Annotated in this window: 46 protein-coding genes and 2 pseudogenes; 19 read left to right on the top strand and 29 right to left on the bottom strand. The window is 64.2% G+C overall.

Going from position 1 to position 56430, the window contains the following annotated elements; translation table 11 throughout:
* The first annotated feature begins 175 nt into the window (after positions 1-175).
* The 11 genes from WD006_RS27540 (at position 176) to WD006_RS27490 (ending at position 13997) form a co-directional block, all read left to right on the top strand.
* Positions 176-1519, top strand: a complete 1344-nt coding sequence (locus WD006_RS27540; RefSeq protein WP_029307967.1) for an ArgE/DapE family deacylase — start codon at positions 176-178, stop codon at positions 1517-1519.
* A 102-nt stretch (positions 1520-1621) separates the two neighbouring features.
* Positions 1622-3220 carry an ABC transporter substrate-binding protein gene (locus WD006_RS27535; protein ID WP_029307966.1) on the top strand — a complete coding sequence of 533 codons (1599 nt, stop codon included), beginning with the start codon at positions 1622-1624 and terminating at the stop codon, positions 3218-3220.
* 67 nt (positions 3221-3287) lie between these two features.
* Positions 3288-4292: an ABC transporter permease gene (locus WD006_RS27530; RefSeq protein ID WP_024569757.1), complete on the top strand. Its 1005-nt coding sequence runs from the start codon at positions 3288-3290 to the stop codon at positions 4290-4292.
* A complete protein-coding gene (locus WD006_RS27525; RefSeq protein ID WP_011516345.1) occupies positions 4289-5128 on the top strand; it encodes an ABC transporter permease in 840 nt (279 codons plus the stop codon). The genes WD006_RS27530 and WD006_RS27525 overlap by 4 nt, the downstream gene beginning before the upstream one ends.
* A gap of 11 nt (positions 5129-5139) precedes the next feature.
* Positions 5140-6783: an ABC transporter ATP-binding protein gene (locus tag WD006_RS27520; protein WP_011516346.1), complete on the top strand. Its 1644-nt coding sequence runs from the start codon at positions 5140-5142 to the stop codon at positions 6781-6783.
* Positions 6784-6825: 42 nt separating this feature from the next.
* Positions 6826-8088, top strand: coding sequence for a 4-aminobutyrate--2-oxoglutarate transaminase (gene gabT, locus WD006_RS27515; RefSeq protein WP_029307965.1), 1263 nt, complete (start codon positions 6826-6828; stop codon positions 8086-8088).
* 22 nt (positions 8089-8110) lie between these two features.
* The gene (locus WD006_RS27510; RefSeq protein WP_008649608.1) at positions 8111-8410 is read left to right on the top strand and encodes a cupin domain-containing protein; all 300 of its coding nucleotides are present in this window, start codon (positions 8111-8113) and stop codon (positions 8408-8410) included.
* Entirely contained in the window at positions 8407-10110 is a 1704-nt protein-coding gene (locus tag WD006_RS27505; protein WP_029307964.1) for a thiamine pyrophosphate-binding protein, read from the top strand. Before WD006_RS27510 ends, WD006_RS27505 begins: the two co-directional genes overlap by 4 nt.
* A 47-nt stretch (positions 10111-10157) precedes the next feature.
* Positions 10158-11231, top strand: a complete 1074-nt coding sequence (locus WD006_RS27500) for a histone deacetylase family protein (protein WP_011516350.1) — start codon at positions 10158-10160, stop codon at positions 11229-11231.
* A 13-nt stretch (positions 11232-11244) separates the two neighbouring features.
* Complete coding sequence (locus tag WD006_RS27495) at positions 11245-12501, top strand: Zn-dependent hydrolase (RefSeq protein ID WP_029307963.1); 1257 nt, start codon at positions 11245-11247, stop codon at positions 12499-12501.
* Entirely contained in the window at positions 12498-13997 is a 1500-nt protein-coding gene (locus WD006_RS27490) for an aldehyde dehydrogenase (protein WP_011516352.1), read from the top strand. The genes WD006_RS27495 and WD006_RS27490 overlap by 4 nt, the downstream gene beginning before the upstream one ends.
* 33 nt (positions 13998-14030) lie before the next feature.
* On the opposite strand, the gene WD006_RS27485 is transcribed toward WD006_RS27490, so the two are convergent.
* Positions 14031-15575: a DHA2 family efflux MFS transporter permease subunit gene (locus WD006_RS27485; RefSeq protein WP_029307962.1), complete on the bottom strand. Its 1545-nt coding sequence runs from the start codon at positions 15573-15575 to the stop codon at positions 14031-14033.
* A gap of 139 nt (positions 15576-15714) precedes the next feature.
* Between WD006_RS27485 and WD006_RS27480 the strand changes: the two genes are divergently transcribed.
* Positions 15715-16185 (top strand): MarR family winged helix-turn-helix transcriptional regulator, encoded by a 471-nt coding sequence (locus WD006_RS27480; protein ID WP_011516354.1) that lies wholly within the window; start codon positions 15715-15717, stop codon positions 16183-16185.
* Here WD006_RS27480 and WD006_RS27475 read toward each other — a convergent pair.
* Both WD006_RS27475 and WD006_RS27470 read right to left on the bottom strand, forming a co-directional pair.
* Positions 16103-17539, bottom strand: coding sequence for a sensor histidine kinase (locus WD006_RS27475; RefSeq protein WP_011516355.1), 1437 nt, complete (start codon positions 17537-17539; stop codon positions 16103-16105). The genes WD006_RS27480 and WD006_RS27475 overlap by 83 nt on opposite strands.
* Positions 17536-18228, bottom strand: a complete 693-nt coding sequence (locus WD006_RS27470) for a response regulator (protein ID WP_011516356.1) — start codon at positions 18226-18228, stop codon at positions 17536-17538. Before WD006_RS27470 ends, WD006_RS27475 begins: the two co-directional genes overlap by 4 nt.
* A gap of 218 nt (positions 18229-18446) precedes the next feature.
* On the opposite strand from WD006_RS27470, the gene WD006_RS27465 reads away from it, so the two are divergent.
* Positions 18447-19511: a porin gene (locus WD006_RS27465; protein ID WP_008649596.1), complete on the top strand. Its 1065-nt coding sequence runs from the start codon at positions 18447-18449 to the stop codon at positions 19509-19511.
* Between the two features lie 119 nt (positions 19512-19630).
* On the opposite strand, the gene WD006_RS27460 is transcribed toward WD006_RS27465, so the two are convergent.
* A complete protein-coding gene (locus WD006_RS27460; RefSeq protein WP_011516357.1) occupies positions 19631-20116 on the bottom strand; it encodes a GFA family protein in 486 nt (161 codons plus the stop codon).
* Between the two features lie 272 nt (positions 20117-20388).
* Here WD006_RS27460 and WD006_RS27455 point away from each other — a divergent pair, with 272 nt between their 5' ends.
* A complete protein-coding gene (locus WD006_RS27455; RefSeq protein ID WP_029307961.1) occupies positions 20389-21603 on the top strand; it encodes a monovalent cation:proton antiporter-2 (CPA2) family protein in 1215 nt (404 codons plus the stop codon).
* 57 nt (positions 21604-21660) lie between these two features.
* On the opposite strand, the gene WD006_RS27450 is transcribed toward WD006_RS27455, so the two are convergent.
* The 5 genes from WD006_RS27450 to WD006_RS27430 are packed head-to-tail and all read right to left on the bottom strand — an operon-like array spanning position 21661 to position 26430.
* Positions 21661-22596: a LysR family transcriptional regulator gene (locus WD006_RS27450; protein ID WP_011516359.1), complete on the bottom strand. Its 936-nt coding sequence runs from the start codon at positions 22594-22596 to the stop codon at positions 21661-21663.
* Positions 22596-23507, bottom strand: a complete 912-nt coding sequence (locus WD006_RS27445) for a 2-hydroxy-3-oxopropionate reductase (RefSeq protein ID WP_008650737.1) — start codon at positions 23505-23507, stop codon at positions 22596-22598. Before WD006_RS27445 ends, WD006_RS27450 begins: the two co-directional genes overlap by 1 nt.
* A gap of 23 nt (positions 23508-23530) precedes the next feature.
* Entirely contained in the window at positions 23531-24316 is a 786-nt protein-coding gene (gene garL / locus WD006_RS27440) for a 2-dehydro-3-deoxyglucarate aldolase (RefSeq protein ID WP_011516361.1), read from the bottom strand.
* Between the two features lie 15 nt (positions 24317-24331).
* Positions 24332-25426: a malate/lactate/ureidoglycolate dehydrogenase gene (locus WD006_RS27435; protein WP_029307960.1), complete on the bottom strand. Its 1095-nt coding sequence runs from the start codon at positions 25424-25426 to the stop codon at positions 24332-24334.
* A gap of 2 nt (positions 25427-25428) precedes the next feature.
* The gene (locus tag WD006_RS27430) at positions 25429-26430 is read right to left on the bottom strand and encodes a Bug family tripartite tricarboxylate transporter substrate binding protein (protein WP_011516363.1); all 1002 of its coding nucleotides are present in this window, start codon (positions 26428-26430) and stop codon (positions 25429-25431) included.
* A 249-nt stretch (positions 26431-26679) separates the two neighbouring features.
* On the opposite strand from WD006_RS27430, the gene WD006_RS27425 reads away from it, so the two are divergent.
* Complete coding sequence (locus WD006_RS27425; RefSeq protein ID WP_029307959.1) at positions 26680-28359, top strand: thiamine pyrophosphate-binding protein; 1680 nt, start codon at positions 26680-26682, stop codon at positions 28357-28359.
* A 58-nt stretch (positions 28360-28417) separates the two neighbouring features.
* On the opposite strand, the gene WD006_RS27420 is transcribed toward WD006_RS27425, so the two are convergent.
* Complete coding sequence (locus tag WD006_RS27420) at positions 28418-28735, bottom strand: hypothetical protein (protein ID WP_008650745.1); 318 nt, start codon at positions 28733-28735, stop codon at positions 28418-28420.
* A gap of 543 nt (positions 28736-29278) precedes the next feature.
* On the opposite strand from WD006_RS27420, the gene WD006_RS27415 reads away from it, so the two are divergent.
* Positions 29279-32782 carry a pyruvate carboxylase gene (locus tag WD006_RS27415; protein ID WP_029307958.1) on the top strand — a complete coding sequence of 1168 codons (3504 nt, stop codon included), beginning with the start codon at positions 29279-29281 and terminating at the stop codon, positions 32780-32782.
* 150 nt (positions 32783-32932) lie between these two features.
* Here WD006_RS27415 and WD006_RS27410 read toward each other — a convergent pair whose 3' ends face one another.
* The 7 genes from WD006_RS27410 to WD006_RS27380 form a co-directional block, all read right to left on the bottom strand.
* A complete protein-coding gene (locus WD006_RS27410; RefSeq protein WP_011516367.1) occupies positions 32933-34036 on the bottom strand; it encodes a porin in 1104 nt (367 codons plus the stop codon).
* A gap of 376 nt (positions 34037-34412) precedes the next feature.
* A complete protein-coding gene (locus tag WD006_RS27405; RefSeq protein WP_011516368.1) occupies positions 34413-35651 on the bottom strand; it encodes an ABC transporter substrate-binding protein in 1239 nt (412 codons plus the stop codon).
* A gap of 81 nt (positions 35652-35732) precedes the next feature.
* Positions 35733-36791 (bottom strand): cyclase family protein, encoded by a 1059-nt coding sequence (locus WD006_RS27400; RefSeq protein WP_029307957.1) that lies wholly within the window; start codon positions 36789-36791, stop codon positions 35733-35735.
* Between the two features lie 230 nt (positions 36792-37021).
* A complete protein-coding gene (locus WD006_RS27395; protein WP_223277318.1) occupies positions 37022-37177 on the bottom strand; it encodes a hypothetical protein in 156 nt (51 codons plus the stop codon).
* A gap of 245 nt (positions 37178-37422) precedes the next feature.
* Complete coding sequence (locus WD006_RS27390) at positions 37423-37872, bottom strand: hypothetical protein (RefSeq protein WP_029307956.1); 450 nt, start codon at positions 37870-37872, stop codon at positions 37423-37425.
* Positions 37873-38008: 136 nt separating this feature from the next.
* On the bottom strand, positions 38009-39709 hold the full coding sequence (locus WD006_RS27385; RefSeq protein ID WP_029307955.1) for an MBL fold metallo-hydrolase: 1701 nt from the start codon (positions 39707-39709) through the stop codon (positions 38009-38011).
* Between the two features lie 91 nt (positions 39710-39800).
* Positions 39801-42170, bottom strand: a complete 2370-nt coding sequence (locus WD006_RS27380) for a DNA polymerase II (RefSeq protein WP_104669811.1) — start codon at positions 42168-42170, stop codon at positions 39801-39803.
* A gap of 171 nt (positions 42171-42341) precedes the next feature.
* Between WD006_RS27380 and WD006_RS27375 the strand changes: the two genes are divergently transcribed.
* Positions 42342-43982 carry a mechanosensitive ion channel family protein gene (locus WD006_RS27375; protein ID WP_224446052.1) on the top strand — a complete coding sequence of 547 codons (1641 nt, stop codon included), beginning with the start codon at positions 42342-42344 and terminating at the stop codon, positions 43980-43982.
* Between the two features lie 18 nt (positions 43983-44000).
* Here the strand turns inward: WD006_RS27375 and WD006_RS27370 are convergent, their stop codons facing one another.
* Both WD006_RS27370 and WD006_RS27365 read right to left on the bottom strand, forming a co-directional pair.
* Positions 44001-44729, bottom strand: a complete 729-nt coding sequence (locus tag WD006_RS27370) for an anti-sigma factor (RefSeq protein ID WP_011516375.1) — start codon at positions 44727-44729, stop codon at positions 44001-44003.
* Positions 44726-45325 carry an RNA polymerase sigma factor gene (locus tag WD006_RS27365; RefSeq protein ID WP_080711414.1) on the bottom strand — a complete coding sequence of 200 codons (600 nt, stop codon included), beginning with the start codon at positions 45323-45325 and terminating at the stop codon, positions 44726-44728. Before WD006_RS27365 ends, WD006_RS27370 begins: the two co-directional genes overlap by 4 nt.
* 151 nt (positions 45326-45476) lie before the next feature.
* Between WD006_RS27365 and WD006_RS27360 the strand changes: the two genes are divergently transcribed.
* Positions 45477-46097 (top strand): ferritin-like domain-containing protein, encoded by a 621-nt coding sequence (locus WD006_RS27360; protein ID WP_011516377.1) that lies wholly within the window; start codon positions 45477-45479, stop codon positions 46095-46097.
* A gap of 128 nt (positions 46098-46225) precedes the next feature.
* Here the strand turns inward: WD006_RS27360 and creD are convergent, their stop codons facing one another.
* The 7 genes and pseudogenes from creD to WD006_RS27325 form a co-directional block, all read right to left on the bottom strand.
* Positions 46226-47668, bottom strand: a complete 1443-nt coding sequence (gene creD, locus WD006_RS27355; protein WP_029307951.1) for a cell envelope integrity protein CreD — start codon at positions 47666-47668, stop codon at positions 46226-46228.
* A 121-nt stretch (positions 47669-47789) separates the two neighbouring features.
* A complete protein-coding gene (gene creC / locus WD006_RS27350) occupies positions 47790-49235 on the bottom strand; it encodes a two-component system sensor histidine kinase CreC (RefSeq protein WP_029307950.1) in 1446 nt (481 codons plus the stop codon).
* 18 nt (positions 49236-49253) lie between these two features.
* Positions 49254-49952, bottom strand: a complete 699-nt coding sequence (gene creB, locus WD006_RS27345; protein WP_029307949.1) for a two-component system response regulator CreB — start codon at positions 49950-49952, stop codon at positions 49254-49256.
* Between the two features lie 22 nt (positions 49953-49974).
* Positions 49975-51087 carry an NAD(P)/FAD-dependent oxidoreductase gene (locus tag WD006_RS27340; RefSeq protein WP_029307948.1) on the bottom strand — a complete coding sequence of 371 codons (1113 nt, stop codon included), beginning with the start codon at positions 51085-51087 and terminating at the stop codon, positions 49975-49977.
* Positions 51088-51276: 189 nt separating this feature from the next.
* On the bottom strand, positions 51277-51756 hold the full coding sequence (locus tag WD006_RS27335) for an outer membrane protein assembly factor BamE (protein ID WP_080710348.1): 480 nt from the start codon (positions 51754-51756) through the stop codon (positions 51277-51279).
* A 35-nt stretch (positions 51757-51791) separates the two neighbouring features.
* Positions 51792-51977: a hypothetical protein gene (locus WD006_RS27330; protein ID WP_029307946.1), complete on the bottom strand. Its 186-nt coding sequence runs from the start codon at positions 51975-51977 to the stop codon at positions 51792-51794.
* A gap of 100 nt (positions 51978-52077) precedes the next feature.
* Positions 52078-52353: pseudogene (locus WD006_RS27325) on the bottom strand (transposase); the annotation flags it as partial.
* Between the two features lie 246 nt (positions 52354-52599).
* On the opposite strand from WD006_RS27325, the gene WD006_RS27320 reads away from it, so the two are divergent.
* Positions 52600-53586, top strand: a complete 987-nt coding sequence (locus tag WD006_RS27320; RefSeq protein ID WP_029307945.1) for a glutathione S-transferase family protein — start codon at positions 52600-52602, stop codon at positions 53584-53586.
* Between the two features lie 383 nt (positions 53587-53969).
* Here the strand turns inward: WD006_RS27320 and WD006_RS27315 are convergent, their stop codons facing one another.
* From WD006_RS27315 to WD006_RS27305, 3 genes and pseudogenes are all read right to left on the bottom strand, one after another.
* Positions 53970-55157 carry a glycoside hydrolase family 71/99-like protein gene (locus WD006_RS27315; protein ID WP_152567226.1) on the bottom strand — a complete coding sequence of 396 codons (1188 nt, stop codon included), beginning with the start codon at positions 55155-55157 and terminating at the stop codon, positions 53970-53972.
* 246 nt (positions 55158-55403) lie between these two features.
* Positions 55404-55817: a hypothetical protein gene (locus tag WD006_RS27310; protein WP_152567225.1), complete on the bottom strand. Its 414-nt coding sequence runs from the start codon at positions 55815-55817 to the stop codon at positions 55404-55406.
* Between the two features lie 344 nt (positions 55818-56161).
* Positions 56162-56430 (bottom strand): annotated as a pseudogene (locus WD006_RS27305) (hypothetical protein); the annotation flags it as partial.

Below are 56430 nucleotides of genomic sequence, written 5' to 3'. Positions count from 1 at the left end.
GACTGCACCAGCGGGGCGCTCAAGTCGCTGAAGCAGCAGGTCGGAAAGAATCGTCTCTTTCAAAGTGGCTCCGGGCAAAAAACAGGATATGGACCTACCGATGGTACCAACCATCGGATAATTTTCCATCCGTGCTGATGCTGTTTTTTTTCGATGTCCCCATCGCGGAGCCCCCATGCCGAATGCAGCCACCGTTGCGTCTCCTGAATCGACAACGCTCACCACGCAGGCGATTGCCGATGCCGTGCGCGCACTCACGCCGTACATGGTGAAAACCCTGAGTGACTTCGTGGCGGCTGAGAGCCCGTCGGGTGCGGAGCAGCCCGCAGTGGACTTCATGGACGGCGCGCTGCGCGAGCTTGGGCTGGAGTCGGAACGCATCGTCCTGAACACGGCGCAGCTGAAAGACATGCCGCTGTTCTCCACGCCGTGCTGTCCCGATGGTGGACGCTACAACCTGCTGGCCACCCATCGTCCGCGCGAACGCGATGGCCGCTCGGTACTGTTCAATGGTCACCTCGACGTGGTGCCAACCGGCCCCGATTCGATGTGGCGCGAGTCACCGTTCAAGTCGTATGTCGAGGATGGTTGGCTCTATGGTCGCGGCGCAGGTGACATGAAGGCGGGCATCGTCTGCGCGCTGGCCGCGTTCAAGGCACTGAAGGAACTGGGTGTACAGCCTGCCGGCAACGTCGGATTCAACGGCGTGCTGGAAGAAGAGAGCACCGGCAACGGCGCGCTGGCGACGGTGGCTTCGCTGCGTAGCGCCGTGGGCGCTGGCAAGCTCGCTTCGTTCGATACAGTGCTGATCCCCGAGCCGCTGGGTGAAGCCCTGATGAGCGCGCAGATGGGTGTGTTCTGGATGTATGTGGAACTGACGGGCCGCCCCGCCCACGCCGCGTATATGACTACTGGCGTCAATCCCGTGGAGGCCGGCATCGCGGTGATGGATGACCTGCGCCGTCTCGAAGCCGAATGGAACCTGCCGGAGAACCGGCCCGCCGCCTATCGCGACCACGCACATCCGATCAACTTCAACCTGGGCCAGATCCACGGTGGCGAATGGAACTCATCCGTGCCGTGTACCTGCACGCTTGGTATCCGCATCGGCTTCTATCCGCAGATGGATGTCAACGATGCCAAGGCCATCGTTGCCCAGCGCGTTCGTGATGCGCTGGCGCGTCTGGGTAGCACGCTTGACCTGAACATCCGCTACGAAGGCTTTCACGCGCCGGGTTGCGAGTTCGATCTCGATAATGCGCCGATGCTGGCGCTGGCCGAGGCGCACCGCAAGGCCCACGGCAATGCGCTGAAGCGTCAGGCCACCACGGCTACCACCGACGCCCGTCACTTCCGCATCACGCTCGATACACCCGTCACCTGCTACGGCCCCGAAGCTCGCAACATCCACGGCATCGACGAATCGGTGTCGATCGAAAGCATGGTGCGCGTGGCGACCACGTTCGCACAGTTCATGCACGACTGGTGCGGTGTAGAGCCAGCCGCCGACCAGACCTAGAAACCGGTTTTCCCTCGTTGCTGTACCGCCTGGGCAAATGCGCCACCACGTGGTGGGGCGTTGCCCGTTGCCCTCGCTTGTCCCAAAAAAAGGAAACGACCGATGAAACGCATCACTGCCAGCGTCCAGTCGCGCATCAGGGGGAGCCTGATGTCGATGGCCTTTGTTGCCGCCGCCAGCCTCATGGCTGGCACCGCGCTTGCCCAGACCACGGGCGGCACGCTGTCCGGCATCGTGCAACCCGAGCCGCCGATCCTGGTCAGCGCGCTGAACTCGCAGGCACCCACGCAGTACATCGCCGGCAAGATCTATCAAGGTCTGCTGACCTATGGTCCCGACCTGAAGCCGCGCCCAGAACTGGCGAAGTCGTGGCAGATCTCGCCTGATGGCCTGACCTACACGTTCGAACTCCAGCAGGGCGTGAAATGGCACGACGGCAAACCATTCACCTCTGCCGACGTGGTGTTCTCGATCGACAAGATGTTGCGCGAGGTACATGTGCGCACGCGCGCCGTGATCAACAAGTACATGGCGTCGATCCGCGCGGTCAACGACAGTACCGTCGAGATCAAGCTCAAGGAGCCGTTCCCGCCGTTTATCTCGATGTTCGAAACCGGCACCATGCCGATGATGCCGAAGCACATCTACGACGGCACCGACTACCGCAACAACCCGGCCAACCAGAAGCCGGTGGGCACTGGCCCGTTCATGCTCAAGGAGTGGAAGAAGGGCGCCTATATCAAGCTGGCCAAGAACCCGAACTACTGGAAGAAGGGCAAGCCGTACCTGGACGAACTGGTGTTCTACGTAATCCCGGACTCGGCATCGCGGGCGGTGGCGTTCGAGAAGGGTGACGTGCAGGTGCTGCGCGGTGGCGACGTTGACAACGTCGACGTCAAGCGCCTGCGCGCGCTGCCCAACGTCGAGTACACGACCAAGGGCTGGGAAATGTTCGCGCCGATGACGAGCCTGCTGCTCAACGAGCGCAAGCCGCCGTTCAATAACGTGAACGTGCGCCGCGCCGTGATGCACGCGCTGAACCGCAAGCTGATCGTCGACAACATCTTCTTCGGCATGGGCAAGCCGGCTGTGAGCCCGTTCTCGTCGAGCACGCTGTTCTTCGACAAGAACATGCCCAACTTCGACTTCAGCATCAAGAAGGCGCGCGAGGAGCTCAAGGCATCTGGCGTGGACGTCAGCAAGTATCCGGTGAAGATCCTCTCCACGTCGTATGGCGCCAACTGGGACCGCCTGGACGAGTACATCAAGCAAATGCTGGAGCAGATCGGGTTCAAGGTCAGCATCGAGTCGGCCGACGCCGGTACGTGGTCATCGCGGGTCAGCAACTGGGACTACGACATGACGGTGACCTACACGTACCAGTACGGGGATCCGGCACTCGGCGTGGAACGTCTGTACGTGACGCGCAACATGGTCAAGGGCACGCCGTTCGCGAACGTTCAGGGCTACAGCAACCCGAAGGCTGACGATCTGTGGGCCAAGGGCGGCAACACCATGGACCCGGTGGAACGCCAGAAGCTCTACAGCGAACTGCAGCAGATCCTTGTGAGCGAGGTGGCCAATGCCAACCTGTTCGAGATCGAGTTCCCGACGCTGTATCGCAAGAACATCAAGAACCTTGTGACCACGGCCATTGGCCTGAACGAGTCGTTCGACAACGTCTCGATCGAGAAGAACTGATCGCGCCGCCAGGCTCCCCGGTGACAGGTTGCCGGGGAGCGACGGGGATGTGCACGCGGAGGTTATCGTGAATTTTCTGTCTTTCTTTCTATCCCGGCTGGTCAAGGCACTGGTGGTGGTGATCGGCGTGGTCGTCATCAACTTCTTCCTGATCCGCATGGCGCCCGGCGATCCGGCCACGGTGATGGCTGGCGAAGCTGGCGCTGGCGATGCCACCTATGTGACGCAGTTGCGTGAGCAGTTCGGGCTGGACCAGCCTGTGCTGACGCAACTGGGCATCTATCTCAAGGGGGTGGCGAAGCTCGACCTCGGCTACTCGTATCGCAACCACCTGCCGGTGCTGGACCTGATCCTCGATCGCCTGCCGGCCACCTTCTTGCTGATGAGCGGGGCATTCCTGTTCTCGATCGTGATGGGGGTGCTGTTGGGCGTGATTGCGGCGCGAACGCGCTACGAAAACCGCCGGCGCTGGATTGACAGCGCGGTGATGTCCGGCGCGTTGCTGCTGTACGCCACGCCGTTGTTCTGGCTCTCGCTGATGGCCATCATCCTGTTCTCCGTGGTGCTCGGCTGGTTGCCTGCTTTCGGCATGGAGAGCGTCGGGGCCGGATACACGGGACTGGCCCGCGTGCAGGATATCGCGCTCCATCTGGTGCTGCCGACGATTTCGTTGGGCTGCTTCTTCATGGCTGTCTACGTGCGACTGACGCGGGCTTCGATGCTCGAGGTCATGGGCATGGACTTCGTCAAGACCGCGCGCGCCAAGGGTGTGCCGGCCCGCCGCGTGATTCGTGTGCATGTGCTGCGTAACGCGCTGCTGCCCGTCATCACGTTTGCTGGCATCCAGCTTGGCCAGATGGCCGGTGGCGCGGTGCTGACCGAAACCGTGTTCTCGTGGCCTGGTATTGGCCGGCTGATGTTCGATGCGCTGCTGCAACGCGACTACCAGTTGCTGCTCGGCATCTTCTTCGTGACATCGGCGCTGGTGGTGTTCTTCAACCTGGTGACCGACGTGGTCTACCGCTTCATCGACCCCCGTATCGCCATCGGCGGCAAGGAGGCCACGGCATGAAATCGTTCCTCAAGCGCTATTGCCGCAACTACGGCGCCATGATCGGCCTGATCGTGCTGCTGGCGGTGGTTGTGGTGTCCTTCGTCGCGCCGATGCTCTACGAAGAGTCGCCCTGGATGATGGTGGCGGAACCGCTGATGAAGCCGTTCGCGGACATGGCCTATCCGTTCGGCACGGACATGCTGGGCCGCGACATCACCGCCGGGCTGCTGTATGGCGCGCGTGTTTCGCTGCTGGTCGGGGTGATCTCCACGGCGGTGGCGCTGGTCGTCGGCGTGCTCGTGGGGTCCGTGGCGGGGTACTGCGGTGGCCGGATCGACGACGCGCTGATGCGGGTGACCGAGTTCTTCCAGACCATTCCTCAGTTGGCCATGGCAGTGGTGATCGTGGCCATCTTCAATCCGTCGATCTACTCGATCGTTGGCGCGATCTCGGTCGTGTCGTGGCCGCCAGTAGCGCGCCTGGTGCGCGGAGAATTCCTGTCGCTGAAGCAGCGTGAGTTCGTGCAGGCCGCGATTGTGATCGGCCAGCGTCCACTGCGCATCATCCTGACGCAAATCCTGCCCAATGCGATGTCGCCGATCATCGTTTCGGCGTCGTTCATGGTGGCCACCGCCATCCTGACCGAGTCGGCGCTGTCGTTCCTGGGGCTTGGCGACCGCAACATGATGAGCTGGGGCTTCATGATCGGCGCCGCGCGCACCATGATCCGTGAAGCCTGGTGGATGAGCGTCTGGCCCGGCGTGGCAATCCTGCTGACGGTGCTGGCGATCAACCTGATCGGGGAGGGGCTCAACGATGCCCTGAACCCGCAACTGCGCCGCCGCGGCGAGTAAGGAGCGCTACGATGACGCAGACCAATTCCTCCCGACAACCGCTGTTGTCGATCCGCGATCTTTCCATCGCGCTACCGGCAGGCGGCGACCGCGCGCACGCGGTCAAGGACATCTCGTATGACCTGCACGCTGGGGAAATCCTTTGCATCGTCGGGGAATCCGGCTCGGGAAAATCGATGAGCGCCAACGCGATCATGGGCCTGCTGCCGAGCTACCTGAAGCCTGAGCGCGGCGAGATTCTGTTCCAGGGGCGCGACCTGCTGAAGCTGGACGAAACCACGTTGCTCGGCATGCGTGGCAAGGACATGGCAATGGTGTTCCAGGAGCCGTTGTCCGCGCTGAATCCCGTGATGACCGTTGGTGACCAGATCGCCGAAGTCATGCGTGTGCACCGCGCCTATCCGGGCGAAGCCTGCCAGCGGCGCGTGCTGGAACTGCTCGAGTTCGTCGGGTTGCCCGATCCAGCCACGCTGGTGCACAGCTATCCGTTCCGGCTGTCCGGCGGGCAGCGTCAGCGGGTGGTGATCGCGATGGCGCTGGCACTGGAGCCGACGCTGTTGATCGCGGACGAGCCCACCACGGCGCTGGACGTGACCACCCAGGCGCAGATTCTGGCCCTGATCCGGCGCATCCAGGCCGAGAAGGGCATGGGCGTGATGTTCGTTACCCACGACTTCGGCGTCGTGGCCGAGATCGCCGACCGCGTGGCCGTAATGGAAAAGGGCGTGCTGGTCGAGATCGGCACGGCGCAGCAGGTGCTCAATCACCCGCAGCATCCCTATACCCGGCGGCTGATCAGCGCCGTGCCACATGGCCGCGCGCGCGACGGCGGCCATGCGGACGACCGCACCGTGCTCGACGTGCGAAACCTGCGCAAGACCTACGTTTCCGGTGGCGGGCTGTTCTCGAAGAAGCGCGTGACTCACGCCGTGGATGACGTGTCGTTCAGCGTCAAGCGCGGCGAGACGCTCGGTATCGTGGGCGAATCGGGCTCGGGCAAGTCGACCATCGGCAAATGCCTGCTGCGCCTGACCGGCGTCGACGGTGGCCAGATGCTGTTCGACGGCCAGGACATTGCGCGCCTCTCCGAGCGCCAGTTCCGCCCGATGCGGCGCGACGTGCAGATGATCTTTCAGGACCCGTTTGCGTCGCTCAATCCGCGCCATACGGTTGGCCGCATCATCACCGATGGCCCCGTCGCCACAGGCGTGCCACTGGGCGATGCCCAGGCGCGGGCGCGCGAACTGCTGCAACTGGTTGGACTGGAAGCCTCCGCGTTCGACCGCTATCCAAACCAGTTCTCGGGCGGCCAGCGTCAGCGCATCGGTATCGCCCGGGCCCTGGCGCTGGAGCCGAAGCTGCTGGTGGCCGACGAATCGGTATCGGCGCTCGATGTCTCCGTACAGGCGCAGGTGCTGCAACTGCTGGCAGACCTGCAGAAGCGGCTCGATATCGCGCTGATCTTCATCACGCACGACCTGCGCGTGGCCGCGCAGATCTGCCATCAGGTCATCGTCATGCACCGGGGCCGGGTCGTCGAAGCTGGCCCGCCTTCGCAGATTTTTGATGATCCACAGCACGACTACACCCGTCGCCTGATCGACGCCATTCCCGGCAAGACCTGGGACCCGACGCTGATTCGCGTCGCGGCCTGAGGTCTGCCGCACACAGAACCACGAATTCACTGGAGCCAATCAATGAAGAACGCCGAACTGGTCCGTCGCAAGGATGCCGCTACCCCGCGTGGGGTAGGTGTGATGTGCAATTTCTACGCCGACCGCGCCGAGAACAGCGAAATCTGGGATGTCGAGGGCAAGCGGTATATCGACTTCGCTGCCGGCATCGCCGTGCTCAACACGGGCCATCGCCACCCGCGCCTGGTGGCCGCGCTGCAGGCGCAACTGAATCGCTTCACCCATACGGCGTACCAGATCGTGCCGTACGCCAGCTATGTGGAGCTGGCCGAGAAGATCAACCAGCGCGCGCCGGGCCGCTCGGCTCGCAAGACCGCCTTCTTCACGACCGGCGCGGAAGCGGTGGAGAACGCCGTCAAGATCGCGCGCGCCGCCACCGGCCGGCCCGGCGTGATCGCGTTCTCCGGCGGGTTCCACGGCCGCACGATGATGGGCATGGCGCTGACTGGCAAGGTGGCCCCTTACAAGACCGGCTTCGGGCCGTTCCCCGGCGAGGTCTTCCACGCGCCTTACCCGTCTGCGTTGCATGGCGTGACGGTGGAGGATTCGCGCCGCGCGCTCGAACACCTGTTCAAGGCCGATATCGACCCGCGCCGCGTGGCAGCCATCATCTTCGAACCGGTGCAGGGCGAAGGCGGCTTCAACGTGGCGCCGCCGGAGTTCGTGCGGATGCTGCGCGCCGTGTGCGACGAGCACGGCATCCTGCTGGTGGCCGATGAGGTCCAGACCGGTTTCGGCCGCACCGGCAAGCTGTTCGCGATGGAGCACTACGACGTCGCGCCGGACCTGACGACGATGGCCAAGAGCCTGGCCGGCGGGATGCCGCTTTCCGCCGTGTGTGGCCGTGCCGAAATCATGGATGCGCCCGCACCGGGCGGCCTCGGCGGGACCTACGCCGGCAATCCGCTGGCGGTGGCGTCCGCGCTGGCCGTGCTCGACGTGCTCGAGTCCGAGAACCTGATCGCGCGAGGCGCGGAGCTTGGCGAACGACTGACGGCCCGCCTGAACAGCCTCAAGCCGCGCGTGCCGCAAATCGCCGAAGTCCGTGGCATCGGCGCAATGGTGGCCGTGGAGTTCCGTCGCGCCGATGGCAGCCCGGATGCGGAGTTCACCCGCGAAGTGCAGAACCGCGCGCTGGAGAAGGGCCTGTTGCTGCTGTCGTGCGGCGTGTACGGCAACGTGATTCGCTTCCTGTTCCCGCTGACCATCCAGGACGCCGTGATGAACGAGGGCCTCGACATCCTGGCAGACGTGCTGACTCGCTGACCCGCCGAACGGAGCCACTGACATGACCCGACCCCAGGCAGTACCGACCGTCCAGGTCGACAACGAACGTGTGGCCGTGACCGAATGGCGCTTCGCCAAGGGCGCCGAAACCGGGCATCACCGGCATGGCTATGACTATGTGGTGGTGCCGATGACCACCGGGCCGCTGCTGCTGCAGACGCCGGAGGGCGAGGTCACGAGCCAGCTCGTGGCCGGGCGCGCCTATTACCGGGCAGCCGGCGTCGAGCACAACGTGATCAACGCCCATGACGGTGAATGCGTGTTCGTCGAAATCGAAATCAAGCGTGGAGACCAGGCATGAGCGCGCCACGCGAACGGAATGGCGGCCAGATTCTGGTCGAACAACTGCGCATCCAGGGTACGAAGCGCGTGTTCCTGGTGCCGGGCGAGAGCTATCTGCCGTGCATCGACGCGCTCTACGACCATCAGGATGCGATCACGCCGATCGTCTGCCGGCAGGAGAGCGGCGCGGGATACATGGCGGAGGCCTACGGCAAGCTGACCGGCGAGCCCGGCGTCTGCTTTGTCACGCGCGGCCCGGGGGCGACCAATGCGAGCATCGCGGTGCATACGGCGTTTCAGGACTCCACACCGATGATCCTGTTCGTCGGTCAGGTTGGAAACGACTTCTACGAGCGCGAGGCATTCCAGGAGATCGACTACCGTCGCATGTTCGGCCAGATGGCCAAGTGGGTGGCCCAGATCGATCGCACGGACCGGATCCCCGAGTTCGTGGCGCGAGCCTACGCGGTGGCAACCAGCGGGCGTCCCGGTCCGGTGGTGCTGGCGTTGCCCGAGGACACGCTCTGGGGCCGCGCCACGGTCGCCGACATGCCGCGTTATGAGCGCGTCCACGGCGCCCCGACGCCGGCGGCGCTCGACAAGCTCTCCACCTTGCTGGCGGGCGCGAAGCGGCCGTTCCTGCTGGTCGGGGGCTCGGGCTGGACGCCCACGGCCATGCGGCAGATCGAAGGCTTCGCCGAACGCTTCGGCCTGCCCGTGGGTGTGGCATGGCGGCGTCTGGAATGCTTCGACAACGGACATCCGAACTTCGCCGGCCACGTCGGCTGGGGGATGGGCGATGCGCTGCGCCAGCGGATTCACGAAGCGGATCTGGTGATCGCCGTGGGCACGCGCATGGGCGAGGCCACCACGGAAGGCTACACGCTGGTGGAAAGCCCGCAGCCACGGCAGAAGCTGGTGCACGTGTATCCCGATCCGGACGAACTCGGCCGGGTATTCCGTCCGACGTTGCCGATTGCCGCCGATGTGGTGTCGTTCGCGGCGGCCGTGGCTCAGCTATCTCCGGCGCAGACGGTGTCCCGAGAGGCGATGACGGCGGTGACGGCGGCCAATGCCAACTTCCTTGCGGAGCAGGAGCCCAAGGACGCGCCCGGCACGTTGAACCTGAACCGGGTGGCCTGCCACGTGCGCGACCACGTGCCGGACGATGCCTGCATCACTGTCGGCGCGGGCAACTATGCGCTGTTCGCGCACGCCTATCACCGCTTCCATGGCGTGGGCACGAGCCTGGCGCCGACGGTAGGGTCGATGGGTTACGGCTTGCCGGCCGCAATCTCGGCCAAGCTCGAGAATCCGTCGCGTACCGTGGTCTGCTACGCGGGCGATGGCTGCTTCCAGATGAACCTGCAGGAACTCGGCGTCGCGATGCAGTATCGGCTGGGCATCGTGATCCTTGTTTTCAACAACGGCATGTGGGGCACGATCCGCGCGCATCAGGAACGCGAGTTCCCGGGCCGTACGATTGCGCTCGGCTTCGACAATCCCGAGTTCAGCCAGCTGGTCAAGGCTTATCACGGCCACGGCGAAGTGGTGGATCGCGATGAGGATTTCGCCCCCGCCTTTGCCCGGGCGCTGGAATTCGCCAATCGCGAGCAACTCCCCGCGCTGATCGAGCTGCGCTACGAACCCGATGGCATCGCGCCCGGCGTCACGCTCTCCGGCATTCGTGCCGCAGCGCTGGCGCGGCAATCCGCCTGAGCGACGCGACACCACGATAACCGACGGAACCACCCGTAATTCCCACCATGCGCGCCTTTTTCTCGGATGACCAGTTGCTGCACCAGCCTCGGCAGTTCATGCGCGCAGGCCGGCTGTGCGAGCCGACCGACGTACCGGCTCGCGCCGCCGTGCTCCAGCGGGCGCTCGACGCCCGTGGTATCGAACTCGTCGCGCCGCCCGACTACGGCCGCGCGCCGCTGGAAACAGTGCATAGCCCGGCGTACCTCGATTTCCTGACCAGCGCGTTCGAGCGCTGGATGGCGCAGGCAACGCCTACGCTCGAACCGGGCATCGAGGTGCTGCCGAACCTTTCGCCGTATCACAGCGGCAAGATCGACAAGACGCGGCGTGGCCCGTGTCCATCGGGCAGCGTGATTGCCGAAGCGGGTTACTACCTCGGCGACCTGAGCTGTCCGCTCGGGCCCCATAGCTGGCAGTCGATCCTGCGCTCGGCGCATAGCGCGGTGGCGGCGGCGCGGCATGTGTGCGCGCCGCACGACGGCAACGGCATGGCCTATGCGCTGTGCCGGCCGTCCGGCCACCACGCCCACGCTGACCGCGCAGGCGGGTTCTGCTACGTCAACAACTCGGCGATCGCCGCGCAGACACTGCTGGAGCGCTTCGACAAGGTCGCCGTGCTCGACGTGGACGCCCATCATGGCGATGGCACGCAGCAGATCTTCTACCAGCGTTCCGACGTGATGACGATTTCGCTGCACGCGGACCCCAGCAGCTACTACCCGTTTTACACGGGCTACGCCACCGAGCGCGGTCATGGCGCGGGCTATGGCTACAACCTCAATTTCCCGCTGCCGCACGGCACAGGCGATGCTGGATTCCTGTCGGCGCTGGACAGCGCGCTCGATGCGCTGCGCGACTACCGTCCGCAGGCGCTGGTGCTGGCGCTTGGCTTCGACACGTACAAGCACGACCCGATCAGCGTGCTGCAGGTGGGGCTGGAAGCCTATCGAGGCGTGGGCGAGCGTATCCACGCGCTGGGCGTGCCGACGGTGGTGGTGCAGGAGGGCGGTTACGAAGTGGATGCGATCGGTATCGCGCTGGAAGCATTTCTCGCGGGCTTTGTGCCTGCGATGGCATGAATCAGGAGTACACATGACGACTTTGAACATCGACGGCCAGCGGCTCTGGCAGTCCCTGATGGATCTGGCTGCCATCGGCGCGACGCCAAAGGGCGGCAACGCGCGGCTGGCACTGACCGCGCTGGACGGACAGGGGCGCGATCTCGTGACTGGCTGGATGCGCGATGCCGGCCTGACGGTGACCGTGGACCAGGTGGGCAACATCTTTGGCCGTCGCGCGGGCCGCAACAATGACCTGCCGCCTGTCATGACCGGCAGCCACATCGACACGCAGCCCACCGGCGGCAAGTTCGACGGGTGCTTTGGCGTGCTGGCGGGTCTGGAGGTGATGCGCACGCTCAACGACCACGGCGTGCAGACGGAGGCGCCGCTGGAACTTGCCATCTGGACCAACGAGGAAGGCACGCGTTTCGTGCCCGTGATGATGGGCTCGGGCGTGTTCGCTGGCGTGTTCCCGCTGGAAGTGGCCCTGAACGCCACGGATACGGCGGGCAAGCGCGTGGCGGACGAACTGGAGGCGATCGGCTATGCCGGCAAGCTGCCGGTTGGCGGGCGACCCGTGGGCGCGTACTTCGAGGCCCACATCGAGCAGGGTCCGATCCTGGAGGCTGCCGACAACGTGATCGGCGTGGTCACAGGCTCGCTGGGGCTGCGCTGGTATGACGTGACCGTGACCGGCATGGAGGCTCATGCAGGCCCCACGCCGATGCCGCTGCGGCGCGATGCGCTCTACGGCGCCACGCACGTGATGCAGGAGGTGATCCGCATCGCCAACGATTTCGCGCCGCATGGGCGCGGTACGGTGGGCGTGGTCAACGTTCACCCCGCCTCGCGCAATGTGATTCCCGGTGCGGTGACGTTCACGGTGGACCTGCGTCACCAGGACGCGGAGCAACTCAAGGTGATGGATGGGCGTTTCCGCGCGGCCTGCGCGGCGCTGGCCGAAGGCAAGACCACGGGAACGGCGCTCGACGTGAAGATCGAGGACGTGCAGTACTTCGCGCCCACGCCGTTCGCGCCGGAGCTGGTTGACCACGTCCGGGCAGAGGCGCAGGCACGCGGTTTCAGCCATCAGGACATCGTGACGGGCGCGGGTCACGACGCGGTGTATATCGCCGGCGTGGCGCCGACCGCGATGATCTTCGTGCCGTGCAAGGACGGCATCAGCCACAACGAGGTGGAAGACGCCCGGCCCGAGCATCTGGAGGCTGGCGCAAACGTACTGCTTGGCGCCATGGTGGCGCAGGCGGGCAAGGGGCGTGACCAATGAGCGAACTCAAGGATCTCGAATACTGGCGGGGCCGGGCGCGGGCGCTGCCGATTCCGGCACACGCTTATATCGACGGCCAGTGGACCAGCGCGGCCGATGGCGCGACGTTCGACTGCATCAATCCGGCCACGGGCGAACAACTGGCGCGTGTGGCGGCCTGCGGCGCAGCGGACGTCGACCGTGCCGTGGCTGCGGCCCGGCGCGCGTTCGAGGCCGGGGTCTGGTCGGCGATGCCCCGGCGCGAGCGCAAGGCCGTGCTATTGCGTCTGGCGGCCCTGATCGAGACGCACCGGGAAGAACTGGCGCTGCTGGAGACGCTGGACATGGGCAAGCCGATCGGCGACACCATGCTTTATGACATCCCCGAAGCGGCTCGCACCTATGCGTGGTATGCCGAGGCGATCGACAAGGTCTATGACGAGATCGCGCCGACCGATGCGGGGGTGCTGGCCACGATCACGCGCGAGCCGCTTGGCGTCGTGGCGGCCGTGGTGCCGTGGAACTATCCGCTGCTGATGGCGAGCTGGAAGGTGGCGCCGGCGCTGGCCGCGGGCAACAGCGTGGTGCTGAAGCCGGCCGAGCAATCGCCGCTGACCGCGATTCGCCTGGCCGCGCTGGCGGAAGAGGCTGGCGTGCCGCCCGGCGTCTTCAACGTGGTGCCCGGGTTAGGCGCAGAGGCAGGGCAGGCGTTGGGCCGCCATCCCGATGTCGACTGCCTGGCGTTCACGGGTTCCACGGCTACCGGCAAGCGGTTTATGGAATATAGCGGCCAGTCGAATCTCAAGCGCGTCTGGCTCGAATGCGGTGGCAAGTCACCGCATATCGTGTTCGACGACTGCCCGGACCTCGACCGCGCCGCGCTGGCCGCCGCCATCGGCATCTTCAACAACCAGGGGGAGATTTGCATCGCGGGCTCGCGGCTCTACGTGCAGCGCGGCATCTACGACACGTTCATGGCGAAGCTGGAGGCGCATGCGGCGGCCATGCAGCCGGGGGATCCGCTCGACCCGCGCTCCGCGATGGGCGCGATCGTCGACGGGCGGCAGTTCGACCGTGTGATGTCGTATGTGGAAGCCGGCCAGAGGGAGGGGGCAAGGCTGCGTGCGGGCGGTCAGGCCGCGCGCGCCGATTCCGGGGGCTGGTTTGTGCAGCCGACGATCTTCGAGTGCCCGACGCAGTCGCTGTCGATCGTCAAGGAGGAGATTTTCGGCCCGGTGCTGGCCGTGACCGTGTTCGACACCGAGGCCGAAGCCGTGGCGATGGCCAACGACTCGGCGTACGGGCTAGGCGCGGGGCTGTGGACGTCGGACCTGTCGCGCGCGCATCGTGTCTCGCGCCGGCTGCGTAGCGGGCTGGTCTGGGTCAACTGCTACATGGACGGCGACATCACCGTGCCGTTCGGCGGCGTCAAGCAGTCGGGGTTCGGGCGCGACAAGTCGTTGCACGCGCTGGAGAAGTACCAGGACCTGAAGACGACCTGGATCCGGCTCGAGTAGTTGCTGCGGCCTGTCGGCGCACCGGTGACCTCATCAATCCATCGCCGCGTGCGCCAGGCTGTCGTCGGCGTGCTTCGCGCCGGGGCGGATCAACAGGATCAGCGGCACCACCACCAGCGTGGCGATGAACATCGCCTTGAAGTCGTTCAGATAGGCGATCATCGCTGCCTGCTGGTTGATGGTCTGGTTCAGCACCGCGATGTCGATCCGCGAGCCATGCGTGAGCATCGACTGCAGCGCCGGGTTGTACGGGTTGATATGCGTGACCAGGTCGCTGTGCGCCACCTGCGCGTTGCGGGTCATCATGGTCTGGATCAGCGAGATGCCGATGCTGCTGCCGATATTGCGCATCAGGCTGTATGTGGCCGTGCCATCGGCGCGCAGGGACGGCTCCAGTGTGGAGAACGTCAGCGCCGACAGCGGTACGAACACGAGCCCCAGGCCGAAGCCCTGGATGATGCCCGGTACGACGATATCCGACATCGAAAGCACCACGGTGTAGCCCATCATCTGCCACAGTGCGAAGGCGGAGATCAGGAAGCCGGCCAACAGGAGCAGCCGCGCATCCACGCGCCGCAGCAGCCGGCCCGCCAGCATCATCGCGATCATCGTGCCCAGCCCGCTTGGCGCGGTAACCAGCCCCGTGGTGGCCACCGGATAGCCCATCAGGTTCTGCAGCATCGGCGGCAGCAGCGCGCGGGTGGCATACATGACCGCGCCGATCACGAAGATGAAACAGGCCCCGGTGACGAAATTACGGTCCTTGAGCAGCGCGGAACGGAAGAACGACTTTTCGCCGGCTGTGGCCGTATGGATCAGGAAGTAGGCGAAGGCGATCACGCAGATCAGCGCCTCGACGCGGATTTCGAGCGAGCCGAACCAGTCAAGTTGTTCGCCGCGGTCCAGCATGGCCTGCAACGCCCCGATAGCGAGACTCAGCGTGGCGAAGCCGAACGCGTCGAATCTCATGCTGCGCGCCGGGGTGCGGTTCGGTAGCGAGGCCAGCACGCCGAACAACGCGAACAGGCCGATCGGCACGTTGATGAAGAACACCCAGCGCCAGTTGTAGCTGTCGGTCAGCCAGCCGCCCAGTGTGGGCCCGAGAATTGGCCCGACCATCACGCCCATGCCCCACACGGCCATGGCCTGCCCCTGGCGCGACGGTGGATTGATATCGAGCAGGATCGACTGGGACAGCGGCACCAGCGCCGCCCCAAAAACCCCTTGCAGCAGCCGCGCGGCCACGATCTGGGTGAGGGAGTCCGCCATCCCGCACAGCGCCGAAGCCACGGTAAATCCGCCGATCGAGATAGCCAGCAGCCGCTTGACGCCGAGCTGGTCGGACAGCCAGCCGGTCAGCGGCGTGGCGATGGCTGCGGCGACGATGTAGGAAGTCAGCACCCATGTGATTTCGTCCTGCGAGGCCGAAAGCGTACCCTGCATGTGCGGCAGGGCCACGTTGGCGATGGTGCTGTCGAGCGTCTGGATCAGCGTGGCCAGCATGATCGAAAGGGTGATCATCGGCCGGTTGAGCGGGGTGGCGGCTGGCTGTGCCGCGCCGGAAACCACGGAGGACATTGGGGGGGGGGGCTGGAAGGGCTGGCGCAGATTAATAAGCGTGCTTATTATAATCATGGACTGGCGTTTTTGGGCGATCACGCGAGTTACGGACGGCCAGAAAAGCGGATCGAGCGCCCCGACTCCCTATAATCGCGCGATGGAAACAAATCTTGAAAGGCGCTTCGGCTTTCTCGTGGCGGACGTTGGCCGGCTGACCGGCAGGCGATTTGACGAGTTGTCCCGCGCGACGCTAGACCTGACGCGTGCGCAGTACCGTGCGCTTGCGTGTCTGACGCACTATGGGGAAATCAATCAGGCCTGCCTGGCGGACCTGATGGAAGTGGCGCCGATTTCAGCCGGGCGGCTGCTGGACCGGATGGAGGAGGGTGGCTGGATCGTGCGTCGGCCCAATCCGGCGGATCGCCGCGAGCGCATGGTCAGCGTGACGGAAAAAGCGGAGCAGGCACTGCATGCCGCGCGCGAGGTGGGGGATGTGGTGACATCGGAGGCGCTCAACGGCTTCAACGCCGAAGAAGCGGAGCAATTCATCGGCTTTCTGCAGCGCGCCCGGGGGAATCTGTCGAAGCCGGCCCTGGCCCAGACGCAAGCGCAGGCGCAGGGAAAGTAACCACCACGGTCAGGCCGCCGCCCGGCGTGCTTTCCAGCGCGACGGCGGCGCCATGAATGCGGGCGATCTCCCGCACGATCGACAGCCCCAGGCCGCTGCCATCGCGGCTAGCGCTCGACTCTCCACGATAGAAGCGCTTGAAGATCGACTCGCGCTCGAACGCGGGCACGCCGGGACCGTTGTCCTCTACGGCCAGCCGTTGCCCGTCGACGCGCACCGTGACCATCGCGCCGGCGCCCGCATAGCGGATAGCGTTGTCGATCAGATTCCCGAGCAGTTCCTGCAGCAGTTCGGTCTGGCCGTCGATGTCGGCCGGGCCGCGACCCTCGAAACCCAGATCCACCCCCGCGCGCCGGGCCAGCGGCGCCCATTCAAGCGCCACGTTCTGCGCCAGCGTATCCAATCGCAGGTGCCGCAGCGTGGGCGCGTAGCCGCTGTCTGGCTCGAGCCGCGACAGCGACAGCAGCTGGGCGACTTCCTTGGCGGCCTGCTGCACGGATCCATGCAGCCGCTCGACGTGCGCGCGCACGCTCGGCAGGTCCTTCTCGCGCAGTGCGAGTTCCGATTCGGCCTGGATGATGGCCAACGGCGTCTTGAGTTGGTGCGCGGCATCGGCAAAGAAACGCTTGCGGCCTTCTATCATGCGGTGCAGCCGGGCCACGTACTGGTTCACTGCGGCCACCAGTGGCTTCATTTCGACCGGCAGCGCGGTGTCTTCCAATGGCTCCAGATCGTCGGGGCCGCGTGCGGACATGGCGTCGGACAGCCGTTGCAGCGGCAGCAGGCCCCGCCGCACGCCAAGCCAGACGATGCCCAGCGCCAGGCTGATCAGCATCAGTTCCTGCAGCAGCGAGCCGACCAGGATGTCGCTGGCAAGCTGCTCGCGCGGCTCGGTCGATTCGGCCAGCAGCACCCAGACCATTTGCGTGCGGGCCGAGCGGACGTCGTGCAGCGGCAGTGGCATGGCTGCCATGCGGACGGGCACGCCAAGGTACTCGGCGTCGTAGAACTGGGTGCGATAGAGCGAATTCACCGGTCCTTCCGGCATCGGCAGCCCTTCATAGCCGGTGATCGTGGTGCCACGCTCGTCGCGGATCTGGTAGTAGACGCGCGAGCCATCCTCGGCATCGAAGACTTCCAGGGCCAGATTGGGGATTTCCACTTCGACGCGCCCGTCGCGCAGCGAAATCCCTTCGCGCATGGACTTGAGCGATGCGGCCAGCGTGCGGTCAAATGCCTGGTGGGCCGCGGACATCGCGCGCCGATCGGTCAGCCACGCGTCGAATGCCAGCAGCCCCAGCAGCGGTATCAGCAGCCAGAGTGTGATCTGCAGCCTCAGGCTGCCTGTTTTCATTGGCGCGCGTCCGACGTGGCGGTGTCGCGTGATTCCAGCAGATAGCCGAGCCCGCGCAGCGTGACGATGCTCACGCCGCTGCCTTCCAGCTTCTTGCGCAGGCGGTAGACGTAGATTTCGATGGCGTCGGCATTGACCGACTCATCGATGCCGAAAATCTTCTCCGACAGCGCGGCCTTGTTGACGGCACGGCCATCGCGCATCAGCAGCACTTCCAGCACGGCGCGTTCGCGCCCCGTGAGTTGCAGCAGTTCACCGTGCAGCGTGAAGGCACGGCTCACGCTGTCATAGCGCAGCGGGCCGCATTCGAGCGCGGTGCGGTCATGGCCGTGGCTGCGGCGGATCAGCGCGCGCGCCCGGGCCTCCAGTTCGTTCAGCGCGAATGGTTTGGCCAGGTAGTCGTCGGCACCCAGGTCCAGCCCGCGCACGCGGTCTTCCACCGAGCCATGCGCGGTCAGGATCAGCACTGGTACCGGATTGCGCCGCTGACGCAGCCGACGCAGCACTTCCAGACCGTCCAGGCGGGGCATGCCGATGTCGAGGATGGCCAGGGCGTAGTCCTGCGTGGTCAGCAGATGATCGGCGCTGGCGCCGTCATGCATGCAGTCGACGGCAAAGCCACTCTGGCTCAGGGAATCCACCAGCGATTCGGCCAGTTTGAGATTGTCTTCGGCAAGCAGGATACGCATGGGAGGGATACAGCGGGCAGGTCTAAGTCTTGTCTCGGGCGAACCAGTGTCGCGCGACGAGTGATACCTGCATTGGGTCAGGTATGCCTAGTTAGGGAAATCCCGATCGTGGTGCATAACCCACGCCGCAGATACCCACGAATCGAAAGCGAACTGAAAGTGAGGCCCAAATACCATCCGTGCCGTTCCACAACTACAAGCAGACAAAGGAGACTTGTATGAAACGGAAGGCATTGGCCCTGGCTACGTTGGGTTGCGTGGCATCGGGTGGCGCAGCAGCTCAGTCGAGCGTGACCCTGTACGGTCTGGTCGATTCGGGTATCGAGTACGTGAGCCACGCAGGGCCAACCGGCAGCTCGGTGGTCAAGATGACGTCGGGCGGCAAGAACACGTCGCGTTGGGGTCTGCGCGGCACTGAAGACCTTGGCGGCGGGCTGAAGGCAATCTTCACGCTGGAATCCGGCATTGCCCTCGACACCGGCAAGCTCGACACGGACAACACGCTGTTCGATCGTCGCGCCTGGGTGGGCCTGCAGGACAAGACGCTGGGCAGCATCCGCATGGGCCGTGACTTCACCACGACCTATGACTTCATGCTCCCGTTCGACCCGATGGGTTACGCGCCGAACTATTCGTGGGCCACGTCGGCCACCGCCACGGGCGGCCGCAAGGACGGCATGTTCTCCCGCTCCACCAACGTGCTGCGTTACGACGGCAAGTTCGGTCCGGTCAAGGTGGGCGGCACGATGGCGATGGGCGAAGTGCCTGGCAGCTTCAAGAGCTCGTCCAAGTACGACCTGGGCGTGGGCTATGAAGCCGGCAAGTTTGCCGCGGCCCTGACCTGGGATCGCCAGAACGGCGCGGGCACCAGCACCACGCCGGCTGACAGCGTCGACTACATCCAGGGCATCCACGCTGGCGCCAGCTACGACTTCGGTTCGCTGTCCGTCTACGCGGGCTACCGGAACTACCGCAAGACGTTCACGACGTCGGCCGCCAAGCAACTCAGCGACATGTACTGGCTGGGCGCCGCGTACGACTTCACGCCGGCCTTCACGCTGTACGGCGCGATCTACAAGCAGAACATCAAGGGCGACACCGACGCAGATCCGATCCTGTTCTCGCTGCGTGCCCAGTACAATCTTTCCAAACGCACCATGGCCTATCTGTCCGCCGGCTATGCCAAGGCGCGCAATGGTCAGAACGTGAGTGTCTCGCGTGACAATATTGGCTATGCCAATAACCAGGTCGGCGTGACGGCGGGTCTGCAGCACCGCTTCTGATCTCGCTTTCTGATCGTTGTTTTCGACCGTCGTGGTGGACGGTCGCCCGGCGGTGCGAGGGGCTCGCGCCGCCGGTTTTTGCGTTTTTTTTTGCGTTTACGGCCCAACCGAATTTCGTTTCAGCCCAGCAGGCCATGCCGTTCGTGCCATTCCCGCAGAGACTCGGCCGGCCATGTGCGGGCGTGCCGGTGTCCCTTGCCGCGTGGCACGTCGACCCAGGGGGCTGCGTAATCGAGCGCTGCCTCGATGACTTCGGGGGGCTTAGGCAGCGGTGTGTCGATGGCGCTCGCGTTCGGGTGCACCAGTTCCGGCCAGCGCGGATCCCACAGCCATAGCGGGCTGCCGCATTTCACGCAGAAATGCCGGAACGCCTTCGATCGCACCGGTCGCTTGCCTGGCTCGCGTATTACCGCGTGAAACCGTCCGACATGGGTCTTGCCGCGCACGCGCAGCGTGCTGGCATCGCCCCCGAGATTGATCCCGTATCCGCCACCGCCGCCAGTCTTGCGGCAGATCGAGCAATGGCAATGCATAAACGGGTAGGGCGAATCCGATTCCAGGCTGAACCGCACGGCGCCGCACTGGCATGAGCCTTCGAGATGCATGTAGCCTCCAGGAATGGGGTGTCGATGTGATCCAGTGTGGGTGACGCGATGCGGGGATTCAAGGCGGAACGTCCGCACTTCGGGTCACGCTCAAGGCTCGTCCTCGATCCAGAGAGGCATTGTCAGTGGATGCCGGCGTGAATATGATGGGGCGTTCATCGCCACGACGCGAATGTAACGACGCGGCTCCAGTGGTGCGCCGACCGGGTGACTATTTCTCCCACTGAAATGATCAGACCCGGCCGATTGACCTGACATGGAAGACGGCAACCATGGAATTGTTACTCCAGGCAGTGCTATTCCTCGCATCGGCCCTTGTGGTGGTGCCACTCTCCATCAGGCTCGGGTTCGGTTCCGTCCTCGGCTATCTGGTCGCCGGGATGCTCATCGGTCCCTCCGCGCTCGGGTTCGTCACGGATGTCAATGCCGTGCTGCACATTGCCGAGCTCGGCATCATGCTGATGATGTTCATCATCGGCATCGAGATGGATGTTCGAAAACTCTGGAACCTGCGGCGATCGATCTTTGGCCACGGCGGTGCCCAGGTCCTGCTTTGCGCGGTGCTGCTGGCTCTCGCATTCACCGCCTTCGGGGTGAACTGGCGTGTAGGGGTTGCCGCTGGCTTTGCACTGTCCCTGTCGTCGACGGCGATGGTGATCGCGATTCTGGAGCAGCGCGGGCTGATGCAGGCGCCGATTGGCCGGGCGAGCTTTGGCATCCTGTTGTTCCAGGACATGGCCGCCATCCCGATGATTGCGCTGTTGCCGCTGCTTTCCCCCGCACCGGCCACTACCAACACGATCGCGGGGTGGATCGTCGCGCTCGAGGCGCTGGGCATGCTGGCTGCCGTGGTGTTTGGCGGAACCCTTCTGCTGCGGTATCTGTTGCCGATCATCCGGCGCAGCGGCACGCGGGACATGGTGACCGTATTCGCGCTGCTCTGGGTGATCGGCATCGCGTTGCTGATGCAAAGCGTGCATCTGTCGATGTCTTTGGGCGCGTTCGTGGCGGGGGTGTTGCTGGCGGGCTCCGACTGCCGCGAGGAAATCGAGGCGGACATCAGCCCCATCAAGGGCGTATTGCTCGGCCTTTTCTTCATGGCCGTGGGCATGTCGATCAAGTTCGATGTCCTGGCAAGCAAGCCGTTCCTCGTTGCCGTACTGCTCCTGGTGCTGCTGGTCGCCAAGATATCAGGCCTGCTTTTCCTCGCAAGGCAGATTCAGTTGCCGCGGGGTGACCGAGTTTACTTTGCGGTGCTTCTTTCACAGGGTGGTGAGTTCGCGTTCGTCGTGATGGCCGTGGCCGAGGCGGCACGCCTGTTGAATGGCGAGCAGGCGTCCATCGTGACCGCCGTGGTGGCGCTATCCATGGCCGCAACGCCGTTGTTGCTGATGGCATTGCGCACGAAGGAGGTCGCGAGGGACGTGGAGCGTCCGCTGCCGGCCGCCAACCGCCACGCTGACGCACCGGATGCCGATCTGCATTGACACTGCATGAACGCGGGATATCCGCACGATGATGGCCCGAGGGGGCTCGGATCTGGCTTAGATGAGCCGCGCCCCCGGCCAGGCCCCCGACATCACGATATTCCGGACCGAAAGCCGCACCGTCTGCATGATGTCCCAGAGTTCCGGCACAGGTGGCCGGTTCCGTGCCGTGGCCAGCGCTACCTGGCGGGTGACCACCGGATCGACCAGCCGCGCGGAATGCAGGCGGCCTTGTGCGACGCGGTCCGCCACTGCGGCGAATGGCAACAGCGTCGCGCCACAACCGTCTTCGACGAGCCGCATCGACACCGTGTTCGACGCATCGCATTCCAGCGCCATGTTCAGCGTGGTGCCGACCCGCGCGGCCAGCGATTCGGCCAGCACGCGCAGGCCGTGCCCGGTGCTGGGCAGGATCATCGGCACTTCACCCAGGCGGCGGGCCTGGAACGTCGGTCCGAGATGGCTCCACGACGTGGGCGTGACCAGTGTCAGGTCTTCCTCGAGCAGGATGTCGACCTTGAGCGCGCCTTGCTGCTCAGGCAGGTAGAGCAGGGCGACGTCGATCTCTCCGGCGGCCAGCCACGCCAGGATCGGGCTGGCAAGCCCTTCCACGAAACGCAGCTTTGTTGCCGGAAAGCGTGTCTTCAGTGCGGTGCCAATGGCCGCGAAGGCGGTGTTGGCGATGGTCGGCTGAGCCGCGATCACGAGCTGTGCCGGGCCCTGGGCGGTCGAGGCGCGCACGGCGGCGCGCGCCTCGGTCAGCGTGGCGGCCACCTGCCGCGCGTAGCCCAGCAGCGTATTGCCCGCTTCGGTCAGCACCACGCCGCGGCCGCTGCGGTGAAACAGGCGCGTGTCCAGCGATGCCTCGAGCCGTGCGATCTGCCGGCTTACGGTCGACTGGTCCGCGCCCAGTTCCAGCGCCGCGCGCGAAATGCTCTGCGTGTTGGCCACGCAGATAAAGCACGCGAGATCGTCGGAGTTCAGTGCCGACATCAGCCTTTGGTCGGAGCGTTGGTCGGCTTGTCACCGATCGCGAACGACGACATGTGCTCGATCGCCTTGACCAGTCCCGAGTGATCCCAGCCCGCGCCGCCCTGCGCCACGCACACGTTGAACAGTTGCTGGCACGATGCGGTGTTAGGCAGGCCCAGACCGAGCGCCTTGGCAGTGGACAGCGCGAGGTTCAGGTCCTTCTGATGTAGCTCGATGCGGAATCCCGGCTCGAAGGTGCGCTTGATCATGCGCTCGCCGTGCACTTCCAGAATGCGCGAACTCGCAAAGCCGCCCATCAGCGCCTGCCGCACGCGTGCCGGATCGGCGCCGGCCTTGGCAGCCAGCACCAGCGCCTCGCTGACAGCTTCGATCGTCAGCGCGACGATGACCTGATTCGCCACCTTGGCCACCTGTCCGTCGCCGGCATTGCCGACCAGCGTGATGTTCTTGCCCATCAGTTGCAGCAGCGGCAGCACCTTGTCGAAGACATCCTGCTTGCCACCGGCCATGATCGACAGCGTGGCGGCCTTCGCGCCAACCTCGCCGCCGGAAACCGGTGCGTCGACGTAGTCGCAGCCGAGCTTCTCGATGCGTGCCGCGAATTCGCGCGTCTCGATTGGCGAAATCGAGCTCATATCCACCACGATCTTGCCCGGGGACAGGCCCTCGGCCACGCCCTGTTCGCCGAACAGCACGCGGGCGACGTCGGGGGTGTCCGGCAGCATCAGGAAGATGACGTCGGCCTGCCGCGCCACATCGGCCGCACTGGCGCACGACTGGACGCCCGCATCCAGCAACGCCTGCGGCACACCGCTGCGCGTATGAGCATGGACGGCGTGGCCGCCCGTTTGCAGATGCAGCGCCATGGGCTTGCCCATTACGCCGAGTCCGATAAATCCGATCTTGCTCATGTCGATATCCGGTTGAAGGGGAGTCACACGGTAAAGCGCTCGCGCAACGCGCGTGCCGCGTCGCGCAGCAGTGCGTTGTCGATACCCACCGCAACAAAATGCGCGCCCATGTCCAGGTAGCGCTTGGCGTCGGCTTCCACGGGCGTCAGCGTGCCAATGGCCTTGCCGGCGCGGTTGGCCGCTTCATAGATCTGCCGCACGGCTGCCTGGACCTCAGGATGGTTCGGGTTGCCCAGATGCCCGTAGGCTGCGGCCAGGTCGTTGGGGCCGATGAAGATGCCGTCAACGCCGGGTTCCGCGCAGATTTCGTCGGCCGCTTCCACGCCCTTGCGGCTTTCGATCTGTACCAGCACGCAGATATTGTCGTTGATGGTCTTGAAGAAGTCCGGCAACGTGCCATAGCGGTTCTGGCGCTGCGCGCCGGAGACGCCACGGATGCCGTCAGGCGGGTAGCGCGTGGCGCGCACGGCACGACGGGCTTCTTCCGCCGATTCCACGAACGGAATCAGGAAATTGTAGAAGCCGATATCGAGCAGCCGCTTGAGCATCACTGGGTCGTTCCACGGCGGGCGAACCACCGGCGCGCTGGTGCTGTCCTTGAGCGCCATGAGTTGCGGCATGAACGTCAGCACGTCATTGGGTGAGTGTTCTCCGTCGAGCAGCAGCCAGTCAAATCCGGCCAGGCCGATGATCTCGGTGGTCACGGGCTGGCCCAGCGAGCTCCACAGGCCAATCAGGCGCTTGCGCGCGAGCACGTCGGCCCGGAAACGGTTTGGCAGGGGGGTGATCTGCGGCAGATGTTGGGTCATGCGGTTACTCCTGGTTCAATCGGTCACCAGCGCCGAGACCGGCCCCGGCGACTTGCCACGCGCCTGAAGCACGCGAGCGGCGGCATCGTCTAGCTGGGCCAGCGTGCTGCTGTCCACGGGGATGAAATCGGCGCGGGCGCGGCGCCATTCGCGTTCCGTGTCGCCGGGCAGGCGGATCTGGTCATTGCCCGGCTGCAGCCGTGACGCCTTGACCCATTCGACAAACGCCTCGACCTCGTGGCCGAAGGTGGTGCTGCTGCCCAGTCGTGCCGGATCGAAGATGATCGCCAGCATGTTGTTCCACACCGCATGTTCGTGCGTGAGCGTCTCCGGACGGATCGTATGGCCACCGGTCACCGCCGCGCCGAGCAGTTCGCACATCACGGCCAGCACGTAGCCCTTGTGCTCGCCGAACGTGCGCAGCGCGCCCTGCGGGCCGCCGGCGCCGGGGAACATGACCGAGGGATCGTCGGTGGGGTGACCGTTCGGGTCCATCAAGGAGCCCGGCGGCACCGCCACGCCCTTGTTGTGGGCCACGCGCACCTTGCCAAGCGCGATGGCGCTGGTGGCGAAGTCGAGCACCAGAGGCGGCTGCGCGGGTAGCGGCACGCCGATCGTGAACGGATTGGTGCCGAAGCGCGCGTCGTAGCCGCCGTGTGGCGCGACGATCGGCTTGGAGAGGACGTTGACGAAATGGATCGAGATCATGCCGGCTGCCGTGGCCTGCTCGGCCCAGTGGCCGACCCGGCCCAGATGGTGCGAGCGGCGCAGGCCAAGCACGCAGACACCATGCTCGCGGGCGCGTTCGATGCCCATCCCCATGGCCTGTTCGGTCACCGCCTGGCCCATGCCGCGATTGCCGTCCAGGCTCAGGATGCCGCCCGATTCGTGCACCACGCTGACCTTCTGGTTGAGCTGGAGCTGATCGCCTTGCCACGACATCACATACTTCGGGATCATCCCCACGCCGTGAGAGTCGTGGCCCGACAGGTTGGCGCCCACGAGGTGATCGGCGGTCAGCCGGGCCTCGCGGGCATCGGAGCCTGCCGCCAGCCAGAGATCGACCACCCACCGATGCAGGCCGGCGGTCGGAATACGGTGTTCACTCATGCTTACTCCAGGTGAATATTGGCCACCTTGATCAGGTTTGCCCATTTGGCAACTTCGCTTTTCTGGAAGTTGCCCAGTTCGGTGGGGCCGGCGCCCGAGGGTTCGATGCCCATCGCTGCCAGCTTGCTGCGCACATCGGGCTGGCGAATGATCTTGCCGATCTCGCCGGAGAGCTTGTTGATGATCGGCATCGGTGTGCCAGCCGGCGCGAAGATCGCCTGCCATGACACGATTTCATAGCCGGACAGGCCGGGGGCGGACTCGGCCATGGTCGGCACGTCGGGCAGTTCCGGCGCGCGCTTTGCGCCCGTCGTGGCCAGCGCGCGGAACTTGCCGGCCTGGATCATCGGCATCGCCGCCACGCTGTTCTCGAACACGATGTCGACCTGGTTGCCCAGCAGCGCCTGCACAGCCTGGCTGCTGCCTTTGTAGGGAACATGGGTCATGCGCAGCCCGGCCATGTTGGCGAACAGTTCGGCTGCCAGATGCTGCGACGTGCCATTGCCCGACGACCCGAAGTTGACCGAGCCCGGCTTGGCCTTGGCCGCGGCGATCACGTCCTGCACGCTCTTCCATGGGCTGTTGGCATTGACCACCAGCACGTTCGGCAGGGTGCCGATCAGTGCCACAGGCTGGAAGTTCTTGACCGGGTCATACGGCATCTTCGGATACAGGCTGATATTGATCGCGTGGGAGCTGATCGTGCCGCCGAGCAGGGTATAGCCATCGGGGGCGGCCTTGGCCACGTAGTCCGAGCCGATGTTGCCGCCCGCGCCCGCGCGGTTTTCCACCACGATCGACTGGCCCAGCGTCTGCGACAGGCGCTGCCCGATCAGGCGGCCCAGCAGATCGGTAGTGCCGCCCGCCGCGAATGGCACCACGTAGGTGATGGGCTTGCTGGGCCAGTGATCGGCAGACTGCGCGCCGGCCTGCGTGGCGATGGTCATGCATCCGGCACAAAGCACGGCCAGCATGGGCCGCATCCGACGATGGGTGAAAAACATTGCGTTGTCTCCTGTTACGCGAACGGGTGGGTACGGCGTTGCGGTACGATATTCGCTGTGTTTTCTTCTTGTTCTGCCTGTCGGTTTCGTGGGCAGATCCGGGCGTCTTGTTCCGCGCCTCGCCAGCAAATCTACACGCGCGAGTGCCACGCTGACTTGCAGAATCCGCATAACAGAAATGCACGATAGACCGCGCGAGGGCGCGCGTCAAACGGAACAATCGCAGACATTCCATCGCAGGCTTTCGATATGACCGCTAACGCTTCTTCTCCCGTCGCCCGCACTGGCGGACGTGTCCTCGTCGATCAACTTCGCATCCACGGCACCGAGCGCATTTTTTGCGTGCCGGGGGAGAGCTTTCTGGATGTTCTGGACGCGCTGCATGACCAGCCGGCGATCGACCTGATCGTTACCAAGCACGAAGGGGCGGCCGCCAACATGGCGGAGGCGGACGGCAAGCTGACCGGGCGTCCCGGCATCTGCTTCGTGACGCGCGGACCGGGCGCCACGCACGCAAGCTGCGGCGTGCATATCGCCGCGCAGGATTCCACGCCGATGATCCTGTTCGTTGGCCAGATCGCGCGCGAGCACAAGGGGCGGGAAGCGTTCCAGGAAGTGGATTACGCCGCGGTCTTCGGCTCGATGGCCAAGTGGGCGGCAGAAATCGATGATCCCGCGCGGATTCCGGAGATGGTGGCCCGTGCCTTCCAGGTGGCTACGTCGGGCCGTCCCGGCCCGGTGGTGCTGGCATTGCCGGAGGACGTGCTCGACAACATGGTGGAGTGCGTCGACGCGGCGCCGTATCGCGCGGTGGCAGCGGCCCCGCGTGCCGAAGATGCTCAGGCGCTGGCCTCGGCCCTGCGCGCGGCGGAGCGTCCGCTCGTGATCGCTGGTGGCGCCAACTGGACGGAAGCCACTGTGCGCGACTTCGCGGCCTTCGTGCACGCATGGGATTTGCCGGTGGCCTGCGCCTTCCGCCGTCAGGACGTGCTCGACAATCGTGATCCGCATTACGTCGGGCACCTGAGCCTGGGCGTCAATCCGAAGCTTGCAGAGCGCGTGGAAACCGCCGATCTGATCGTCGCATTCGGCACGCGCCTCGGGGACATCGCAACCGATGGCTACACAATGCTCGAGGTGCCGCGGCCGAAACAGAAGCTCGTGCATATCCATGCCGACAGCTTCGAGTTGGGCCGCGTCTACCAGGCCGCACTGCCGATCCATGCCGGGGTGGAACCCGGCGCGGCGATGCTCGCATCGCTGCAGCCGCCAGAGCAGGTACCGTGGAAGTCGTGGACGGCGGGCGCGCGCGCGGATCACGAGGCCTTTGTCACACCGCCGAAGCCGCATTCGGAATTGAGCGGCGTGAATATGTCCGCCGCGATTTCGCACCTGAGCAGCGTGCTGCCCGAGGATTCGGTCGTGACCAACGGTGCAGGCAACTATGCCGTCTGGCTGCACCGCTTCTACGCCTACAAGCGCCCCCGTACCGAACTGGCGCCGACCTGTGGCGCGATGGGCTATGGCCTGCCGGCGGCGATCGCAGCCAAGTTGCGCCATCCGGAAAAGACCGTGGTCTGTCTGGCCGGCGACGGCTGCTTCCTGATGTACCCGCAGGAGATCGCCACCGCTGCGGCGCATGGCGTCAACCTGATCGTGGTGGTGGTCAACAACCGTATGTACGGCACGATCCGGATGCATCAGGAGCGCCGCTACCCGGGCCGTCAAAGCGGCACGACGATCGTCAATCCGGATTTCGTTGGCATGGCGCGCGCCTGCGGCGCCTGGGCCGAGCGCGTGGAGAAAACCGAGGATTTCGCGGCGGCCTTCGAGCGGGCCCGCAATGCTGGCAAGCCCGCCGTGCTGGAACTGCTGACCGACCCGCTTCAGATCACGCCCGCCATGCGGGTGACCGAAATGCCGACCTGAAATCGGATCGGCCATTAAGGTCGGAAACGTCGGAAAGGTTGGGTTGCTCCGACTGATCCTAGAAGAGCGTTGCCTGCGGCCGGACTTCGTGTCCGGCCGTTTTCATTTGGGCAGCCGGCTGGTTCAGGATCTGGCGAATCTGCGCCAGATAACGTTCGCCCACGGCGCGATGGGTCTTGCGCGCTTCCTCGGCGAAGCTCCGGCGCGATGGCGCCCGGATATTGAGCAGCCGGCAGATGGTGGAAAGATAAGGCTTCTTCCCATCCGCTGCGACACGCCTGGCGGCAGACATCAGGGCGGCATCGCCAATCCGGCCTCGCAGCCACACCAGTACCTGTCGGTCGTATTCGTTTTGCACGCGGATCAGGTGTTCCATCTGATACCTCCGAGAATTCCTAGGACTGTTCATCCATACAGTTACTGTAAATATATACAGTGATCGGGAATTTTCAAGGGGACAGTAGAGGAATCCTGGCCGTGGGGTGGCCGGTATCAGCCTTCGCCCCCCTTTACGTCCCGAAATAGGGGAGATAGCGGCAGATGGTGCCCATAACGCCCTGCAGTCGGGCGCCATGAAGATGGGGGGCAAGTGGTGTCGCTCGGTAATGGCGGATTTCACGATTGAACTTATGAATTTCATTCCTGAAACCATCGCATCAAACCGCTGCGATTGATATTCCCTGACAAATCAACGAGATACGCGCACCGCCACCTTGTGGCCCGCTTTTTGCGTTTTCGACCCCTGCAGACGTACACGTGAATGTGCGCGCAAGTTGATCGTCAATCCCGCTCACCGTGCAGTGCCGACGGGCTGATCTCCGACTTCTCCGGCATGGGCAGGACCTGCCCACCGCCGTCTTCTGACTTCTGGCCATGGCGTGTCCCCACGCGTGGCCTGTTCGCTTAGGTTGCATGCCCTATGGACTTCGCCCCGATCAAGTCGTTGTTGATTGCCAACCGTTCCGAGATCGCGATTCGCGTGATGCGGGCCGCCGCCGAGATGAGCATCCGCACAGTCGCTATCTACTCGAAGGAGGACCGGCTCGCGCTTCATCGCTTCAAGGCCGATGAGAGCTATCTGGTTGGCGACGGCAAGAAGCCGCTGGCGGCTTACCTCGATATCGAAGACGTTCTGCGGATCGCCCGGCAGGCAAAGGTCGACGCGATTCACCCGGGGTATGGTTTTCTGTCCGAGAACCCGGACTTCGCCCAGGCGGTCATCGACGCTGGCATTCGCTGGATCGGGCCATCGCCTGAAGTCATGCGGATGCTCGGCAACAAGGTGGCGGCGCGTAATGCGGCCATTGCGGCGGGTGTGCCCGTCATGCCGGCGACCGATCCGCTGCCGCTCGACCTGGCCGAGTGCAAGCGCCTGGCGGCCGGCATTGGCTATCCGTTGATGCTCAAGGCAAGCTGGGGCGGTGGCGGCCGTGGCATGCGGGTACTGGAGAGCGAACAGGACCTGGAGCCCTCGCTGGCGGCGGCCCGTCGCGAGGCGCTGGCCGCGTTTGGCAACGACGAGGTGTACCTGGAGAAGCTGGTGCGCAACGCGCGCCACGTCGAGGTGCAGATCCTGGGCGACACGCACGGCAATCTCGTGCATCTGCACGAGCGTGACTGCACGGTGCAGCGGCGCAACCAGAAGGTTATCGAACGCGCGCCTGCGCCATACATGGATGCGGCCGGTCGCGCGTCACTGTGCGACGCGGCGCTGCGCCTGATGGGCGCGGTCGGCTATTCGCACGCCGGCACGGTGGAATTCCTGATGGATGCGGACACGAACAAGTTCTACTTCATCGAGGTCAATCCACGTATCCAGGTGGAACACACGGTCACCGAAATGATCACGGGGATCGACATCGTCAAGGCACAGATCCGCGTCACGGAAGGCGGCCGGATCGGCATGACCGAAGACACGCTCGACGAGAACGGCGATATCACCACGCGCGCGGCGGGCGTGCCGCCGCAGGCCCAGATTCCGCTCAATGGCCACGCGCTGCAATGCCGGATCACGTCCGAGGACCCTGAGAATGGCTTCCTGCCGGACTATGGCCGTCTCACCGCGTATCGCAGCGCGGCCGGCTTCGGGGTGCGCCTGGATGCCGGCACCGCCTATGGCGGCGCGGTGATCACGCCGTACTACGATTCGCTGCTGGTCAAGGTCACCACCTGGGCGCCGACGGCCGCCGAGTCGATCCGCCGCATGGATCGCGCCCTGCGCGAGTTCCGCATTCGCGGGGTGTCCTCCAACCTGCAGTTCCTGGAGAACGTCATCAACCATCCCGCGTTTGGGAGCGGTGACGTCACCACGCGCTTTATCGACCTGACGCCGGAACTGCTGGCCTTCACCAAACGGCGTGATACCGCCACCAAGCTGTTGAGCTATCTGGGCGACGTCAGCATCAACGGTCATCAGGAAATGACGGGCCGCGCGGTGCCGCAGTTGCCGCTTCCGAGGCCAGTCCTGCCGGTGGTTGACACCACCAGACCGCTTCCCCTCGGCACGCGCGATCGACTGCGTGAACTGGGCGCGGAGAAATTCGCAAGCTGGATGCTGGATCAGAAGCAGGTGCTGCTGACCGACACCACCATGCGCGATGCGCACCAGTCGTTGTTTGCCACACGGATGCGTACGGCAGACATGCTGCCGATCGCGCCGTTCTACGCCAGCGAGCTGTCGCAACTGTTTTCGATGGAGTGCTGGGGCGGCGCCACGTTCGACGTGGCCTTGCGCTTCCTGAAGGAAGACCCGTGGCAGCGCCTGGCGCAGCTGCGCGAGCGCGTGCCCAACATCCTGTTCCAGATGTTGCTGCGTGGCTCGAATGCCGTCGGTTACACGAACTACGCGGACAACGTGGTGCGTTTCTTCGTCAAGCAGGCCGCCAGTACCGGCGTGGACGTATTCCGCGTGTTCGATTCGTTGAACTGGGTGCGCAACATGCGCGTGGCGATCGACGCCGTAGGCGAAACCGGCGCGCTGTGCGAAGGTGCGATTTGCTATACGGGCGATCTGTTCGATGGCTCCCGCCCCAAGTACGACCTGAAGTACTACGTGGGCATCGCCCGCGAACTGCAACGCGCTGGCGTGCACGTGCTCGGCATCAAGGACATGGCGGGTATCTGCCGCCCCCAAGCCGCTGCGGCGCTGGTCAAGGCGCTGAAGGAAGAGACCGGGCTGCCCGTGCATTTCCACACACACGATACCAGCGGCATTTCAGCGGCATCGGCACTGGCTGCCATCGAGGCGGGCTGCGATGCCGTCGACGGCGCGCTGGACGCGATGAGCGGGCTCACGTCGCAACCGAACCTGTCGAGTATTGTCGCCGCGCTGGCCGGCAGCGAGCGCGATCCCGGACTCAGTCTGGACCGCCTGCACGAAGCGTCGATGTATTGGGAGGGCGTGCGCCGCTACTACGCGCCGTTCGAGTCCGAAATTCGCGCTGGTACTGCCGACGTCTATCGCCACGAGATGCCGGGTGGCCAGTACACGAACCTGCGCGAGCAGGCTCGCTCGCTTGGCATCGAGCATCGCTGGACCGAAGTGTCGCGCGCCTACGCCGACGTCAACCGGATGTTCGGTGACATCGTGAAGGTGACGCCTACGTCGAAGGTGGTTGGCGATCTGGCGCTGATGATGGTGGCCAACGATATGACGGCAGCGGATGTGTGCGATCCGAACAAGGAGGTGGCATTCCCCGAATCCGTGGTGTCGCTGTTCAAGGGCGAACTGGGCTTCCCGCCGGATGGATTCCCCGCCGAGCTTTCGCGCAAGGTTCTCCGAGGTGAGCCGCCCGCGCCGTACCGTCCGGGCGACCTGATCCCGGCCGTCGATCTCGATGCCGTCCGCGCACAGGGTGAGGCCGCCTGCGAGCAGCCGCTCGATGACATGCAACTGGCGTCGTACCTGATGTATCCGAAGCAGACGGTCGAGTACCACGCGCATGTGCGCGCCTATAGCGATACATCGGTGCTGCCGACCCCGGCCTATCTGTACGGGCTGCAGCCCCAGGAAGAAGTGGCCGTCGACATTGCGGCGGGCAAGACACTCCTCGTCTCGCTGCAAGGCACTCACCCCGATGCCGAAGAGGGCGTGATCAAGGTCCAGTTCGAGCTGAACGGCCAGTCGCGCACGGCCCTGATCGAGCAGCGCAGTACGGTCAGCGTCGCCACGGCCCGACAGGGCCGCCAGGTTGCAGATCCCGAGAACCCGTTGCACATCGCCGCGCCGATGCCGGGCTCGATCGTGACCGTGGCGGTGCAGCCCGGGCAGCGTGTGGCAGCCGGCACGACGCTGCTCGCGCTGGAGGCGATGAAGATGGAGACCCACATCGCGGCCGATCGCGACGGCGAGATCGCTGCCGTGCACGTCAAGCCTGGCGACCGCGTGGCAGCGAAGGATCTGCTGATCGAGTTGAAGGGTTGAAGGGTTGAAGGGTTGAAGGGTTGAAGGGTTGAAGGGGGCGGGCGTTAAAGGGAAGGGCATTCGGCCAGACGCAAAAAAGGCCCGCCAAGGCGGGCCTGCAATGACGAAGGAAACCTCCGTCGTGGAGCGTGTCTGGTATGTGCTTGCCGATCAGAAGCGATGGCGGATGCCGATGATCGCGCCGAACTGGTTCTGGCCCGCACCGACCTGTTCGGTGGCGGCCGTCAGCGTGGTCGCGTTGGCGTTCAGCGACGGGCCGAAGCCGGAAAGTCCCATAGCCGATCCGTTGCTGTTCTGGGCGTAGGCGGCAATGGCGTAGAGGTCCGTACGCTTCGAGAACGCATAGGTACCCGAAAGCACGAAGCTGTACGGATCGCCGCTGCTGTTGCGCACGTCGGTGTAGTAGGCTGCGCCGGTCACGGTGACCGCAGGCGTTACCTGGTAGCTCGCGCCAAGCCAGTACAGGTTGGTGCGCAGCGAGCTGGTGGCGAAATCGCCGTAGTACCAGCGGTAGCCGGCAAAAGCCCGACCTCGGCCGAAGTTGTAGCTGGCGCCGATGCTGGCGCGGCGCTCGCGATTGTCATCGGTAGCAACGGTGCTGCCGCGCACTTCGTCGTAGACCACGCGCGCCGACAGCGGCCCCGCATCGTAGCCGGCCGCGGCTGACCAGTTGCGGCCAGCCTTGTAGTCGCCCGGAATCTCGCCACCGGCCTTGCTGTCGTAGCCGGTGCTGTAGAACAGCCCGTAGTAGACCGCGCCAAGCTTGCCGGTCAGCTTCAGCGAGTTGTCGGCCCGGCCCGACATCCACTTGTCGTGCATCAGCACCGAGTAGCGCGTGGCGATGGCCATCGGGTCATACGTGAGCGAGAAGTCATAGAGTACGGTCTGATGACGACCCAGCGTCAGCGATCCGTACTGGTTCTGCAGGCCCACGAATGCCTGGCGGCCGAACAGCCGGCCGGCCTGGTTGGCGTTGCCGGTGTCCAGGTCGAAACCGTTCTCCAGCGTGAAGATGGCTTTCAGGCCACCACCAAGATCCTCGCTGCCACGCAGGCCCCAACGCGAGGTCGACAGGTTGCCGGCCGACAGGCGGACAACGCTGTTGCTACCGCCGGCGGTGTTCGGTACGTGGGTCAGGTATTCCACGCCGGCATCGACGACGCCATAGAGCGTAATGCTGCCGTCGGCGTGGGCCGTGGCGGGCAGGGTGGGCAGAATGGCCAGCGCGGCCAGGCAGGTTATACGGGTCTTCATGCTTCGTGATCCTTGTTATCAGACGCACGCACGCCTCCTTGCGGGCTCGGGCGCGGTGCGGCGTCAGGAATGTAACGAGAGGAGACGAAGCAAAGAAGAGTGGAATTGGTGACAGTTTGTTCGTGGCTGTGAACAATGCCAGGGGCGTGTTGAAGGGAGAAAGGATGTCCAATCTGGTTGCGCGATGAAGGTGCCACGCCTTTTCGCGGCCATTGGCGCGCTTTCCGATCCCGGTGGACGGGTCACCAAACCGTTTCAGTTTTCCGTTCAGGAGTAGCGCTGGCTCGATCAGGCCTATCGACGAATTGCCATACCACGTCGAGTCGCAGCATCATGCGCGGCGCGTCGACGCCACGCATGACTCTAAAGATGTTCGTTACTTCTTCAGCAACGGGCATTGCGACTTCGAAGGCGGAATGAACGCCTGGTCTCCAGGCACCGTGGCCAGTAGCTTGTAGTAGTCCCACGGATACTTCGATTCCTCGGGCTTCTTCACTTCGAACAGGTACATGTCGTGCACCATGCGGCCGTCCTCGCGGATGCGTCCGTTCTTTGCGAAGAAGTCGTTGATCGGCGTGGCTTTCATCTGCTTCATGACCGCCGCGGTCTCGTCGGTACCGGTTGCCTGCACAGCCTTCAGGTAGTGCGAGACCGATGAGTAGACACCGGCCTGGCTCATGTTCGGCATCTTCTTGACCTTCTCGAAATAACGGCGTGACCACGCGCGCGTGGCGTCATTCATGTCCCAGTAAAACGCCTCGGTCAGCACCAGACCCTGGGCGGTCTTCAGGCCGATGGCATGGATGTCGTTGATGTAAAGCAGCAGCCCGGCCAGCTTCTGATTGCCATTGCGTGTCAGGCCGAACTCGGATGCGGCCTTGATTGCGTTGACGGTGTCACCACCGGCATTGGCCAGTCCTACCACTTGTGCCTTGCTGGCCTGGGCCTGCAGCAGATAAGAGGCGAAGTCGCTCGTGTTGAGAGGATGCCGTGCGGCGCCCAGCACGCGGCCGCCGGCCTCATTGACCACGGCGGTGGCCGATTGCTGCAGTGTATGGCCGAAGGCGTAGTCGGCCGTCAGGAAAAACCACGTTTTGCCGCCACGCTCGACCATGGCGCGCGCGGTGGTGTTGGCCAGCGCGTAGGTGTCATATGCGTAGTGGACGGACACGGGCGTGCACAGATCATTTGTGATGCGCTCCGTGCCGGGGCCCGAGAACACCACGATCTTGTTCTTTTGCTTGGCGACGTCCAGCACGGCCAGCGCGGGCGCCGATGCGGCCACGTCGAGGATCGCGTCCACGTGGTCCTGATCGAACCATTCGCGCGCCTTGTTGGCGGCGATATCGGCCTTGTTCTGGTGATCGACCACCACCAGTTCTATCTTCTTGCCAAGTACCTTGCCGCCGAAGTCGTCGATCGCCATCTGCGCGGCGGCGGCACTACCGCGCCCGGTGACGTCGGAGTACAGGCCGCTCATGTCGAGCAGTAGTCCGATCTTGACGATATCGTCGGAGATACCGGGCTTGGGTTGCGCGTGGACGTGCGCGGCCACGCTGGTGAATGCCGCCGTGACCAGTACCGCGGCAGCGAGCTTTTGTGCTTTTGTTTTCATGCGTCTCCTCCTTGGTGTTCGGGTGTCCTTCCGGGTTCTTCTGGTTTTTCCCCTCGCCCACGCGAGGGAGAGGGGAGCAAGTCAGACTGTCGCGATCGGCGTCGTCGGCGATCCCACGGCACCCGGCAGCCTGAGCGGTGGCGCGGTCAGCATGAAGCGGGTGCGACGATGCGCGCGCAGCCAGTCGGCCAGTTCGCGCAGATACCAGAGTTCGCCGAGCGGCAATCCCAACTTGAACAGGCAGTGATGATGCAGCGGCAGCAGCGGGTGGGTTTTCGCGTCGGCCGGCGCCGGGCGTGCCGGATAGCGTTCGACGGCATAGTTGTCCGCGATCAGCGCGGCGATGCCGGCATCGGTGATCCAGTTGAGCAGGCGGTCGTCGCGCCCATCCAGGGCGCAGCAGCTGTGGTGCAGCACATTCTCGTCGGGCTCGCGTTGCATCGACAGCACCACCTCGGCAAAGCCGGTGCGCAGCAGGAGCATGTCGCCGCGTTCCACTTCCGCCTGGTGTGCTTCCATCGCCCGCATCAGGTCTTCGTAGCCCACATTGCGGTATCCGGTGCCGTAGACGTCGGCCAGATCGACCAGCACGCCTCGGCCTTGCATCCCCTTGACGGCGAAATTCTCGATGCCGAGCGCATCGGCATGGCTGCCGTGGCCGTGGCCGCAATCGTGGGCTTCGAAGTGGTCATCCTCGGCGTAGTCCACGGGTCCAACGATGTCGGCATTGGCCCGGTAGCCGTTGTAGTAGACCCGTTCCGGACGGCCATCGCCGTCGGCGTCGAACAGCGCGCCAACGTGGGCCAATGAGTCCCACTGCGTCGAATACTGCAGACACAGCAATACCTGATCGTCGCTGATCACATCGGTGGCGGCAGGGTCCACCTTGGCCAGCGGGAAGTTCAGATAGGGGATGTCGTCGCGGAATGTCGGGCGCAACTGAGGCGGGTGGCGTCGCGGATTGAGCTTGTTGCCACCAGGGTAATCGAGCGGTAGCGAGAGGCAGAAACTGATGCCTGCCTGTATCTCTTTCGCCCCTCTGATCACCTGCTCGGGCCCGATCAGATTGACGCGGCCGAGTTGATCATCGGGCCCGAATTCGCCCCAGTTGGAGCCTTCTGGACGCTGCTTCCAACGCATGCTTCGTGTCTCCTCTTGTCGGATTGATGCTTCGCCTTGATAACCGGCAGGGTCTCGCCATGTTGCGCGTTTATAGACGAAAAGGCGACGCAAGATCATTTTGCGTCGCATCAAAACCATGCGGAGGGGTGGCAGCGCAGGGCGGAATCCGGGAGGCCCGGAAAGCAAAACGCCGGTCTCGTGGACCGGCGTTTCGACAGGGTGACGGTGCTTGCAGCGTCTGTGGCGCGTCAGGTGGGGTGATCTTCCGCGCGAGCGCCAGCTGCGGAGTCGAGTAGTTGTTGCTGCTTGAGCAGCGGGTCATTCTTGAGTACCCAGCGGGCACCGAAGGCCAATGCAACGATGCAGGCCAGCATATACGCAACTATCGCAGTGAGAGTAAGCATGATCTTCACAGGAAGCGGTTGCGACCGCATTGCCAGCGTTCGGAACATGATTCGATCATGTAAACGTGGCGGGCCGGATGGGAACGGATTGTATGTGAGAGAAGACCTGAATCCGGCCGGAAACCGCCTGAAATTTTCTGTATGCCGATCTAAGCGCATTTAATATCGGCGAAATATACGGTGTGCGGAGCTCCGGAAGCTCCGCGGCGGGGCGGCGAGGCTGCCGTCCCGCGACCCATCCGAAGTCAGAGGAAACATCCCATCTGGAACTGCGTCGCACGGGCGGCGTTCACCGCCTCACGGTAGCGGTCTGCCCGGCTCCAGTATTCGGTGTGCTCCATGGCCCATTCCGTGCCTCGGATCTGGTAATCGAGAACGCGGCACTGGTTCCAGAACGCATTCATCAAGCGCCAGTCCTGCTCGGCGTCACGTTCGTCCCAAGCCTGGATCTGCTGCGAAATCTGCGCCTGATGTTGCAGGTAGGCCATCTCCGCCTGTCGCGCCTTGGGGGTGGCGCGGGGGACGGTGACCACGCTGCCGCGCATGGTCCGGGTCGTGTTGGTGTAGCCGGCGGGGCATGAGGGCGTTGCCGTATAGAGCGTGTCCTGGCTGCTTTCACACTTGGTGACGGCAGTCGCGGCGCCCGCGCCTGTAGCGGTCAGCGTCAGCAACATCACGGCAAGGAGTCTGGACATGATGGCGCCTCCGATGCATCTCAATGCCATCAATGTAGGCAGCGCGCCGGCGTACCGCCAAGACCGGCGTGGTATCCAGATATTTCAAGCGATAGCGGCGGTTTTGCGGCGCCGCAGCAAGATGCCTGGCGGGCCGTTACAGCCCACCAGGCAACAGGTGCCAGATACCTTCCACCTCGCGTGCCAAGCCGTCGGCCTCGAGCTTGCGCAGATGTGCCAGCAGCGAGCGTTGGGCGATCGGGTGCTTGCCCGGAGGCACGTCGTCGTAGACGCTGGCCAGCAGCGTGGCGAGATCCGTCGGGGCCAGCGCGCGCAGCGCGTTCATGACCTTGGCTTCACGTTGCTGGCGATGCCGGATCAGCAGGCGGATCGCGTCATGCGGCCGGCCCATCAGGAAGCCATGACCGGGGGCAATCCACTCGATGTCCTCGTCGAGCAGCGCCCGCAGGGACCCCAGGTATGCGCGCATATCGCCATCGGGCGGGTTGATCACGACGGTCGAACCCTGCATCACGTGGTCGCCCGTGAACAGCGTCTTCTCTTCCTCGAGCAGATAGCAGAGATGGTTCGAGGCATGGCCTGGGGTGTGGACCACGCGCAGCGTCGTCTGGGGCCCGAGGGCGATACGGTCGCCGTGCCGCGGCATGTGGTCGGGCGCGAAGGTCGGGTCCTGCCGGTCAGTCACTGTCGTGACCAGCCCGATGACGGGCGCGCCCGTGGCGGCGCGCAGTCGCACGGCGCCCGGCGAGTGGTCCATATGCGTGTGCGTGGCGAAGATCCATTTGACGGGGCCTGGCGCGGCGGCCATGACGGCGTCGAAGTGGGCGGGATCGTCGGGACCCGGGTCGATCACGGCCCAGGTGTTGTCCGCTCCGGCCACGAAGTACGTATTGGTACCCGGCCCGGTCATGACGCTGCCGTTGTTGGCCGTTACGCGCCAGACGCGATCGGACAGTTTTACGGCATGGCCCGGCTCCAGCGCGTAGCGGCCGTGCCCGGCGCCATCGGGGTCGATGCGGGAGATTTCCGCATACGGTGCCTCTTCCGGCATCACCGGGCGCTGGCCCTTGGGTCCGCTCGCCAGAAGTGGCATGACCAGAGGGATATTGCGCTGCTGCTGCGCGAAATCGAAGCAAGTCTGCGCGTTCTGGAAATGCGCGATCGACTGCAGGATCTTGCGCGTGGCATTGACCAGCGTGAAATTGCTGGCCGGGTCGATAGCCTCGGCCGGACGCAGCCAGCGGTGCTCCACGGCTTCCACGCCGTCGTGGAGAGCGGTCTGGCCCGAGGGCAGCATGGCCATGAAGAAGCGCGTGTCGAAGCGCTTGGGCAGTCCGGGTGGCGTGAGCCAGTAGGCGCTGTACGCCAGTCGGTCGACGGCCAGCCGCAACCCCAGCATCTCGCAAACGTGCGCCAGCCCCTTGCCACCGTAGCCGGCCGCCTCGCGCAACTGGCGGCGCACGCTTTCCGCCAGACTGTCGAGTTGCACCAACTGCCCGCGTGTGTCGTAGGCGAACAGCAGGTTGGCTTCCTCGAACGCTTCTCGCACCGCGCATAGGTAGTAGTCGAGTCCGTTCGCCGCGACGCTGAGCCGCGCGCTGGCGGCTGAGTCCTCAAGTCCGCTGCACAGGCTGTGCAACGTGGCGTCCTGCGGGTCGAGCGTGCCGCCGGGAAACACGAAGGCGCCGGCGCTGCGGTCGTCGTCGCGCTGCGGGCGGCGCATCATCAGCACCTCCATGCCGCGTGTTCCGTCACGCAGTACGAGCATGCTGGCGGCGGCGCGCATGGCCTTGGAACGGGCAACCGGGGAAGTGGGATCGGGGAGGGTGGTGGACATGATGGACTGCGCGGGAAGTCTCTGCGGATTCTTGTTCTAAGTCGCCAAGCATACCTCAGCGAATGTGCCCGAAACCGTGCAACTAGGGAAGTTACTGGGGAAACAGCGTCATTTGCCCAGTCAGCAATGTCTCGAAATCGTCGTCCAGAAACGGCAGGATCGCATCGGCAATCGGCTGCAACTGTCGTGTGACGTAGTGCTCATAGTCGATTGGCGATGCGCGTGTTTCCAGTGGTTCGGGGCCGGCCACCGTCATCAGGTAGCTGATCCAGCCGCCACGCTGGTACTGGCGCGGCCTGCCGTGCAGTACGTTGTACTCGTCGGCGATGCGTGCCGCCCGTACGTGCGGTGGCACGTTGCGCTGGTATTCGTCGAGCTGGCGGCGCAGGCGCTTACGGTAGATCAACTGCTCGTCGAGTTCGCCGGCGAGCGTGCGGTGGACGGTGTCGCGCACATAGTCCCGATAGGGCTCGCGGTTGAAGATCTTCGCGTAGAGCGTCTGCTGGAACTGCTGCGCCAGCGGTGACCAGTCGGTGCGCACGGTTTCCAGGCCCTTGAACACCATCTCGGCCGTGCCGTCGGCGCGCATCACCTGGCCCGCGTAGCGCTTCTTGCTGCCGAGATCGGCGCCACGGATGGTCGGCATCAGGAAGCGCCGGAAATGGGTCTCGAACTGCAGCTCGAGCGCGGACTCCAGGCCGTAGGTCTGCCACAGATGATCTCGCCACCAGTCGTTCACGTACGCCACCAGGCTGCGGCCGATCTGCGCGGCGTCGGCCTCAGACCTCGCGCGACGCAGCCACACGAACGTCGAATCGGTGTCGCCGTAGATCACCTCGTAGCCCCGCGCCTCGATAAGCGCGCGCGTCTGGCGCATGATCTCGTGGCCGCGCATCGTGATCGACGACGCCAGTCGTGGGTCGAAGAAGCGGCAGCCGCTGGAACCCAGCACGCCGTAGAACGCGTTCATGATGATCTTGAGCGCCTGCGAGAGCGGCTTGTTCTTGTCTCGCTTGGCGGCTTCGCGGCCCTGCCACACGCGCGCGACGATGGCCGGCAGGCAGTGCTTCGTGCGTGAGAACCGCGCGCCCCGGAAGCCGGGCACCGATTCGGCATCGTCAGGGTGGGCCAGGCCCTCGACCAGTCCGATAGGGTCAATCAGGAACGTGCGGATGATCGACGGATACAGGCTCTTGTAGTCGAGCACGAGCACCGATTCATAGAGTCCGGGGCGGGAATCCATGACAAAGCCACCAGGGCTGGCTTCCGGCGCCTTCTCGCCAAGACTAGGCGCGACGTAGCCTTGCCGATGCATCAGCGGCATGTAGAGATGCGTGAAAGCCGCGACCGAACCGCCACTACGATCCGCCGGCAGGCCGGTCACCGTCGCGCGTTCCAACAGGAAGGGAAGCAGCTCCGCTTTCTCGAAAATGCGCGTGACCAGTTCGCAGTCGCGGAGGTTGTAGCGGGCCAGTGCCGGCTTGTCTTCGGCGAACATCCGGTCGATCGCATCCATGCGGTCGTACGGGTTGTCGATAGCCTTGCCTTCGCCCAGCAGCGTCCGGGCCACGGATTCGAGACTGAACGACGGGAAGTTCCAGGTGGCCGAGCGAAGGGCCTCGATGCCGTCGATGATCAGCCGGCCCGCCGCTGCCGCGAAGTAGTGCTGCTGCTGGTTGTGCTCGCGCCACTCCAGTTCCGCGCCGCCACGACCCAGGCGCAGCGGAATCTGGTGCTGGCGCGCGTGTTCGCGCAGCACACGCAGGTCGAACTGCACCAGATTCCAGCCGATGATCGCGTCGGGATCGTGGCGGGCCAACCAGTCGTTGAGGGCCTCCAGCAGCAGAGGACGGGTTGCGTGGTACTCGAGCGCGAAGTCGATATCCGCCGCCGGTTGCGCGGGGGTGGGGCCCAGCATGTAGACCTGCCGCTCGCCACAGCCCTCCAGCGCGATGGAATAGAGTTCGCCGAACGCATTAGTTTCGATGTCGAGCGAGACCAGGCGCAGCTTGGGCCGGTAGCCGGCCGCAGGCTTCATCTGGGCGTCGCGCAGCACGCCGTCCGCCCCGGGCTGGCCGTCGAACCAGACCGGGGCGGTGATGAACCGCTCCATCAGATAGCGCTCTGGCGGGCGGACGTCGGCCTCGTAGACGCTGACGCCCGCGTCGCGGAGCGCCTTTTCAATCCGCATGAGCTGACGGTGCTGGTCGCAGTAGATCCCTGTCACCGGGCGTCGCTGGAAGTCCTGCAAGTTCAGCGGGCGGAACTCGACATCGCACTCGCCACGCAGCAGCGCCTCGGCCGTCTCGCGTTGCGCGGCCGGTATGAACGCCGTGGATGGCTGCCGGGGCAGGCGCAGTCGGCGCGGGCCCTCATCGGTGGCGAGCCAGAACTCGACTTCCGTGCCTGCGGGCGTGTCGCGCCAGTGACGGGTCAGGAGAAAACCCTGCTGTAGTGCCAACTTCGAAACCTTCGGGGGCCTGTATCTGGCGGGAATTCTAGCGGACGGACCGAACTTAAATCACAACACGAATGATTTCACTTGCCTGAGGCGCCAAACGTGGGTGATATCGGCGATTGTGAACGGCTAGGCGGATGCATGGAGATGATGGATTCACTGATACCACGGGGAGTGAAGCGAAGCAGCGGCGGCAGGGTGCCCGTCGCGCTATGGATCGCGCTGCTGTGGTGGCTGACCATGCCTTTCGCCACGTGGGCTGCCGAGGCGTCCACGTCACCTGCAGCGCCGCCCGCCGATCTGGTGCTGATGAACCTGCCGGTGGTGACGCTACGCGCGGAACTTGGTGGCACGCCACCCGCGGTGCGGGTCGCCCGCGCGCAGGAGCGGTTCGACAAGCTTGACCGGCGCGAGCTCGGCGAACCCGTGACCCAATTGCCGGGCCGACTGGGCAACGTGTCCGGCGTGGCAGTGCAGGTCGGTAACCGCATCCTGTTTTCGGTCGTCGATGGCGACCTGGACCCCGAACAGCCAGGGCAGACCGTGGAGTCCGTGGCTGCCACGGCCGCCGCGCAACTCCAGACTGCGCTCGATGCCCGCCGCGACCAGTTGCACTGGCCCACCATACTGCGTGGCACAAGCTACTCGCTGGCTGCGTTGCTGCTCCTGCTCGGCCTGTTGTGGTCCATCGCGCGCGGCCGTCGTCGCCTCGATCTGATGCTCCGCCGCGCGCTGGAATCACGCTTGCGCACACGGACGTCGGGTCGTTTCGACTGGTCCGGCGCGCTGCTGCAGCTTGCCAACAGCATCGCGCAGATCGTCGGCGCGGCGCTGATCGCGCTACTCATCTTCCTGTGGCTCGATTTCGCGCTCGAACAGTTCCCGCTGACCCGGCCGCTGGGCCAGCGCATGGGGGCGTTCCTGCTCGGCCTGCTGGGGCATGTCGGCACGTCCATGCTAGACGCCGTCCCGGGGCTGGTGACCGTGGCGGTCATCCTGCTTATCACACGTGCCGTGCACAAGCTGGTAGCCGCGATCTTTATTGCGGTGCAGCGGGGCCAGGTCACGGTGCCCGGCATGCACCCGGAAACCGCCGGCGCTACGCGGCGCATCGCGTCGACCGTGGTCTGGGCGCTGGGGCTGACGTTTGCATACCCGTACATTCCGGGCTCGCAGAGCGATGTATTCAAGGGCCTTTCGGTGCTGTTCGGGTTCATGGTGACGCTGGGATCGGCAAATATCGTCAACCAGATCATGAGCGGCATGGTGCTGGTGTATTCACGCGCGCTCCGGCGCGGCGACATGGTCGATATCGGCGGCACGATCGGCACAGTGACGTCACTGGATTCGCTGTCGGTCAAGATCGTCAACGTGCGGCGAGAGGAAGTGACGCTGCCGAACGCGGTGGTGGTCGGCAGCGCGATTCACAATTACTCTCGCCGGGGTGGTTCGGAAGCGAATGTGGGCGCGCTGGTCTCCACGTCGGTCACCATCGGCTATGACGCGCCATGGCGCCAGATTCACGGCATGTTGATCCGCGCGGCCGCCACCGTGCCGGGGCTTGGCAACAATCCGCCCCCTTACGTGCTTCAGCGTGGTCTGCAGGACTTCTACGTCGAATACGAACTGTTTTGCTCGATTGACGACCCACGGCGGCGCTTCGAGCTTCTATCGGTCCTGCACGCGGCGATCCAGGACGAATTCAACCGCAACGGGGTACAGATCATGTCCCCGCACTACATGGACCAGCCCGCCGCTCCGGTGGTGGTATCGCCAGACAATCAGTACGCGGCGCCAGGCGCGGAGAAGACGTAGCCGTAGTCACTCAGCCCGTCAGCGCGGGGATTTCAGCAAGGCGCCATGGAACACGACTGGCCCGCTCGGCCCATCCGGATTGGTGGACCCGCCGAGTGGCTCGATGCTGACCGCCAGGGTCGGCACGTTGGCGGGCAGCGTGGCCAGCGGCAGGCGAACCTGGCGCGCGCGGCCAATCACGCCCAGCGACTGAGGCTTGCCATCCACGGGGAGCGCCCAAAGCTGGAGGACCTGCTGGTTTGTCAGCGTCAGGTCGTCGAGCCTGCGAACCACCAGGGCGGGGCCGGTTGGATCCCAACTGACCAGCATGGCAGCCCGGGATTGTTGCGACTGCAGCAAGGCAACCACTGTGGAGGGACTGGGCCGTCGCTCGGGCCCGAGGCCTATGGTGGCAATAACGGCGATCAGCGCGATGACCGTCATCGCCGCCGTGGCGCCTCGCCAGAAGCTCGCGGCCTGCCAGACGTGACGCCAGCCAGTCGTGCGTGTCGGCTGTGCCTCGGCGGGATCGGCTTTCCAGCCTAGCCGTCGCTCGATGCCGCACCAGACGGCTTCTACGGGAACGGCCCGCGCTTGCAGCTCGGCCACCCCAGCCAGTCGTGCCTGCCAATGGGCAATCGCCACGCGCACGGCGGGCTCCTGGCGCGCCATTTGCTCCATGCGACGGCGCGCGCCACCGCGCAGCACGCCCAATGCGTACTGGGCGGCCATGCGGTCGAGCAGGTCAGGGTGGCGCACAAGATTCATGGCGTGGCCTCCAGGCAGGCGCGCAGCTTCTCCAGACCACGGCGGATCCACGATTTGATCGTGCCCAGCGGCACGCGCAGCCGCGCGGCCAGTTCGGCATGGCTGAGGTCCTGCAGGTAGGCCAGCACCACCGCCTCGCGCTGCTGGCCGTCCAGGCGCTGCAGGCAACGGTTCAGCGCGCGGGCTTGTTCGCTGGCTTGCGCCAGTTCGGCCGGGCCATCGTGTTCGTCTTCGAGATCGGCTTCCGGGGTGTCCTCCAGGGACGTGGCCGATGCCAGCCGCGCCGCATGCGCCCGGCGCAGGCAGTCGAGCGCCCGGTTGCGCACAATCGTCGTCATCCACGTCATCGGAGCGGCCACTTGCGGTCGGTAATCGGCGGCGTGGTGCCAGATGCTGACAAAACTCTCCTGCACCACGTCCTCCGCCCAGTCACGCCTGCGAGTGATACGCAGCGCGAGGCCGAACAGTTTCGGCACGACCTGATCGTAAAGCGCGCGCAGCGCCAGCCGATCCCCCAACGCCACCCGGCCGAGCAATACATCAAGCCCCGTGGGTGCGTCGGGCAACGAAGAAGGAGGTTCCGGGGACAGGGCCACGCGGCACTCCAGGCTGATGGGGTTGGCGGGATTATAGGCAGCAGGGAGTCAGCGGTGCATCCGCCGGGTGGATGGCTGCGTATAAGCCGATAACGCACGGGCAATGTGTTTCGCCTGCCAGCGTTCATCGCCCAAATCAAGGAGGGTTCCCATGAAAACCAAGCCTGACCTTTCTTTGCCGTTCGCCGGCTCCGCCTGCGACGCCGACCTTGCTCCCGATCTGGTCCGCCGCGGCTGGCTCAAGGCACCGGGTGCATTCGCACTCGGGTCGCTGGCCGTGATGTCGCTTGGCGAGGCCATGCCCGCCTGGGGGCAAACGCATTCCACCAGCACGAAGGACGACATCAATATCCTCAACACGGCACTTGGCCTGGAGTACCAGGCGATCGCCGCGTACCAGGTGGGCGCCGAAAGCGGGCTGCTGCAGAAGCCGGTGCTCGACACCGCCGTCAAGTTCCAGACGCACCACAAGGCCCATGCGGATGTGCTGGCCAACACGGTGATGAAGCTGGGCGGCACGCCGGTCAAGACCCGGAAGGCCAGCGAATACAACTTCCCGGCTGCGGATCTGAAAACCCAGGCCGATGTCCTGCGGTTCGCCGCCGGGCTGGAGAAGGGTGCTACTGCTGCCTACCTGGGCGTACTGCCGAGCTTCCACAATCGGGAACTCGCCAAATCCGCCGGCAGCATCCTTGGCGATGAGGCCATGCACTGGGCGATTCTGCTGAGTGTGCTGGGCGAGGACCCGGTGCCGGGGGCGTTCGTGGGTTGACGAGGGAGCGGGAGTGAGTGGCCCGACCAGTCACAGGTTGCGCGAGCCATCTCACGTAAAAGGGGCGGAGGATCTGTCGCGTGGAAAAGCGCTACGCACCTCCTGATTGGGTGCAGGCGGCCTGGGCACTACTGAGCCACGCGCCCGTTATTACTTTTACCTTCGCCCCCTTCTTCCTCCGACCTGGATTGCATATCCCCGTTGTACCAATCCACGCGGCGTGTCACCGTCATAATGCTGGCCAGCACCAGGAAGAGCAGGGTCGAACCCAGCAGTAGCGCGTTGTCCTCGGAAACCAGAATGCCGTACAGCGCGCCATACAGCGCCGCAATCAACGCCGCGAAACTCGCGCCTCGGCGCCAGCTGTGGAGGACGAACGTCAGGTAGAAGGCGAGCAGTCCGATGCACGCGGCACTCGCGGCCAGATAGGCGAGCAGGAATGTCACGTGCTCGGAAAGGCTGACGAGCATGAGGAAGAACAGGGTCAGCGCTAGTCCAACGAGCAGGTACTGGATCGGATGAATCCGCAGTCCCTTGATCTGCTCGAATACATAGAAGCCGGCGAAGGTCAGTAGTACGAACAGCAGCCCATACTTGATGGCACGCTCGACGCGTACATAGCCGTTGACCGGATCGATCAGCGTGACGGAGATGGACTCCGCGGCGTTCGCCGGGGCGGTCACGGCTGGTTGCGTACGCTCGCCATTCTCCATGGGCAGAAGGCGCTCTCGCACGTGGGTGTTGAGCGCGTTGACCGACCATTCGGCGCGGAAGCCACTGGCGTCCACCGTGCGCTGGCGTGGCAGGAAGTCGCCATCGAAACTGGGGTGCGGCCATGCGGATCGCATACTGAACGTATTCATGTCCGCGACCGGCGCGAACGCGATGGAACGGCTTCCAAGCAGGGAAAGCGTGAGCGAGAACGGCACGACGCGCGCGTCGGCGGGCTTGCCGGCCGCACCGCGGAGGTCGAGCTCCGCATGGAGCCCCTGGCCCAACCCGTTGAGTTGCGCGCCTTGCTCCATTTCCAGCGACTTTCCGGCGAGTTGCATGACCGGCGCCGCAGCAAGGCCGCGCATGTCGGACACGCCCAGTGCCACGAACGGCTCGCCCAGTTCGAAGCGGACATGCCCGGCGGATTTCTCGAATGCGGTGGCCGCCTTCAGGTCAGGCAAGACGAAGGTGCCCGTCCACTGGCTCGCCGCCTCATAAACAATCGCCTTGTGGATGCCTCGGTACCGTTCGCTGGGCTTGATCTCGGTTTGAACCTGGAGGGACTTCGGGAAGACCAGCAACTGTCGCGTGACCTCCCGGTACTGCGTCTGTGTCTTGCGGCCCTTGGCATCCTTTGCTTCGGATTCCACGAGGACTTCCTTGTAGGGCAGGACGATGATCGGGCCAGTCAAGGTTTGCGGGCCGGCATAACTACGCCAGATGCTTTGCTCGGCGGACTCCTGGAGGTGGCTGCGCTCCTCCACTAGATTGAAGACCATCTGCAGGGCGGCCCACAACACCAGGATCAGGCCCGCCGCGACCAGAACCTTGTAGGGATACGAGCGAAAGTTTTTCATGACTGTCTTGCGAGTGAAGATGCAGCAAGACTAGCGATCGCGGGTGAGGAGGGCGTGTGGTTGGCGTGAAGCCGTTGTGAAGGCTGCGCTCCGTCTTTCGCGTTACGTCATGTGTTGCGCGTCATGCGGAGATGGGCAGGACCATCACGGCGCTGGCGCCACCGCCCTCTCTGTTGGTAACGGTAGCGCTGCCATGGTGCAGCAGGGCAACTTCGCGAACCAGACATAGGCCAAGCCCGGTGCTGCGCTCGCCGCCACCGGGGCGGGGCAGGGAATAGAAGCGCTCGAACAGCCGCGAAAGCGCGTACTCGGGGATGCCGGGCCCTCGGTCCTCGATCCTGAGCGTGACCTGATCCTGATGGGGCCCGGGTTCCAGCACCACGTCGACGTCGGTCCCCGACGGCGCGAAATCCAGGGCATTCTCGATCAGGTTGACAATTGCCTGCCGCAGCAGGAACACGTCGCCGGAGACGTCGAAGGATTGTCCCTGCGCCGGTGGCTGCCAATGCAGGCTTACGCCGCGTTGGCGCGCCCGTGGCTCCAGAGACGCAAGAATATGCTCGATCTCCTGCGCCAGCCGCACGGGTTCGCGCTTCTCCAGACGCTGGCGTTGTTCGACTTCGGCGAGTGCCAGAAGCTTGCGGATCAACAAATCGAGCCGCTGCGCCTGACTGCGGATATTGCCGAGAAAGCGTTGGCGGTCTGCCGTCGGCATGTCCTCCTGAAGCAGTTCCGCCGCGCCGCCGATGGCGGCCAGCGGGCTCTTCATTTCGTGCGTCAGCGTGTGGATATAGTGCTCAACGTACTGCTTGTCTTCCAGTCGCACGCGCATGGTTTCCACCGCTCGGCCGAGTTCCGCGAGTTCGCTGGCGCCGCGCAAGGGCATCTCGGCGCGCTCGCCGGCCGCGACGGCCCGAGCATAGCGCTGCAGCTTGCGTAGCCCGTACACGAGCCAGAGCGTGCACACCAGTCCAATGACCGCGGCGCCGCCGATCAGCAACAGCCCGTACATCAGGATAGTCCGCTGACTGCGCGCGATGAACGGCGCCACGGTCTGATTCGGCTTGGCCACGGTCAGTACGCCGATGATCCGTTCGCCGTCGCGGATCGGGGCTGCCACATACATGATCGTGCTGCTGTCGTCGTTGGGGTCGGAGGGTGTGCTGCGAGCGCCATACTTGCCTTGCAAGGTCAGGTAGACATCGTTCCACCGGGAGTAGTCTTGCCCGACCGCCGCGCCTGACGAATCGAAGCGAACGATGCCACGATCATCGGTGATGTAGATGCGGTAACCGACGGCACCCTTGTGCATCCCCCACACGCTGGCTTCGACGGGCTGCTCATGCAGCCGCGCCAGATGATTCGCGAAATTGCCGTCGGCGAGATGACCGCTCTTGAAATCGTCGGTGGCCAGCACGGCGAGGACGTTGGCAGTGTCCACGAGGGTATCTTCCATGGCCTGACGCACGCCAGGTTTTACTTCCTGGACAAACACGCGCAAGGTCAGGAACGCTGCCAGCCCGACGATCAGGAAGAAGCCGAAGAAGATGCGCAGGCCGATATGCATGGAATGCCCTTATCTTCCTTATCGTGATTCGAGTGAGTAGCCCATGCCGCGATGGGTCCGGATCGGGTCGCCAGCGGGGTCGATCTCGCGGAGCTTGGCTCGGAGCGTCTTGACGTGCGTGTCGACGGTACGATCGACCGTATCGAGCGAATCGTGCCAGACCAGATCCATGAGCTGCGAGCGGGCGAAGATGCGCCCCGGGTGTTGCACCAGAAGCGCCAGCAGGCGGTATTCGTAGCGGGTGAGGTCCAGCCATCGGCCACGATAGGCCAGGCGGGCGCCGTCGGTGTCATGGACGAAATCGGCTTCCTCCTGGGCCATTGGCGATGGGTGGGGTGAGTCGCTGGCGCCCTTGGCGCGACGGAGGATCACGCGCACGCGAGCGGCAAGCTCACGTGGCGAGAATGGCTTTACCACGTAGTCATCCGCGCCAATTTCGAGCCCGACGATGCGGTCGATTTCCTCGTGCCGGGCAGTCAGGAAGATGACGGGAACGTCCGAAAACGTCCGCATCGAGCGGCAAACCTCAAAACCGCTGATATCTGGTAGCCCAACGTCGAGGATAACGAGATCGGGGCGTCGTGATCGCACGCGATCCAATGCCTCACTCCCCAGCGTGCAAGTCTCGACCTGCATACCTTCCGTGCGTAGGGCGTACAGAATCGTGTCCGCAATGGCTGATTCATCTTCCACCACAAGTACGGCTGGCTGTTTCATTACACAAGTCTCGCTATCAGGTTTAAATCTCTGCCGCGACGCCGCGTTTGTGGAAATAGATGCGTTCCGCGACCCATCGCAAAGGCGCCGAATGCAACAGGACATCGAACGCCCAATCCGACTGGAAATGGTCGAACGCCCAACGTAGCAGCCGCTTGGTCCGAAAACGCGGCGCGCTCTGTTCGGCCACCTGCTCTGGCGTTGCGGCGCCGGTCCGAAGGTGCGCCGCAATGGCCCGCCCGACAGCTTCGCCATGCCGCCACGCCGCGTGAATGCCGCCGGCCGTCACCGGCGACACGATACCAGCCGCATCGCCCGTTAGCAGTACGCCATCCCGGGCCAACGGATATACCGGGCCGCCACAGGGTATCAGGCCGGCACGGGTAGTGGTCGGTGCCGCGTCCTCCGGTACACCGAGCAGGTGCCGGACACGCCGAAGAAAGCCGTCGATATCCGGCGCTGCCCGACGCCGTGGCGCATGGCGCAGCGCCAGGCCAGCTTGCACACCGGTGGGATTCTGGGCCACCCAACCGATATACCCAGGCGCGAAGTGCTTGCTGGCGAAGCAATGCAGGGCATCTGGATCGGAGAGTTGCAGGCCGGCAAACTCGTATTCGACGCCGTAGAGGAAGGCGTTACCTTGCCCGAGTCCGGCGATCTGGGCCACCCTTGACCTCGCGCCGTCGGCACCTACCAGGTACCGCGTGCGGCCGACGCCCGGCACGGACCATCCGGCACCGGATCGTGACGCTTGACTGAAAGAGGTGCCGAGACGCAGGTCGACCCCGTGATTTACCAGCTCCGAGGCCAGCCAGCGCATCAGATTCGGCGTATCGGTGGTGAGAAAGTAGTAACCGGGCGCCGCCAACGCGAGGCTGCGCAGCGCCGGCGAATAGAGGCGAACCTTCTCGATGCGTCGCAGGCAATCGGCAGGAGCGCGGCCGAGCCATGTCTGCTCGGCCGCCTCCTTGACCAGGATGCCAGTGGTGTGAAGCTTGCTCCCGGGGTCTGTCTTCCGCTCGAGCACCACCACGCGCAATCCCGCGCGTGCCGCAGCCAGTGCGCAGGCGGCGCCTGCAAAGCTTGCGCCGATGACTACCACGTCGTGGTCAAAGTCCTGGGTTCGCGTCGCCATCTCGGTTCCTTCGTGGTGATTGGATGGCCGGGAGTATTCAGCGCGTGGGTGAAGGCAGGATGAGGTGAAAGTGAAGGGGGGAGGGTGCCGGGCACTTGGCACGAATTTGTGAAGTGGAGTCTACGCTTCCACGTCAGCATATAGCGACAAGAAGGCGATACTGGATTTGTTGAAGCCGTACTGCAATCTTCATGCTGTTGGCTCAGGAGGTTGGTGCTCGGCGGCGTTGGTGGGCGAACTCGCGTTCGCGCTTGGCAAAACCTTTCCGCGCCGCACGCCATCGATCTCGGCGATCAGTTCCTTTTCACTGGGCATCGGATCACTGTCAAAGCGCAGGAGTCTGTCGCCCGCGAAGTATGCGGTCAGTCGTCGTTGCTGCACGATATCGCGACGACCACGCCGGAAGGTGAAAACATAGTCCCAGCGATCTGCATGGAAGACATCGGTCAGCAAAGGCGTGCCAAGCAGGAAGCTCACCTGATCCCGGGTCATGCCGGGCCTGAGCTGGGCGACCGCCTCACGCGACACAAAGTTGCCCTGTTCGATAGTGATCTGATAGGGCGTGATGGCGTGTGCCAAAGAGAGTGAGCCGCGGTCATAGGCGGCGCAGCCGGTGAGCAGAGCCAATGCGATCCCATAGGACGCGGCGCGAGCGTAGTTGGAGGACATGTGTAGCAAGTTCTGTTCTGGCGGACAGCGCTCCGTCAGAGATAGCGAGAGACCAGGATGATGGCGGCCGGAATGCACACGAACACCGTGCTCAGAACGCCGCCAAATGCCCCGCCATGTTCGTCTGTGCTCGTTTTTCGCGAAACGAACCACGGCACAAGTAGCGCGCAGAGGAGGATGGCAACGGGCGTGACGTTGAGTAGGGCCAGCATATCGTCCATGGTGAGGCCCGCGGCGTGGGTTCTGACTCTTCCAGTATTGGTAAACGGCCGAGCCTGGAAACTCGGAAATTTCCGATTCATCGGATGAAAGGGTGGGCGGTCAGCCCGATGTCGTCCAGCCGCATGTTGTCGATGAGCGGATGACTGGGTAGCCGTAGGCTCGGCGTTTGATGACCCTGATGGTGTTGTTGATACCCTCGACCACGCTGGTATTGAGCGGATGCCCGCATCGGGCGAGGGTGCCGTGCCAATAGGTCTGCAGGCGCTGGCCGAACAACGCCATGGCCGGAATCTGACTTTGCCTTGTCTGGGTGCACCAACGTTCCCAATCCTTCTGGGCCCATGCCGGACGGCGGTAGAACCACAGGCGCTTGAGCGCGGGGCAAAGTACATTGCCGCAGAACTACCGGGATGCCCTGGAGGGGGTGATCGCCGCCAATTGGAGGTAAAGCGAAGGCCGGCTACTGCTTGGCGGCTGGCCGGCCTCGTCCCGCACCCCGATAGCTGTAGCCGTGATCGGCATACGTAAGACATGGCAGGTCGTCATGTGGAGCACAATGCAATCTCAAAGCAATGCGTCAGGCAAAGCGAGATGCTGCGGTAAAACGGAAAGGGGCGATCAATGGGACTTTTGGTGAATGGTGAATGGCAGGACAGGTGGTATGACACTACCTCCACCGGTGGCCGTTTCGTGCGTAAGGATGCGGCTTTCCGCAACTGGGTCACATGCGATGGCGCGGCGGGTCCCACTGGCATAGGTGGATTCCGCGCGGAGGTGGGCCGCTACCACCTCTATGTCAGTCTGGCTTGCCCTTGGGCACACCGGACACTGATCATGCGCGAACTCAAGGGGCTGGAAGACATGATCAGTTTTTCGGTCGTGCACTGGCTGATGCGCGAGGAGGGCTGGACCTTTGCCGACGGCCCTGGGGTGATACCAGACTCCGTCAGTGGCGCGCGCGTGCTGCATCAGGTCTACACATTAGCCAACCCAAATTACACCGGGCGGGTGACCGTGCCTGTGCTGTGGGACAGGCAGCAGGCCACGATCGTCAGCAATGAATCGTCGGAAATCATCCGTATGATGAACAGTGCATTCGACGGGCTTGGGGCGAGGCCAGGGGATTACTACCCGCTTGATCTGCGCGCGCAGATCGATGCCATCAACGCGCGGATCTACGACACCGTCAACAACGGTGTGTACAAGGCAGGTTTCGCCACCTCTCAGGCGGCCTACGAGGAAAGCGTGCGGTCGTTGTTCGATACGCTGGACTGGCTGGAGGCACAGCTTTCCCAGCAGCGCTGGCTGGTCGGAAATCGTTTTACCGAAGCCGACATCCGGCTCTTTACCACACTGATCCGTTTCGACGCCGTATATGTAGGGCACTTCAAGTGCAACCTGCGCCGAATCGTCGACTATCCGGCCTTGTCGGCCTATTTACGGGATATCTACCAACGGCCAGGCATTGCAGGCACGGTCGATTTCCTGCACATCAAGGGCCACTACTATGAAAGCCATCGGATGCTGAACCCCACGGGGATCGTACCGTTGGGTCCAATGCTTGATTTCTCAGCGCCGCATGGGCGAGAGCGGTTGGGGCAGGACTGACAGTTTGCTTTCGGCTGTCGCTTGTTCGGGCGGACGGCATTGCGCGCGACAGGCCTGTATTTTATGCATGGTGCTGATGACTGCGGTGGTGAATTGCCCGGTCGCGACCGCCATAAAAGGCCCGCCGGCGACCGGGGAACCTCCGGTGGGTGAAGGGCGCGGCGGTCTTGCGGATGATCCACGCCGATCGCAGCCCGCTGCATTGGGGCGCGGGAACTGTACGCTTGCGCACGCATCTTCCTGATGGCTCAGATTCGGCGGTCGGCATCGGCATCGGCATTGGGTGGCCGGCATGGTGGTCTCCCGCAATTGGTCTGCTCGAAATGACTGAGAAGAGCCAATGGGCACTGTCACGTTGCGCGTGATAGCACCCGCGTGACACATCAATTTCTCATGGCCGTCGCCAAGTCCGCAGGCGGCTGGCTGCCTTCGTGCACCGCACGTGCCGCGCGCCCGGTGACCTGCAGATACCAGTCGTCCGGAATCTGGCAGCCGTCCAGCGCTGGTGTAACCATTTCCACTCCGGCTGGGAGGGCGTTCGGGTCAGCAAGTGTAGGGAGCAGCGCCGTACCTTCATCCATTTCGTCGAACATCGCCACGAAGATGCCCGTCCTCCCTGCGCTCAAGAGGTTCGTCACCTGATGCCATAGGAAGCGTCCACAGTTGCGAGGGATCTCATTCAGCGGTCTATCGGTACCTCGTTGATGCATCAGGTTGTGCCAGGAGAAGCCGGGAAACACCACGGGAAGGTATTCAATGCCAAGCCGCTGTGTTTCCTCCCTGTCAGGTATGACGAACGTTTCCAGAAAGGCATCGGCATTTACATCGTTGTCGAAGCTACCTACGCTCCACGGACTGATTACGTCATAGCTGCGATAGATCTGGCTCCAACTGGCATCGGATTTGGAACCAGCACCCAGCGTCCGCCACGCTTCGGGCACGCCACCGATTAGTGTTGCCGCCAGTAGTCCGCCGGCCCCGATGTGTAGATCGGAGATAAGCTGTGAGACGAGGGCAGGGTCGCCTGGACGATCGGGAAAGCCAAATCCCCATAGCTGCAGTACGGGGCGATCACGATCCCTGAGATAAGCGGTGCTGGCTGTCAGTTTCAGGTCGTTCACAACATGACGCCAGTCCGTCCGGATGGCGTCGGTGACCGTGGCGGCATCCGCGCCCGAAACGTCATAGGTGATATAGAAGACCCGTCCACTCGCTTGCGCAGCATGCATGGCATTCAGCAACACCGTATCGCTGCGCGCTCGCTTGACCGGGTCTGTCGTCTCCGATACAAAACGCTGTACGGCCGCGCCGTCGATCCCGTAAGCGCGCATCCACTCGAAACGCAAGGCCACTACTTGCGGGTTCTGTGCCGAGTAAAGTAGCAGCGGCGCGCCGCTGCGGACAAGCAGTCCGGTGTTGCACAACTGCTTGGCCGGCAGCGCCTGCATATCGGGCAACTGATCCACGGTAAGCGAGCGAGGGACAATGGCACCGACAAACCAGTGCTGCCAGAACAAGTTTCCCGATGCGTCATCACCCGGACAGCCATACCATCCTTGGTAACCAACCATCACAAGAGCCGAAAGGGCGCCTGCTGGCTGCTGCGTAGGCTGCGCGGTTTGAACCGGCTGAGTTGGTGTCGCTGAAGGAGTTGGTGTAATGGTCCGGCCTGTGCCCGATCCCCCATCACACGCAGCCATCACGCCGGCAGCAAGGCACATTACCCCAAACCGCGCCATGGCCCGCAGCAGTTCGTTCCAATGTCTGTGGCCTGCCATATCTGCACACGCTATGAGTGAGATCATCGGCCACGCACGCTAGTTGTATGTCACGCTTACCAACGCGCTGGCAAATCCGGGACCGGAGGTAACGAAAAGCGTGCCGCCATTCGGTCCGATGCGCTGGGAGGTGCCAGGAAGAAGGGCGGTGGCCGCCCCTTTGGCATCTAGGTAGCGAAGCGTCAAAGGCGCATGTTCGGGCAACCCTTCGACCTGCAGCCTGGCGCTTGGCCGGTTGGAGGGCGAACTCGAAAACACGAGATCGGCCCCGGAGGTTTCCAGCGCGGCCGTCCTGACGATTGCCGCTGGAACGGCACGTATCTCATAGGGTGGCGCAACGATGCGTCCCGAGAAGCGAATGACTCCGCTCTCTGCATGGCTTGCGACGGGCAGCGCGCAGATGGACAGCAACAGCGCGCCCATACGGCGTGGATTTGCAATCAGTCGATTCATGTCAGCCCCTTGCTCTCGGCACTGCCATTGGCGTCGCGAGTACACGGGCGGCGCAAAGAATGCGCGCGCACGATACCTGCTCGGCCTGCGCTGGCGGGCCAAGTCGATGGATTCCGTTAGTGGATGCGGGAAGCTCTGGCGCAGTCCCCCGGACACGCCGATGTGTCCTGGATGTGCGCGATTGCGTGGCCGTGCTGGCCACGTGGGCGTCTAAGGTGGTTCGTGCATGCAGTGACCCCTGTTCAGCGATTGTCGTTATCGTCCGGAAGCCTGAGGGTCGGATCCCCTGCGGTTCGGAATTGTCCGAATTTTATGTCGGAAAATTCCCAATGCGACTCGCAATATCACAACTTGTTGCAAGTTCGATGAGCAGGATGCGCGCGTATCGAGAGGGCGCTTTGGCATAGGCCGTCCCAGCGTTGGCACTGACGCACGACGTCGATCGTTGTCTGACCATCGTCAACTTCGAGTACGGGCGAGACACCGAGCACCTCCAACGTCTCCCGTAGTTGGCGTCTTGCAGGTTTCATCCCCGATGTCGCCATTTCGATAAGAAAACTTATCGTAATGGCACGAGGATTCCGCGCAGGTGTCGCCCCCACCTTGACCTCGA

Origin of the sequence: Cupriavidus sp. Met-2 (genome assembly GCF_049843575.1) — a bacterium.
Taxonomy (GTDB): domain Bacteria; phylum Pseudomonadota; class Gammaproteobacteria; order Burkholderiales; family Burkholderiaceae; genus Cupriavidus; species Cupriavidus metallidurans.
Note: the sequence above shows the minus strand (reverse complement) of the source record. Positions and strands in the feature narration are given on the sequence as shown.

Excerpts from the sequence above, each read along its gene's own strand:
- WD006_RS27460 (WP_011516357.1), bottom strand. The coding sequence starts at position 20,116 with ATGCATCTCGAAGGCTCATGCCAGTGCGGCGCCGTGCGGTTCAGCCTG.
- WD006_RS27420 (WP_008650745.1), bottom strand. The coding sequence starts at position 28,735 with ATGGAACACCTGATCCGCGTGCAAAACGAATACGACCGACAGGTACTG.
- WD006_RS27510 (WP_008649608.1), top strand. The coding sequence starts at position 8,111 with ATGACCCGACCCCAGGCAGTACCGACCGTCCAGGTCGACAACGAACGT.
- WD006_RS27400 (WP_029307957.1), bottom strand. The coding sequence starts at position 36,791 with ATGCGTTGGAAGCAGCGTCCAGAAGGCTCCAACTGGGGCGAATTCGGG.
- WD006_RS27485 (WP_029307962.1), bottom strand. The coding sequence starts at position 15,575 with ATGTCCTCCGTGGTTTCCGGCGCGGCACAGCCAGCCGCCACCCCGCTC.
- WD006_RS27435 (WP_029307960.1), bottom strand. The coding sequence starts at position 25,426 with ATGAGTGAACACCGTATTCCGACCGCCGGCCTGCATCGGTGGGTGGTC.
- WD006_RS27455 (WP_029307961.1), top strand. The coding sequence starts at position 20,389 with ATGGAATTGTTACTCCAGGCAGTGCTATTCCTCGCATCGGCCCTTGTG.
- WD006_RS27315 (WP_152567226.1), bottom strand. The coding sequence starts at position 55,157 with ATGGTTGGTTACCAAGGATGGTATGGCTGTCCGGGTGATGACGCATCG.
- creB (WP_029307949.1), bottom strand. The coding sequence starts at position 49,952 with ATGAAACAGCCAGCCGTACTTGTGGTGGAAGATGAATCAGCCATTGCG.
- WD006_RS27385 (WP_029307955.1), bottom strand. The coding sequence starts at position 39,709 with ATGTCCACCACCCTCCCCGATCCCACTTCCCCGGTTGCCCGTTCCAAG.
- WD006_RS27360 (WP_011516377.1), top strand. The coding sequence starts at position 45,477 with ATGAAAACCAAGCCTGACCTTTCTTTGCCGTTCGCCGGCTCCGCCTGC.
- WD006_RS27495 (WP_029307963.1), top strand. The coding sequence starts at position 11,245 with ATGACGACTTTGAACATCGACGGCCAGCGGCTCTGGCAGTCCCTGATG.
- garL (WP_011516361.1), bottom strand. The coding sequence starts at position 24,316 with ATGACCCAACATCTGCCGCAGATCACCCCCCTGCCAAACCGTTTCCGG.
- WD006_RS27330 (WP_029307946.1), bottom strand. The coding sequence starts at position 51,977 with ATGGACGATATGCTGGCCCTACTCAACGTCACGCCCGTTGCCATCCTC.
- WD006_RS27430 (WP_011516363.1), bottom strand. The coding sequence starts at position 26,430 with ATGTTTTTCACCCATCGTCGGATGCGGCCCATGCTGGCCGTGCTTTGT.
- WD006_RS27320 (WP_029307945.1), top strand. The coding sequence starts at position 52,600 with ATGGGACTTTTGGTGAATGGTGAATGGCAGGACAGGTGGTATGACACT.
- WD006_RS27415 (WP_029307958.1), top strand. The coding sequence starts at position 29,279 with ATGGACTTCGCCCCGATCAAGTCGTTGTTGATTGCCAACCGTTCCGAG.
- WD006_RS27465 (WP_008649596.1), top strand. The coding sequence starts at position 18,447 with ATGAAACGGAAGGCATTGGCCCTGGCTACGTTGGGTTGCGTGGCATCG.
- WD006_RS27450 (WP_011516359.1), bottom strand. The coding sequence starts at position 22,596 with ATGTCGGCACTGAACTCCGACGATCTCGCGTGCTTTATCTGCGTGGCC.
- WD006_RS27505 (WP_029307964.1), top strand. The coding sequence starts at position 8,407 with ATGAGCGCGCCACGCGAACGGAATGGCGGCCAGATTCTGGTCGAACAA.
- WD006_RS27525 (WP_011516345.1), top strand. The coding sequence starts at position 4,289 with ATGAAATCGTTCCTCAAGCGCTATTGCCGCAACTACGGCGCCATGATC.
- gabT (WP_029307965.1), top strand. The coding sequence starts at position 6,826 with ATGAAGAACGCCGAACTGGTCCGTCGCAAGGATGCCGCTACCCCGCGT.
- WD006_RS27520 (WP_011516346.1), top strand. The coding sequence starts at position 5,140 with ATGACGCAGACCAATTCCTCCCGACAACCGCTGTTGTCGATCCGCGAT.
- WD006_RS27535 (WP_029307966.1), top strand. The coding sequence starts at position 1,622 with ATGAAACGCATCACTGCCAGCGTCCAGTCGCGCATCAGGGGGAGCCTG.
- WD006_RS27395 (WP_223277318.1), bottom strand. The coding sequence starts at position 37,177 with ATGCTTACTCTCACTGCGATAGTTGCGTATATGCTGGCCTGCATCGTT.
- WD006_RS27540 (WP_029307967.1), top strand. The coding sequence starts at position 176 with ATGCCGAATGCAGCCACCGTTGCGTCTCCTGAATCGACAACGCTCACC.
- creD (WP_029307951.1), bottom strand. The coding sequence starts at position 47,668 with ATGAAAAACTTTCGCTCGTATCCCTACAAGGTTCTGGTCGCGGCGGGC.
- WD006_RS27310 (WP_152567225.1), bottom strand. The coding sequence starts at position 55,817 with ATGAATCGACTGATTGCAAATCCACGCCGTATGGGCGCGCTGTTGCTG.
- WD006_RS27445 (WP_008650737.1), bottom strand. The coding sequence starts at position 23,507 with ATGAGCAAGATCGGATTTATCGGACTCGGCGTAATGGGCAAGCCCATG.
- WD006_RS27475 (WP_011516355.1), bottom strand. The coding sequence starts at position 17,539 with ATGAAAACAGGCAGCCTGAGGCTGCAGATCACACTCTGGCTGCTGATA.
- WD006_RS27490 (WP_011516352.1), top strand. The coding sequence starts at position 12,498 with ATGAGCGAACTCAAGGATCTCGAATACTGGCGGGGCCGGGCGCGGGCG.
- WD006_RS27480 (WP_011516354.1), top strand. The coding sequence starts at position 15,715 with ATGGAAACAAATCTTGAAAGGCGCTTCGGCTTTCTCGTGGCGGACGTT.
- WD006_RS27370 (WP_011516375.1), bottom strand. The coding sequence starts at position 44,729 with ATGAATCTTGTGCGCCACCCTGACCTGCTCGACCGCATGGCCGCCCAG.
- WD006_RS27405 (WP_011516368.1), bottom strand. The coding sequence starts at position 35,651 with ATGAAAACAAAAGCACAAAAGCTCGCTGCCGCGGTACTGGTCACGGCG.
- WD006_RS27500 (WP_011516350.1), top strand. The coding sequence starts at position 10,158 with ATGCGCGCCTTTTTCTCGGATGACCAGTTGCTGCACCAGCCTCGGCAG.
- WD006_RS27340 (WP_029307948.1), bottom strand. The coding sequence starts at position 51,087 with ATGGCGACGCGAACCCAGGACTTTGACCACGACGTGGTAGTCATCGGC.
- creC (WP_029307950.1), bottom strand. The coding sequence starts at position 49,235 with ATGCATATCGGCCTGCGCATCTTCTTCGGCTTCTTCCTGATCGTCGGG.
- WD006_RS27410 (WP_011516367.1), bottom strand. The coding sequence starts at position 34,036 with ATGAAGACCCGTATAACCTGCCTGGCCGCGCTGGCCATTCTGCCCACC.
- WD006_RS27390 (WP_029307956.1), bottom strand. The coding sequence starts at position 37,872 with ATGTCCAGACTCCTTGCCGTGATGTTGCTGACGCTGACCGCTACAGGC.
- WD006_RS27470 (WP_011516356.1), bottom strand. The coding sequence starts at position 18,228 with ATGCGTATCCTGCTTGCCGAAGACAATCTCAAACTGGCCGAATCGCTG.
- WD006_RS27335 (WP_080710348.1), bottom strand. The coding sequence starts at position 51,756 with ATGTCCTCCAACTACGCTCGCGCCGCGTCCTATGGGATCGCATTGGCT.
- WD006_RS27425 (WP_029307959.1), top strand. The coding sequence starts at position 26,680 with ATGACCGCTAACGCTTCTTCTCCCGTCGCCCGCACTGGCGGACGTGTC.